General features: G+C 37.6%; 60 protein-coding genes (1 of these 60 only partly in view). 20 read left to right on the top strand and 40 right to left on the bottom strand.

Translation table 11 applies throughout. From position 1 onward, the window contains the following. Positions 1–1,875: the 5' portion of an amylo-alpha-1,6-glucosidase gene (locus CY0110_RS01970; RefSeq protein WP_035798189.1), read on the bottom strand. 108 nt of this gene lie to the left of the window's left edge; the window shows 1,875 of its 1,983 coding nt (coding positions 1–1,875); it begins with the start codon at positions 1,873–1,875; its stop codon lies off the left edge, out of view. A 512-nt stretch (positions 1,876–2,387) separates the two neighbouring features. Here CY0110_RS01970 and CY0110_RS01965 point away from each other — a divergent pair. The 4 genes from CY0110_RS01965 (at position 2,388) to hemF (ending at position 6,833) form a co-directional block, all read left to right on the top strand. Beyond that, entirely contained in the window at positions 2,388–3,941 is a 1,554-nt protein-coding gene (locus CY0110_RS01965) for a M16 family metallopeptidase (protein ID WP_035798188.1), read from the top strand. 60 nt (positions 3,942–4,001) lie between these two features. Then, on the top strand, positions 4,002–5,036 hold the full coding sequence (locus tag CY0110_RS01960; protein WP_035798187.1) for a DNA cytosine methyltransferase: 1,035 nt from the start codon (positions 4,002–4,004) through the stop codon (positions 5,034–5,036). Between the two features lie 3 nt (positions 5,037–5,039). Continuing rightward, the gene (locus CY0110_RS29765) at positions 5,040–5,663 is read left to right on the top strand and encodes a HaeII family restriction endonuclease (protein ID WP_008273387.1); all 624 of its coding nucleotides are present in this window, start codon (positions 5,040–5,042) and stop codon (positions 5,661–5,663) included. 138 nt (positions 5,664–5,801) lie between these two features. Then, on the top strand, positions 5,802–6,833 hold the full coding sequence (gene hemF, locus CY0110_RS01950) for an oxygen-dependent coproporphyrinogen oxidase (protein WP_035798185.1): 1,032 nt from the start codon (positions 5,802–5,804) through the stop codon (positions 6,831–6,833). A gap of 34 nt (positions 6,834–6,867) precedes the next feature. Here the strand turns inward: hemF and CY0110_RS01945 are convergent, their stop codons facing one another. From CY0110_RS01945 to CY0110_RS28270, 10 genes are all read right to left on the bottom strand, one after another. After that, positions 6,868–7,977, bottom strand: a complete 1,110-nt coding sequence (locus tag CY0110_RS01945; protein WP_083794043.1) for a hypothetical protein — start codon at positions 7,975–7,977, stop codon at positions 6,868–6,870. A 96-nt stretch (positions 7,978–8,073) separates the two neighbouring features. Continuing rightward, complete coding sequence (locus CY0110_RS01940; protein WP_035798183.1) at positions 8,074–9,009, bottom strand: NAD-dependent epimerase/dehydratase family protein; 936 nt, start codon at positions 9,007–9,009, stop codon at positions 8,074–8,076. Positions 9,010–9,047: 38 nt separating this feature from the next. Further along, positions 9,048–9,575: a phycobiliprotein lyase gene (locus CY0110_RS01935; RefSeq protein ID WP_008273368.1), complete on the bottom strand. Its 528-nt coding sequence runs from the start codon at positions 9,573–9,575 to the stop codon at positions 9,048–9,050. Between the two features lie 150 nt (positions 9,576–9,725). Then, positions 9,726–10,397 carry a HEAT repeat domain-containing protein gene (locus CY0110_RS01930; RefSeq protein WP_035798182.1) on the bottom strand — a complete coding sequence of 224 codons (672 nt, stop codon included), beginning with the start codon at positions 10,395–10,397 and terminating at the stop codon, positions 9,726–9,728. A gap of 135 nt (positions 10,398–10,532) precedes the next feature. Beyond that, a complete protein-coding gene (locus CY0110_RS01925; protein WP_035798180.1) occupies positions 10,533–11,105 on the bottom strand; it encodes a hypothetical protein in 573 nt (190 codons plus the stop codon). Continuing rightward, positions 11,095–11,685 carry a hypothetical protein gene (locus CY0110_RS01920; RefSeq protein ID WP_035798178.1) on the bottom strand — a complete coding sequence of 197 codons (591 nt, stop codon included), beginning with the start codon at positions 11,683–11,685 and terminating at the stop codon, positions 11,095–11,097. Before CY0110_RS01920 ends, CY0110_RS01925 begins: the two co-directional genes overlap by 11 nt. Before the next feature lie 5 nt (positions 11,686–11,690). Beyond that, positions 11,691–12,881 (bottom strand): hypothetical protein, encoded by a 1,191-nt coding sequence (locus CY0110_RS01915; RefSeq protein ID WP_035798176.1) that lies wholly within the window; start codon positions 12,879–12,881, stop codon positions 11,691–11,693. A 71-nt stretch (positions 12,882–12,952) separates the two neighbouring features. Beyond that, entirely contained in the window at positions 12,953–13,132 is a 180-nt protein-coding gene (locus CY0110_RS30705) for a hypothetical protein (protein WP_008273351.1), read from the bottom strand. 209 nt (positions 13,133–13,341) lie between these two features. After that, positions 13,342–15,426 carry a M3 family metallopeptidase gene (locus tag CY0110_RS01905; protein WP_035798173.1) on the bottom strand — a complete coding sequence of 695 codons (2,085 nt, stop codon included), beginning with the start codon at positions 15,424–15,426 and terminating at the stop codon, positions 13,342–13,344. A 128-nt stretch (positions 15,427–15,554) separates the two neighbouring features. Next, positions 15,555–15,737 (bottom strand): hypothetical protein, encoded by a 183-nt coding sequence (locus CY0110_RS28270; RefSeq protein ID WP_071943742.1) that lies wholly within the window; start codon positions 15,735–15,737, stop codon positions 15,555–15,557. Positions 15,738–15,836: 99 nt separating this feature from the next. Between CY0110_RS28270 and CY0110_RS01900 the strand changes: the two genes are divergently transcribed. Continuing rightward, positions 15,837–16,121 carry a DUF4258 domain-containing protein gene (locus CY0110_RS01900; RefSeq protein ID WP_008273333.1) on the top strand — a complete coding sequence of 95 codons (285 nt, stop codon included), beginning with the start codon at positions 15,837–15,839 and terminating at the stop codon, positions 16,119–16,121. Then, positions 16,114–16,380 (top strand): antitoxin, encoded by a 267-nt coding sequence (locus CY0110_RS01895; RefSeq protein WP_035798171.1) that lies wholly within the window; start codon positions 16,114–16,116, stop codon positions 16,378–16,380. The genes CY0110_RS01900 and CY0110_RS01895 overlap by 8 nt, the downstream gene beginning before the upstream one ends. Here CY0110_RS01895 and CY0110_RS01890 read toward each other — a convergent pair. The 11 genes from CY0110_RS01890 to gcvH all read right to left on the bottom strand — a co-directional run bounded on the left by CY0110_RS01890 (position 16,377) and on the right by gcvH (position 26,476). Next, positions 16,377–17,234 carry a HEAT repeat domain-containing protein gene (locus CY0110_RS01890; protein WP_050779942.1) on the bottom strand — a complete coding sequence of 286 codons (858 nt, stop codon included), beginning with the start codon at positions 17,232–17,234 and terminating at the stop codon, positions 16,377–16,379. The two genes, CY0110_RS01895 and CY0110_RS01890, sit on opposite strands and share 4 nt — an antisense overlap. A gap of 8 nt (positions 17,235–17,242) precedes the next feature. After that, the gene (locus CY0110_RS01885) at positions 17,243–17,503 is read right to left on the bottom strand and encodes a phycobilisome linker polypeptide (protein ID WP_008273326.1); all 261 of its coding nucleotides are present in this window, start codon (positions 17,501–17,503) and stop codon (positions 17,243–17,245) included. 80 nt (positions 17,504–17,583) lie between these two features. Continuing rightward, on the bottom strand, positions 17,584–18,471 hold the full coding sequence (locus CY0110_RS01880) for a phycobilisome linker polypeptide (protein ID WP_035798168.1): 888 nt from the start codon (positions 18,469–18,471) through the stop codon (positions 17,584–17,586). 103 nt (positions 18,472–18,574) lie between these two features. After that, positions 18,575–19,396, bottom strand: a complete 822-nt coding sequence (locus tag CY0110_RS01875; RefSeq protein WP_035798166.1) for a phycobilisome linker polypeptide — start codon at positions 19,394–19,396, stop codon at positions 18,575–18,577. A 124-nt stretch (positions 19,397–19,520) separates the two neighbouring features. Next, entirely contained in the window at positions 19,521–20,009 is a 489-nt protein-coding gene (gene cpcA / locus CY0110_RS01870; protein WP_008273303.1) for a phycocyanin subunit alpha, read from the bottom strand. 95 nt (positions 20,010–20,104) lie between these two features. Further along, positions 20,105–20,623, bottom strand: a complete 519-nt coding sequence (locus CY0110_RS01865) for a phycocyanin subunit beta (protein ID WP_008273296.1) — start codon at positions 20,621–20,623, stop codon at positions 20,105–20,107. Between the two features lie 550 nt (positions 20,624–21,173). After that, positions 21,174–22,139 (bottom strand): succinylglutamate desuccinylase/aspartoacylase family protein, encoded by a 966-nt coding sequence (locus tag CY0110_RS01860; RefSeq protein WP_035798164.1) that lies wholly within the window; start codon positions 22,137–22,139, stop codon positions 21,174–21,176. Positions 22,140–22,238: 99 nt separating this feature from the next. Continuing rightward, positions 22,239–23,144 carry a 30S ribosomal protein S6--L-glutamate ligase gene (gene rimK / locus CY0110_RS01855; protein WP_008273279.1) on the bottom strand — a complete coding sequence of 302 codons (906 nt, stop codon included), beginning with the start codon at positions 23,142–23,144 and terminating at the stop codon, positions 22,239–22,241. 203 nt (positions 23,145–23,347) lie between these two features. Then, a protein-coding gene (locus CY0110_RS01850) for an IS5-like element ISCysp16 family transposase (RefSeq protein ID WP_085961782.1) occupies positions 23,348–24,875 on the bottom strand; the annotation gives its coding sequence in 2 pieces (ribosomal slippage) (positions 23,348–24,748 and positions 24,750–24,875; 1,527 coding nt in all). Between the two features lie 550 nt (positions 24,876–25,425). Continuing rightward, positions 25,426–25,737, bottom strand: a complete 312-nt coding sequence (locus CY0110_RS01845) for a TIGR03792 family protein (protein WP_035798161.1) — start codon at positions 25,735–25,737, stop codon at positions 25,426–25,428. Between the two features lie 337 nt (positions 25,738–26,074). Further along, complete coding sequence (gene gcvH / locus CY0110_RS01840; protein WP_035798159.1) at positions 26,075–26,476, bottom strand: glycine cleavage system protein GcvH; 402 nt, start codon at positions 26,474–26,476, stop codon at positions 26,075–26,077. Positions 26,477–26,722: 246 nt separating this feature from the next. On the opposite strand from gcvH, the gene CY0110_RS01835 reads away from it, so the two are divergent. The 5 genes from CY0110_RS01835 to CY0110_RS01815 all read left to right on the top strand — a co-directional run bounded on the left by CY0110_RS01835 (position 26,723) and on the right by CY0110_RS01815 (position 30,785). Next, the gene (locus CY0110_RS01835; protein ID WP_035798157.1) at positions 26,723–27,646 is read left to right on the top strand and encodes a hypothetical protein; all 924 of its coding nucleotides are present in this window, start codon (positions 26,723–26,725) and stop codon (positions 27,644–27,646) included. A gap of 383 nt (positions 27,647–28,029) precedes the next feature. Beyond that, a complete protein-coding gene (locus CY0110_RS01830; protein ID WP_035798155.1) occupies positions 28,030–29,277 on the top strand; it encodes a reverse transcriptase-like protein in 1,248 nt (415 codons plus the stop codon). Positions 29,278–29,327: 50 nt separating this feature from the next. Next, the gene (locus tag CY0110_RS01825) at positions 29,328–29,813 is read left to right on the top strand and encodes a hypothetical protein (protein ID WP_035798153.1); all 486 of its coding nucleotides are present in this window, start codon (positions 29,328–29,330) and stop codon (positions 29,811–29,813) included. An 18-nt stretch (positions 29,814–29,831) separates the two neighbouring features. Next, the gene (locus CY0110_RS01820) at positions 29,832–30,332 is read left to right on the top strand and encodes a hypothetical protein (protein ID WP_008273250.1); all 501 of its coding nucleotides are present in this window, start codon (positions 29,832–29,834) and stop codon (positions 30,330–30,332) included. 21 nt (positions 30,333–30,353) lie between these two features. Next, positions 30,354–30,785, top strand: a complete 432-nt coding sequence (locus tag CY0110_RS01815) for a nucleoside deaminase (protein WP_035798150.1) — start codon at positions 30,354–30,356, stop codon at positions 30,783–30,785. Between the two features lie 182 nt (positions 30,786–30,967). Here the strand turns inward: CY0110_RS01815 and glyA are convergent, their stop codons facing one another. Beyond that, entirely contained in the window at positions 30,968–32,251 is a 1,284-nt protein-coding gene (gene glyA / locus CY0110_RS01810; RefSeq protein ID WP_035798149.1) for a serine hydroxymethyltransferase, read from the bottom strand. Positions 32,252–32,529: 278 nt separating this feature from the next. On the opposite strand from glyA, the gene CY0110_RS01805 reads away from it, so the two are divergent. Further along, positions 32,530–33,102: a hypothetical protein gene (locus tag CY0110_RS01805; protein ID WP_008273237.1), complete on the top strand. Its 573-nt coding sequence runs from the start codon at positions 32,530–32,532 to the stop codon at positions 33,100–33,102. A 271-nt stretch (positions 33,103–33,373) separates the two neighbouring features. Here CY0110_RS01805 and CY0110_RS01800 read toward each other — a convergent pair whose 3' ends face one another. The 10 genes from CY0110_RS01800 to CY0110_RS01755 form a co-directional block, all read right to left on the bottom strand. Then, positions 33,374–34,318, bottom strand: coding sequence for a F0F1 ATP synthase subunit gamma (locus CY0110_RS01800; protein WP_035798145.1), 945 nt, complete (start codon positions 34,316–34,318; stop codon positions 33,374–33,376). 88 nt (positions 34,319–34,406) lie between these two features. Then, complete coding sequence (gene atpA, locus CY0110_RS01795; protein ID WP_008273219.1) at positions 34,407–35,918, bottom strand: F0F1 ATP synthase subunit alpha; 1,512 nt, start codon at positions 35,916–35,918, stop codon at positions 34,407–34,409. A 44-nt stretch (positions 35,919–35,962) separates the two neighbouring features. Further along, a complete protein-coding gene (atpH, locus tag CY0110_RS01790) occupies positions 35,963–36,520 on the bottom strand; it encodes an ATP synthase F1 subunit delta (protein WP_035798143.1) in 558 nt (185 codons plus the stop codon). Between the two features lie 2 nt (positions 36,521–36,522). After that, entirely contained in the window at positions 36,523–37,059 is a 537-nt protein-coding gene (locus CY0110_RS01785; RefSeq protein ID WP_035798141.1) for a F0F1 ATP synthase subunit B, read from the bottom strand. A 30-nt stretch (positions 37,060–37,089) separates the two neighbouring features. Next, a complete protein-coding gene (locus CY0110_RS01780; protein ID WP_035798139.1) occupies positions 37,090–37,521 on the bottom strand; it encodes a F0F1 ATP synthase subunit B' in 432 nt (143 codons plus the stop codon). An 86-nt stretch (positions 37,522–37,607) separates the two neighbouring features. Further along, complete coding sequence (gene atpE / locus CY0110_RS01775) at positions 37,608–37,853, bottom strand: ATP synthase F0 subunit C (protein WP_007303504.1); 246 nt, start codon at positions 37,851–37,853, stop codon at positions 37,608–37,610. Positions 37,854–38,109: 256 nt separating this feature from the next. Next, positions 38,110–38,865, bottom strand: coding sequence for a F0F1 ATP synthase subunit A (gene atpB, locus CY0110_RS01770; RefSeq protein ID WP_035798136.1), 756 nt, complete (start codon positions 38,863–38,865; stop codon positions 38,110–38,112). A gap of 38 nt (positions 38,866–38,903) precedes the next feature. Next, on the bottom strand, positions 38,904–39,323 hold the full coding sequence (locus CY0110_RS01765; RefSeq protein WP_035798134.1) for a hypothetical protein: 420 nt from the start codon (positions 39,321–39,323) through the stop codon (positions 38,904–38,906). A gap of 382 nt (positions 39,324–39,705) precedes the next feature. Beyond that, a complete protein-coding gene (queF, locus tag CY0110_RS01760) occupies positions 39,706–40,122 on the bottom strand; it encodes a preQ(1) synthase (RefSeq protein ID WP_008273185.1) in 417 nt (138 codons plus the stop codon). Positions 40,123–40,179: 57 nt separating this feature from the next. Then, the gene (locus tag CY0110_RS01755; RefSeq protein WP_035798133.1) at positions 40,180–41,472 is read right to left on the bottom strand and encodes a GAF domain-containing sensor histidine kinase; all 1,293 of its coding nucleotides are present in this window, start codon (positions 41,470–41,472) and stop codon (positions 40,180–40,182) included. Between the two features lie 238 nt (positions 41,473–41,710). Between CY0110_RS01755 and CY0110_RS01750 the strand changes: the two genes are divergently transcribed. Next, positions 41,711–42,034, top strand: coding sequence for a DUF3155 domain-containing protein (locus CY0110_RS01750; protein ID WP_008273172.1), 324 nt, complete (start codon positions 41,711–41,713; stop codon positions 42,032–42,034). A 78-nt stretch (positions 42,035–42,112) separates the two neighbouring features. Here CY0110_RS01750 and CY0110_RS01745 read toward each other — a convergent pair whose 3' ends face one another. Continuing rightward, positions 42,113–42,646 carry a cofactor assembly of complex C subunit B gene (locus CY0110_RS01745; protein WP_008273169.1) on the bottom strand — a complete coding sequence of 178 codons (534 nt, stop codon included), beginning with the start codon at positions 42,644–42,646 and terminating at the stop codon, positions 42,113–42,115. A 316-nt stretch (positions 42,647–42,962) separates the two neighbouring features. Here CY0110_RS01745 and groL point away from each other — a divergent pair, with 316 nt between their 5' ends. Next, a complete protein-coding gene (gene groL / locus CY0110_RS01740) occupies positions 42,963–44,651 on the top strand; it encodes a chaperonin GroEL (RefSeq protein ID WP_008273166.1) in 1,689 nt (562 codons plus the stop codon). A gap of 204 nt (positions 44,652–44,855) precedes the next feature. Here the strand turns inward: groL and CY0110_RS01735 are convergent, their stop codons facing one another. Beyond that, positions 44,856–46,037 (bottom strand): polysaccharide deacetylase family protein, encoded by a 1,182-nt coding sequence (locus CY0110_RS01735; protein ID WP_008273154.1) that lies wholly within the window; start codon positions 46,035–46,037, stop codon positions 44,856–44,858. Positions 46,038–46,190: 153 nt separating this feature from the next. Here CY0110_RS01735 and CY0110_RS01730 point away from each other — a divergent pair, with 153 nt between their 5' ends. Together CY0110_RS01730 and CY0110_RS01725 are read left to right on the top strand one after the other, a co-directional pair. Beyond that, complete coding sequence (locus tag CY0110_RS01730; RefSeq protein WP_008273149.1) at positions 46,191–47,366, top strand: tetratricopeptide repeat protein; 1,176 nt, start codon at positions 46,191–46,193, stop codon at positions 47,364–47,366. Further along, a complete protein-coding gene (locus CY0110_RS01725) occupies positions 47,359–47,682 on the top strand; it encodes a hypothetical protein (protein WP_035798132.1) in 324 nt (107 codons plus the stop codon). Before CY0110_RS01730 ends, CY0110_RS01725 begins: the two co-directional genes overlap by 8 nt. A gap of 2 nt (positions 47,683–47,684) precedes the next feature. Here the strand turns inward: CY0110_RS01725 and moaA are convergent, their stop codons facing one another. Both moaA and CY0110_RS01715 read right to left on the bottom strand, forming a co-directional pair. Beyond that, entirely contained in the window at positions 47,685–48,698 is a 1,014-nt protein-coding gene (gene moaA / locus CY0110_RS01720; protein WP_035798131.1) for a GTP 3',8-cyclase MoaA, read from the bottom strand. 159 nt (positions 48,699–48,857) lie between these two features. Next, positions 48,858–50,573, bottom strand: a complete 1,716-nt coding sequence (locus CY0110_RS01715) for an N-acetylmuramoyl-L-alanine amidase (protein ID WP_008273129.1) — start codon at positions 50,571–50,573, stop codon at positions 48,858–48,860. 166 nt (positions 50,574–50,739) lie between these two features. Between CY0110_RS01715 and CY0110_RS01710 the strand changes: the two genes are divergently transcribed. Then, complete coding sequence (locus tag CY0110_RS01710; RefSeq protein WP_008273127.1) at positions 50,740–51,246, top strand: DUF1993 domain-containing protein; 507 nt, start codon at positions 50,740–50,742, stop codon at positions 51,244–51,246. Between the two features lie 197 nt (positions 51,247–51,443). Here the strand turns inward: CY0110_RS01710 and CY0110_RS01705 are convergent, their stop codons facing one another. Beyond that, positions 51,444–52,067 (bottom strand): chorismate lyase, encoded by a 624-nt coding sequence (locus CY0110_RS01705; protein ID WP_035798130.1) that lies wholly within the window; start codon positions 52,065–52,067, stop codon positions 51,444–51,446. A 78-nt stretch (positions 52,068–52,145) separates the two neighbouring features. Here CY0110_RS01705 and truB point away from each other — a divergent pair, with 78 nt between their 5' ends. Beyond that, positions 52,146–53,039 carry a tRNA pseudouridine(55) synthase TruB gene (truB, locus tag CY0110_RS01700; protein WP_035798129.1) on the top strand — a complete coding sequence of 298 codons (894 nt, stop codon included), beginning with the start codon at positions 52,146–52,148 and terminating at the stop codon, positions 53,037–53,039. Between the two features lie 635 nt (positions 53,040–53,674). Beyond that, positions 53,675–54,415 carry a hypothetical protein gene (locus CY0110_RS01695; protein WP_035798128.1) on the top strand — a complete coding sequence of 247 codons (741 nt, stop codon included), beginning with the start codon at positions 53,675–53,677 and terminating at the stop codon, positions 54,413–54,415. Positions 54,416–54,529: 114 nt separating this feature from the next. Here the strand turns inward: CY0110_RS01695 and CY0110_RS01690 are convergent, their stop codons facing one another. After that, a complete protein-coding gene (locus CY0110_RS01690) occupies positions 54,530–55,327 on the bottom strand; it encodes a pentapeptide repeat-containing protein (RefSeq protein WP_008273112.1) in 798 nt (265 codons plus the stop codon). 293 nt (positions 55,328–55,620) lie between these two features. On the opposite strand from CY0110_RS01690, the gene CY0110_RS01685 reads away from it, so the two are divergent. After that, entirely contained in the window at positions 55,621–56,091 is a 471-nt protein-coding gene (locus tag CY0110_RS01685) for a GAF domain-containing protein (protein ID WP_008273105.1), read from the top strand. A 172-nt stretch (positions 56,092–56,263) separates the two neighbouring features. Here CY0110_RS01685 and CY0110_RS01680 read toward each other — a convergent pair whose 3' ends face one another. Then, a complete protein-coding gene (locus CY0110_RS01680) occupies positions 56,264–57,613 on the bottom strand; it encodes an IS1380-like element ISCysp11 family transposase (RefSeq protein WP_008273672.1) in 1,350 nt (449 codons plus the stop codon). Positions 57,614–57,671 lie beyond the last annotated feature (58 nt).

Here is a 57,671-nt window from a genome sequence, read left to right as displayed (position 1 = left end):
CTCACTAATACTGCCCACACAACCATCATTGAGATGATTAGCCATAGGTTCAAGAAAACTATTGGCTAAGGTGCGATCGCCGTAAACGCGGAAATGGGCTTCAACAAATGGACCTATTAACCAAGCCCAAACGGTTCCTTGATGATAACTCCCGTCTCGAGATACTTGATCGCCACCGTAACGGCCTCGATATTGGTGATGAGTGGTGCATAGCGATCGCAACCCGTGGGAGGTAATTAACATTTTAGCCACAGTATCTACCACTGACTTTTGTTGTTCGGGTTTAAGTAATGACTGAGTGGTTTTATTTTTGGGTAAGGAAACGGCAAAAATTTGATTGGGTCGCATAGACTTATCATGGCCGTTGGGACTATCTAAAACATCGTGACAGTATTTTAGGGAAGGATGCCAATATCTCTGAAAACCAGCATGGGTATCACGGGCCATGGTTTTATATTCTCCGGTGGGTTGTCCCAAAATGTCCCCAATTTCGATCATAATGGTCAAGGCATTGTACCAAAGGACATTAACTTCGATGGGTTTACCATGACGAGGGGTAACTACCCAGTCTCCTACTTTGGCATCCATCCAGGTTAACTGGGTTCCTTCTTGGCCGGCGTAGATTAAATGATCGCTATCAAGATGGATATTATAACGAGTTCCTTCACGGTAAGACTGAATCACATCTTGCAGGAGAGGGTAAAGGTATTTTAATAGGGTGACATCTTTGGTCAGACTATAATAGGCGCGGATGGCTTCAAAATACCAGAGAATCGCATCAACGGTGTTGTATTGGGGGGTTTGATCATCATCAGGGAAGACATTGGGTAACATTCCCCCGTCTAGGTATTTAGAAAAGGTACTGAGAATATTATGAGCAATGTCAGGGCGATTGGTGGCGATAGTTAATCCGGGTAAGGCAATCATGGTGTCTCGTCCCCAGTCTGCAAACCAAGGATAACCAGCAATAATTGTTTTACCATCGGGGTTATGGGTTGAGGTACGATCAACAATAAATTGATCGGCTGCTAACAGTAATTGTTTGATCCAAGGAACAGAAAAATGAGAACAGCGTTTGAGTAACCCTTCTTCGTATTCGTAACGTTGTTGTAAAGCTTGTTTTCCATTTAGAGAGGATTTTTGGTTGGTACTAGCAACGATGGTTAAGGACTCCCCTGGTTCTAAGGTTTGGTTAAAGGTTGCTGCATTATAATGATCATCTCGATCCCATAATCCCCGATACCGTTCCATCGCTAAATCATATCCTAAATGCCAGTGATAGTTTAAGGTCACTTCCGCCTCTCGCGATCGCAGATAAAAGGGGATTGCTTCGGGATAGGCAGAGACACATAACCCTTTTGGAACCTCTTCTACTGACATTTTCCACTGTCCTGACTGGGTGGTACCATGATGATCACGGTAATTGACTAAGGCTTTAATGGACAATTGCAGAGATTTACTGCCTCGTTTGAAGGTATAACGAGTATAGGTGGTGTTTTCCCCTTGCTGCATCCAAATTCTTTTTTCAATTAGTGCATCTCCGCAGGCAAACGTCCAAACGGGGATGGTTCCTTCAAGGCGAAAACTCTCAATGTTTAGATAGCCTTGGGGAGAGATGGTCCCATCAAACCAACGGTTTGTAAAGCAAGAATAAGTCTGATAATCATATTGGATGGTTTCATCGAGTTTTGACAGTAGTAAGGTTCGTTTGAGAGGAGGGTTCAATGCAGCGATCAATAACCCATGATAGCAACGGGTTATGACCCCTGAAATTGTGCCACAACCATAGCCCCCAATGCCGTTCGTAATTAACCATTCCCTTGATTGGGCTGTGCTTAAATTACCGCAAATTTCCCGTCCATAGTTTAAGGTCATGAATACTCAATGGATTAACTCTCCTGATTAGGAAGATTGTATAAACTTTTTTAGGGAATGTTCTATTATTTAATTATGTTTTCTTATTGTGTAAATCTGTCTCTCTAACCCGATTAGAATTCCTAAGTCACAAGTACCACAGCAAAGGCATAAGAGACTTAAACAAAGATTATTTTTGTTACAAGAATTTGAACTCCGATCTAAAAACTATTTTCCTTGAAAGACAAGGTTTTTATGGCAATTATTAGTATCTCCGTAACTTAATTATGATTCGATTAACGCTCATTGTACAGTTTTTCTAGAGAAATAAAACCATAAAATATCATTGAGAAAGTAGAAAAATAATTTATCAATCAATCCTGAAAGACTTAAAGAGAGAAAACAAATATGCTTAACCGCCTCAATTTTCTTTTTCAGACAGAAACAATTATTTATTATTAATGAATAAATTACCTTCTAATTTTGATATGCTATAAAAGAATCTATTAATCTTTTTGGTTTTTGTTTTATCTATGATCATTAACAGGTTGAAATTCTTTCGTTGTCTGGGTTACGCCATTAGTGTTTGCTGTCTGGGGTTCTTCTTATGGGCAAATGTTCCCGCTTTAGCACAAACTCCATCTTCTAATGGTGATGCTTCTATTACCCCTTATTTGAATCGTGCCATTGAAAGGGTGACAGAATTTACCTTAGATAATGGCATGAAATTTATTATCATGGAAAATCATGACGCGCCGGTGGTTTCTTTTGTCACTTATGCTGATGTGGGAGGAGCGAACGAACCCGATGGCAAAACAGGAGTGGCACATTTTTTAGAACATTTAGCCTTTAAAGGAACCACAAAAATTGGAACCACTAATTATGAACAAGAACAAGAAGCTTTAAATCGCTTAGATCAAGTTTTTGGGCAACTCAAATCTGCTAAAAAAGCAGGGAATGAAGATAAAGTTAAACAATTAACAGAAACCTTTGAAAAACTACAAGTAGAAGCAGCAAATTATGTTCAACAAAATGCTTTTGGTCGTATTGTAGAAACGGCTGGAGGGGTTAATATTAATGCACAAACGACCCCTGATGCAACCCTTTACTTTTATAGTTTTCCCTCTAATAAATTAGAATTATGGATGTCTCTAGAATCAGAAAGATTTTTAGATCCTGTATTTCGAGAATTTTATAAAGAGCAAAATATCATCTTAGAAGAACGACGGTTACGCACAGAAAATAACCCTATTGGTACGATGGTAGAAGCTTTTTTGGATACTGCTTTCACTGAACATCCTTATAAGCGTCCTACCATTGGTTATAACGAGGATATTCGCAATTTGACTCGTGAAGATGTTCAAGACTTTTTCAATATTTATTATGGACCAAGTAACTTAACCATTGCTATTGTGGGAGATGTTCAACCCGAACAAGTCAAACAATTAGCTCAAGTTTATTTTGGTCGTTACGAGGAAAAACCTGCAGCACCTAAAGTGACAAAAGTTGAACCATCACAAACCGAAACCCGTGAAGTTACTTTACAATTAGCGTCTCAACCTTGGTATTTAGAAGGGTATCATGTTCCTGCTTTAAGTCATCCTGATAGTGCTATTTATCAGGTGATTTCTACTTTGTTAAGTTCGGGAAGAACCTCTCGTTTATATAAGTCTTTAGTAGAAGAAAAACAAGTGGCTTTAGTAGCCCAAGGGTTTAATGGATTTCCTGCAGAAAAATACCCTAACTTGATGTTATTTTACGCTCAAACTTCTCCCAATACATCCATAGAAGATGTGGCTGCGGCCTTATCGTTAGAAATTGAAAAATTGAAAACTGAACCAGTTTTTGAACAAGAATTACAACGGGTAAAAAATCAATTAAGAGCGGGCTTATTACGTTCTCTCGACTCTAATTTAGGTATGGGTAAAGCGTTAGTTGAATATGAAGTAAAAACAGGAACTTGGCGCAATTTGTTTGACCAACTGCAAGCCATTGACGCAGTAACCTCTGCAGATATTCAACGGATTGCAAAAGACACTTTCACTCCCGAAAATTTGACCATTGGTCGCATTTTACCTAAATCTTAAATTTTTAATCTTAAGGTGGGTTTTACCCACCTCGATAAATCTTAATTACATCAAGTTTATATGCTATTTAAAGATCAATTAAAACAGACAAATTCAAACTTAAAGTTAAAATATATTGATCTTTTTTGTGGCATTGGTGGATTTCGGATTGCTTTAGACTCAGTTTGTTCTCAATATAAACTTAAAGATAAAAAAATAAAACCTATTTGTGTTTTTTCTTCTGATATTGATTCCTATGCTCAAAAAAATTATGAAATAAATTTTAAGGAAAAACCTCAAGGGGATATTACAAAAATTCCTATAGAATCAATCCCTAAACATGATCTTTTATTAGCAGGTTTTCCTTGTCAACCTTTTAGTATTTGTGGGAAACTTGAAGGTTTTGAAGATACAAGAGGAACTCTATTTTTTGAAATTGCGAGAATTCTCGATTACCATCAACCCTATGCTTTTATCCTAGAAAATGTTAAACAATTAGTAGGACATAACAAAGGTAAAACCTTTAAAACTATTTTAAAAATTTTATCTAGTTTAGGTTATTATACAGACTATAAAGTTTTAAATGCTTTAGATTTTGGCTTACCCCAAAAACGAGAGCGAGTTTTTATTGTTGGTTTTCGAGATCCCCTTGACTTTATTTGGAAACAACCCAATATATTGATGAAACCATTGTCAGAAATAATCGAAAAATCTGTCTCAGAATTTTATTATGCTTCTGAACAAATTCAAAAAAATAGGTTAGCTAAATATCAGGGAAATCATCAGCATGAAATTACGATTTGGCATGAAAATAAAGCAGGTCATATTAGTGCTTATCCTTACTCTTGTGCCATGAGAGCCGGAGCATCTTATAATTATCTTTTAGTTAATGGTAAACGTCGTTTAACCGAACGAGAAATGCTCCGTTTACAAGGTTTTCCTGACTGGTTTCAATTGATTGGTTCTTATTCATCCGCTAGAAAATTAGTGGGAAACTCAGTGGCAGTCCCTTGTGTTATTTCTATTATTAATTCTATATTTGATGCAGTTGATAAAAATAAATTCAAGGTGGATCAAAGAAAAGAACAATTTATTCAAACTACTTTATTTGATTGAATTATGAATACAGATATTGAACAAGCAAAAATGAAATTAGATAAAATTATTAATAAATCTCGAACTCGTTTCTATAAACCGATTCAAATTGCTGAAGTTTTATATCATTCTCGTGTTGATAATAATATTGACACCTCTAATAAAGAAGATTATAGAATCAAATCAAAACTATGGAGAGATCAAGTAACCAATAGACTATTACATCAATCTTCTACCTCATCTAGTCGATTTCAAGATGATATTTGGAATGATAATGCAATGCCTCCAGAAATGTTAAAAGTCCTGGATGATTTTAATAAGAAGAATTCGGGGATTGTTGAAAAATATATTTATGATAAGTTTAAGGAAAAATTGGGTGTCATATCTTCTATTATACAGATTTTTCTTGTTGGGCTATCATGTCCAAATAATTTTCAACTAGACAATTTATTATCTTTATTTAGACAAGAAGCTGGCATTAAACGGAGTATTGATAAATGTTATGAAATTATTACTTATAGTCTATTGGAAACAGTTATTAATCAATTAGAAGCAGAGATTGAGGAGTTTCCTGAAGTTACAGAAATCATAGAATTTTATCAAGAACGTCAATATACCGAGATTCAACTTCTTCAAATGTGGCAATAAATCAGAAAGAGAGAAGTGTTTACTAAACTTAATGATACTTTTGACCCAGTAAGCCTTAGATTGATCATAAGCGTAACTCGATCAATGCGATCAACAAGTTACCATTGAATTTTTGATTAAAGTCTTAGTTAACGAGATATGACCCCTACAACAACAGACGTTACCACTCCGCAACAAACTTCTTTACCCCCCGAAGATGCCCAAAAACGGGTCAGTCAGTTCATGAAAACCCTTCAAGACGAAATTTGCCAGGGACTTGAAAAAGCAGACGGTAGTGGCAAATTTCATGAGGATAGTTGGCAGCGAGAAGAGGGAGGGGGTGGCCGTTCTCGTGTTCTCAGAGACGGTAACTTACTAGAACAAGGTGGGGTAAACTTCTCTGAAGTGTGGGGCAAACAATTACCCCCATCTATCTTAAAACAGCGTCCTGAAGCAGAGGGACACGGTTTCTACGCCACAGGAACATCTATGGTTCTCCATCCCCGTAACCCTTACATTCCGACAGTTCACCTAAACTATCGTTATTTTGAAGCGGGTCCAGTTTGGTGGTTTGGAGGTGGTATTGATTTAACCCCCTATTACCCCTTTGCAGAAGATGCGTCCCAGTTTCATCGAACCTTAAAGGAAACTTGCGATAAACATCATTGTGAATATTATCCCGTGTTTAAGTCTTGGTGTGATGAATATTTCTATCTCAAACACCGTCAAGAAACCCGTGGGGTTGGGGGTATTTTCTTCGACTATCAAGATGGAACTGACCCCTTATATAGGGGTCCCCATGCTGACAAAGCAGCAGCCAACTATAGTAATCAATTATCTGATCTCAAACCTCGTAATTGGGAAGAGTTGTTTGCTTTTGTCAATGACTGCGGACGGACTTTTTTACCGGCTTATCTTCCTATTGTCGAAAAGCGTCGTAATACAGAATATGGTGATAGAGAAAGACAGTTTCAATTGTATCGTCGGGGACGGTATGTGGAGTTTAATTTAGTATATGATCGCGGGACAATTTTTGGTCTACAAACCAATGGTCGGACTGAATCTATTTTGATGTCTTTACCTCCTTTGGTTCGTTGGGAATACTGTTACGAACCCGAAGCCAATACCCCCGAAGCTGAGTTATACAACACTTTCTTAAAGCCTCAAGATTGGGCGAACTGGAAGCCTTAAAAAAGTAGGGTGGGCAATGCCCACCTTACTAATATTACAAAGCCTTCAATATGCCATTTTCAACCTGATAAATGGATGACATAACGCTGTTTTCTAACAATACTTCTTTAACCTCTTGTAGATAGAGTTCAATTGTATTTCGTAATATCGGCTTATCTACACTAACTGTATGATGATAGTCCCAAAGATCCCAAATCATAATACCAAAAACAATCAGAGGATCAATAAACTGCGCCCCTATTTTAGTCGCAGTTATTCCTCCTGTTTTTGCAGCCATTTTTGCCCCAGATTTTCCAGCTAGAGATAACATTGCGATTCCTCCTTTACTAAGGGGAATCATCGCTTTAGCAAATAAATAGGGACTTCCAACCACTAAAAGTTTCATGGATAAACTAGAAACATTACCTTCAGCATCCTTAATAGTTACAGCAAGATCATGGAGATATTTTTCCCATTCAGCTTGGGGAATATTATAATGACTTTGCAGATTAGCCAGATTATTGCTTAATGAATCAACATATACGTTTGCTGTATTTCGGGTTATATTTTCTAGTTGAAGTTGAGATAATTTTGGCTGTAAAACTCGTTTAGCAAATTCCCTTTGCATTTCTTCAGTTAATTGTTTAGCAACTGCTTGATTAGGGGAAGGACTTTTACTATTAACCCAATGAGATACGGCTGATTTTAAGTAAAGAAAAGGAGTACGAAGTTCTTGATATTTTTGATTAAAATAACCAAAGTACCAAGGTAAAAAACTATCATCAACACGAGTCATTAATTGATTTATCCATTCATCTAATTCTGCTGATGCAAAATTTTCTGCGTTTGTTTTTGCTTGTTTAAGGGCGATGACAATACCTTCATCAATATCTTTTTTTTCAGGAACAGTAATTATAAATTCTGTATTGTTGCTACTATTTAATTCAGAGATTCCTTGAGATATGGAATAATTCATCAAATATTTTCCAGCCCAACTCAATACAATCAAACAAAAAAGAATTAAGAGAAAAGGTTTGATGGTATTGAGAATCCCAGTAATCGCATTAATTCTCTCTGTTTTTTCCTTATAAGTTGGTTTTTCGTCTAGTCTTATAGATTCTGTTGTTACTAAGTCATTACTATTATTCATTGAGTCTTGATTCATGAAGACACCTTCAAAATATTTTTAAATGTAACTATTATTTTTATTCTAAATTTTAAAAAGTAGGGTGGGCATTGCCCACCTTTAAAATATAACAATTTAGGAAGCTGATAAAATTTGTTCATCTAAACTAAAATCAATGTCAGCTTGATCTCGTTTAGAAACTAAATAATCCTTTTCAAAGGAGTCTTTTAACCCACTAATTAAGTCATATTCGGGTTTCCAATTTAACTCATTCAATGCTTTATGAATATCAGCAAAAAAGTGTTGCATTCTTAAAGGAAAAGCTTTCTTTTTCCCAAAGTCAAATTGTTTAGGATCATAGTGAACAATTTTAATATCATTTGCCGATTTACCCACAGCAACGGCGCAAGCTTTAGCTAACCCATCAAAGGTAACACAACGTTCCCCTGAAATGTTATAAATTTGTCCAATAGCTGTCTCATTTCCTAATACCGTAGCCATCCCTTTAACTAAGTCTTGGACATGACCAAATTGAGTAAAATGTAAACCATTACCAGGAATCGGAATAGGTCGATTTCTAACAATTCTATCAAAAAACCAGGCTTCTAAATCATTATAATTTTGCGGCCCATAAATATAAGTTGGACGAATAGAAGTCCAGGGAATACCTGATTTTTCTAAGTAACTTTCGGTTTCAAATTTTCCTTTATGACGACTATTAGGATCAAGTTCATCTCCTTCGATATGAGGCATTTGATCGGACTTTAAATAAACGCCGGCTGAACTCACATAAACAAAATGTTTAACTTGATTATTAAAGATGTCTACTAGAGGTTGCGTATCGCTTAATTCTCGACTATTATTATCAAAAATAGCATCAAAACTTTCAGAAGCTAACTTTTCTTTTAACTGATTAGTATCCTTGCGATCGCCGTGAATTTGTGTTATTCCTTCAATAGGTGCTGGTTTGTTACCTCGGTTAAATAAGACCACTTCATGACCTTGTTTCACTAATTCTTTAGTGAGATAAACCCCAATAAAACGGGTTCCACCCATGATTAAAATACGCATCTTGTTAGAGTTCTCCTATGTCAAATTAATCGATTTAATTATGCTACTTCTTGGGGGGGTAGTCGGCGAATTTCTGAATAAAAAGCAGTGCGATTATAGCCATTTTTCCCTTTCATTAAACTGGTACGTAGTCGTAAATTAGGACTCGCAAACCAGATTCTTTCTTCTATAGAAAAATCCCCAACTTCAAGAATTAAGGTTAATGCTTCATCTTCTCCTAAACTATAATTTCCTTGGGATGAAGGCTTAGATTGAAAACTTTGTATAATTTGTCCTGTTTGTGGGGTATTATTATCAGGAATAACAATCAAAATTGTACTTCCTGTTTGCTTTTTTTGACCATAGTCAGAAGAACTATTCCAACTTACTGTTTGACCGCCGATCGCTTGGTTAGGATCAATACCATGCTGTTGACAAAGGGAAACTAGCAGAGAATGGTCAGTGTCCAACCATTCTATGGTTAATTCTGATTTATGACTTTCTGCTTTTTCAGTATCAAACTGATAGCTACTTCGCTGAGAAAACCATTGACCGATACATGATTCTATAAAAGTTTGTATGTCCATGAACACTGCTGAGTTATCTGATAAAAATAGGATAGTGGGTTACTTTTATCCCTTTTATTTTTTAAGATTTTGGGGTTTAAATAAGATTATTTGTGGCTATTTTTTAAGCAACCCGACAACCCTGATTGTATCATGACATCTCACTGTTTCTTAGTTGTCTTGTTCAATAAGGTTAAGAGAAAATAAAGCAGCTTCTCTTACCTGGGGTTGAGCATCTTTAGCTAAGAACTTGAGGGCAGAAATACTCTTTTCTGTGTTAAAATTGCCTAAAGCCTGTGCCAGACGTTGACGCACTAACCAGTCTTCGGAGTTAGCAAAGCGCAAAATTTCGTCAATGGCATCGACAGCGCGGATCTCTCCAATGGCTGCGATCGCTGCTTGTTGCATGACCGTTTCTTCGCTTTCTAAGGCTTGTAAAAGCAGTTCTTTGGCGCGAACATCCCCTAAGTTACCTAGGGACACAGCAGCACTAAAACGGACTAACCATTGTGTGTCTTCGTAGAATGCTCTGGATAAGGGTTCATAAGCGCGAGGATCTTGTAAATACCCTAATGCACCAGCAGCATCAGCCCGAATGCCATAGTCTGGGTCTGTCTCTAATAGTTTAACTAAAATGGGGTAGCATTCGTCAGTTTGTTTAACTCCCAAGGCAAACACCGCCATTGATCGCACTTGTAAGATTTCGTCGTTGAGAACTTTCTTAATTAAAGGGACTGCATCTTCTGCGGACACTTGTCTTAAGGAAGCTAAGGCTAACAGGCGATCGCGGGAGTTTTCGCTTTCTAGTTGTAAGGATATTTGTTCGAGGTCGGTGCTAATCATTTTAGTAACATTTCTTTATAACTGGTTGCTTCTATTGTAACGATTTTTTACAGTTTGATCACAGATGGCTCATTTTGTGGGTCAAGTTACTATCAATTTCTATTATTGTTTGCCTATTGAGGTTATTAGAAACAATTAAGAACGAGGTTTTCTCGGTGTTTTTAAACCGTATAAAAATAAGTATAGTATTTCTAAAGGTGATAGAGGAGGACTATGAATCATAATATCATCATTACCAGGATGAAGATGATATCTTATTCCTTTTATTTCGTTATTGTGGTTGGGTAAATTAAGATCAAAACGAATAAAGTTAGGTTGCTGTTCATTAGGAAAGCGAATTTCAAAATCAAATCCTATAATTTCTGCTGTATTCTTAGATTGTTGATCAATAGTTATTGCAAGGTCAAACCAAGCTAAATCATTTCGTTCAAAATAGCCATACTTTTCTTTATTTTTAATTCGTTTAAAATTTTTATCTCCTCCTAAAATTTCCCAAACCTCTCCTTGTTGCTGAGATTTTTTAAGTTTGAATAATGAATGAATTTCTGAGAGGTTAGTTAGTAAGATTCCTTCATTATGTGCTTGAGTTAAACATTTTAATATTTTTGTTCGTAGTTCTTTAGGATTTTTAACCTTGAAGTCAGTTATTTCTAGTGTCTTCTCTTGGGTTTGCTGGACAATTTTTTCCCAAGTTAATTTATCTTTCAATGAGATCCTCCCGATCTAATAATACTAACCATTCTCCATATTCGGGATCAGAAGGTAATTCTTTTTTTTCAGCCACTTCTATTACTTCATTATTAGATAAACCTGACCATATTTGTAATGCTTGTAATCTTTTTTCTAGCTGTTCATTATTTAAAAATTCTTCTTCTATATTCAGTTGATAAACTCGCCCTCCTAACCAACTAGAAAAGTTAGGTGAATAGGATAATAATTGTTTAGCTGAGTTAGAAGTTAGAATTAGTAGACCTCCTTTTTTTTTCTGATCAAAACGACTTCTAAAAGCATCTAATTTTATCCAATTCTCTTTATTCCAATTTTCAAAATTAAACAATATTATATAATCTGCAGATGTTTTAGTAATAGTTTTCAGCATTTTTTGATAATCTTCGTTAGCTGAAATTAATTCTATATCACATTCAGCAAAAATTTCTATCAAGTCTTTTAATTCTTTTGCTATAGTTTCAATATTTGAGTCACTAACCACAATAGCTGACCAAATATTACCATTCGGTTGTGTTCCTATTCTTTGTAATAATTTATCCGTTGAATTTATTGTTAACATCTGATTTAAGCTAAGGGTTGAGAGATTAAAGGCAATAAAACTGGATGTACTGCATAACGTTTTTTAGGATAGGTATATTCGAGAATCATTTGATTAATTAAGAGATGACTATATTCACGAGTTCTTGGTAAAAAAGTTTCTCCTTTAGCAACTTTTGCTAATATTTGTAGTTCTGAGTTAGAAACTCCAAAAATCTTCGTTTGTCCATAAGCTTCTACTGCTGCATTAACATGACTTTTTTGGATGGTATCACTATCATTAAGATAAGCTTCTTCAATAGAATTTTGAGTTAAATTTATTAAATCACGTAAAACCCCTCCCGAGTAAGTTATTAAGATTTTTCTTGCAGCATCTGAAATAAATTTTTCAGGTGAGCGTTTTTTAAGGACATTATCAAAAAATTCATACGCATTTGCATCATTAATTACACTGAAATAAGGTTGATAACAAATATTATTACTAAATTTTTGTTTAAGTATATCTTGATAATTGCTATAATTTAAAGATATTGATCCAACTAAAATGATTCCTATACTTAATTTTGATATTAAGTCAATATCTGAATCAATTATATTTAACATAAATTGGTTGTTATTAAATCGATCCAATCCATCGAATAGTAAAACAAAAAAAATTTTTTCTTCACTGATATAGTTTTTTATTGTTTTAAATGAATCATATACTTTTTGATATATGCTTTGTTGAGTAGATTCCAGACTAAGCACTCCAGAATACTGCTTTATATTATCTTGTAAATTGATTCCAAAGTATTCTAATTCTTGAGTTCTATAAGCATAGCTTTCAATAATATTAATAGCATTCTCTATCTCTTTTGTTTTTTCCTGATTACACAACATTTTTGAGAAAATTAAACCAGCAATAGCTAATAAAGAACCTGATTTAATTTCTGAAATATCTGTGTATAAACTAACATCAACATAGTGAGCAGAAATATCTTTAACTTCATTAAGTTTGTCGTAAGTCATTAATAGTTGTGTTGTTTTTCCTGAACCAATACCACCAATTAATAAATGACGAGAACTTGGACGCAATATCATTTTAGTAGCAATAGTATTAGCTAAAGAATTTCTCGGTTGCTCAATATAATAACCTTTTTTGATAGCTTCTTTAGGGTCAGAAGTCGCCTCAAAAGCAGCCATTTGTTGACGAAAAAAATCAAGTCGGTTGGTAGTCATAATCTTAATTATATGGTTTGATTTTCTAGCTTAATAATCAATTAACTAAACTTTCAATATGGTATAAGTATTCATTCAAAGCCTTTCTTATTATAAAGAGCAACATTATCCCAATGTAAACATTCTAGATAAAAAATAATTAAACAATAACCTTCTCCCATTGTACTGAGAGGATAATCTAACCAGGTAACTTGTAGCTGTTCATCACAACAATTTTTAATTAATTCTAGTTGGTTTTGTAGATGACTCATCCCTTGACATAGAATATGAATATTTGTCCATTTTCCCGACTCAACCTCAAAAAGATTTTTAAGAAAATGGTGATTCTTTTTATATTCTATTAAATCTGCTATTAGACAAGAAAGTTGATTTTCTAAGTCTATTAGGATTAATTTTTTTTCGGCCTCATCAATAAAAAATAAGTGCGTTACTAGAATAATAACGCACTTTAAATTATAGATTATGCAGTTTGTAATAAACCACTATGTCTTAACAAAGGTTCTGTTTGCGGTTCCCGTCCACGGAATGCTTTAAACACTTCCATGGGGTCTAAACTTCCCCCTAATGCTAACACTGTATCCCTGAACCGTTTTCCTGTTTCTGAAACCGCTTTTTCATCATTTAAACCGGCTTCTTCAAACGCTGAAAACGCATCCGCACTTAATACTTCTGCCCATTTATAACTATAGTAACCGGCTGCATAACCGCCAGCAAAAATATGACCAAAAGCACATAAAAATGAGTCTTCTGGTAAGGGTTTCATGACCGTTGTTTTCTCAGCAATACGGTTACGAACATCCCCAGGAGTTTCTTTACTATCAGGTTGATAACGATGGTGTAATTCTAAATCCAAGAAACTAAAATGTAGCTGTCTTAACATAGCAGAACCACTCATATAATTACGAGCAGAAACTAACTTATCATAGTAATGTTCTGGTAACGTTTCTCCTGTTTCATAATGCTTAGCCATGTTAAATAAAGTGGTTTGATCGTAACACCAATTTTCCATAAATTGACTGGGTAATTCCACTGCATCCCACTCTACATTATTAATTCCAGCAGCCCCAGGATAGTCTACTTTTGTCAACATATGTTGTAGTCCATGGCCAAATTCATGAAATAAAGTAGTTACTTCATCAAAGGTCATTAAACTAGGTTTTCCATCCACCGGAGGAGTTTGATTACAAATTAAATAAGCGACAGGTAAACGGGTCATAAATTGCTCTTCTAGCTTGATTTTTGCCCGTCCAATACAATCATTCATCCAGGCCCCTCCACGTTTCTCTGAAGGGCGACTATAGGGGTCTAAATAGAAATGCGCGATCGCTTCTCCTGCTTCATTATTAACCTGAAAATATCTAACATCTTCGTTCCAAACAGGTGCTTTACCATCGGCAGAAGTTATGGTTACCCCAAAGATTCTTTTTGCTAAGGTAAATAACCCATCTAATACTTGCGGTAATGGGAAATAAGGGCGTAATTCTTCGGCAGTAAAATTAAATAAGGTTTCCCGTTGTTTTTCTGCCCAATAACTCACATCCCACTGTTTTAAGTCATCACTTTTAGCGAAATCTTTCAGAGTTTCTAAATCTTTAACAGCAGCATCATAACTAACTTTTCTTAACTCTTCTAATAATGCCTCCACTGCTTCAACACTAGGGGCCATTTTCCGAGCTAAACTAACTTCTGCGTAGGTATTGTAACCGAGAATTTCTGCTTTTTGTTTCCGCAGTTCTAAAATACGTTCAATCAACGGATTATTATCTAATTCTCCACTGGATGCACGAGAAATAAACGCCTTATAAACCTTCTCTCTTAAGTCCCGTTGGGTGCTATATTTCATAAAGGGAATATAACTAGGATAATCTAAAGTAATTACCCAAGGTCCTGCTTCTGCTGTGGCGTTTTCTTCCCCTTCTGTGCGTGCTGTTTGTGCTGCTAAACTGAGTAAACTAGGAGGTAATCCTTCGACTTCTTTTTCTGTAGTTAATTTCAGTTTAAAGGCTTTGGTTGCATCTAAAACATGGTTAGAAAACTTGGTAGAAATTTCTGCTAATTCCAGTTGAATATTATTGAATTTATCACGAGTTTCTCCTGTTAACGCAACCCCCGATAATTCTGCTTCTCGTATAGCTGCTTCTACAATGCGTTTTTGAGCATTTTCTAATGTATTCCATAGCTCACTTTCTTGAAGAGATTTAAAAGCTTCATAAATGGGTTTACTTTGGCTTAATTTGTTAATAAATTGAATAACTTGCGGTTGTACCGTTTCGTAAGCGTTGCGAAGTTCAGGACTATTTTTAACGCCCATTAAATGGCCAATAATTCCCCAACTCCAACTAAATTTTTCTTCTATTTCTGTTAGGGGTTCGACTAAACCTTCCCAGGTAGGTTTTACATTGGCTTCTAAATCATTTAATTTAGTTTCTAATTCTTGCAATAATTCTGTCATTGCAGGAATGACATGATCTGGTGTAATTTTATCAAAGGTCGGTAATCCTTTTCCAATGAGTAAAGGGTTATTGGTTACAGTTGCGTTGGTCATAAGCGAGTGATAATAAATCAAATTTTGATACAATAACGAAATATTGTAGGGTGGGCATTGCCCACCTTACACTAATATCCTAACTAATTTTTGTATTGCTATAAAAGACGGTGTTAGGGTATCAGGTATCAATGGCGTTTTCGAGCTTTCCAGGTTCCACCATAGACGTAATGGGGATTATTCTCATTCACTTGTTGCCAACAGTTTGGACACATAAACCTCCACTGCTGCGAGGAATCAATCTGTACTCGGTATAATAATTTTGAGGAGATATGACAGCGATCGCATTTTTTTTCTCTTATACGTCCCATAGTTGATAAAAATACATCAAGTGACTTTAAAGTATGAATAATTAGTTAAAGATAAAATAACAAAACGATCGCTTAATTTATCAGTCTTGGTAAGAAATAATGACTACTATTCGATGGAGTCAAGAAAAAAATGAGAAATTAAGACAAGAACGAGGTATAACTTTTGAAATGGTGTTAGCATCAATACAAAAAGGTGATATCTTAGATGATTTAGAACATCCTAATCAGAAAAAGTATTATAATCAACGAATGATGATTGTTTGTATTAATAATTATGCCTATCTCGTTCCTTATGTGAATTCCCCCTCTGAACTCTTTTTAAAAACCATTATTCCTTCTAGGAAAGCAACTAAACAGTATATTGGAGAAACCAATAATGACTAATTTGAATCAAGAAGAACAAGAAATCCTCACTTCCTATAATAACGACGAATGGTCTTCAGTAGCAACACCTGAAAGAATTGCCGAATTACAATCTTATGCAAAGGCAACCTTAAATCAGAAAAAAATAGTTACTGTACAGTTATCTTCTTTTGATTTAGAAGTAATTCAAGCGCAAGCGAAAGAAAAAGGTATCTCCGACCAAACTTTAATCTCTGATATTTTACATGAATATGTGACGAGTAATTTAGTTAGAAATTAAAGCAATGAATCCATTAAATTCATCAAATGAACAAGATCATTATCTAATTCTTGTGTAAGCGATCGCTTAGTTAAATGATGTTCTAAAATGCCTTTAAGAGCAATTAATTTTAAACTATTTTCTGCTAATGTTTTAGCGATCGCATCTACTGCTTCTAAATAACCGATCGCCCCTAAATCCATTAATGCTGATCGACGCACCTGTAATGTTTTTTCTTGCAACCCTTTAACCAATCTTTCCCCATACATAGGATTCTCAGTTAATTGATATAAGGCTCTCGCTGCTGCAAATTGCACCTTTGGCACGAAATGCTCTACAAACGGCTCAATCAAAGAAATGGCATTTTTCGCCTGTAACGTGCCTAACGCCTCTAAAATCGCCTCGTAGGGTTCTTTGAGATGGGGTTTCCCTTCTACCTGTTTCGCGACTTCTACCCCACCCTCTAACAACTGAATTAATCCTGGAATAGCTCGCTCGTCTTCTAACATTTCTAAAGATTGGGCTGCGGACTCTCTGACATAATAATCACTACAGTTTAACGCATCTATTAATGCTGGAACCACTGATACCTCCCCTAATTTTCCTAACGCCTTCGCTGCGTTACGTCGGAGAGGATAACCCCCACCCGGAGAGCGATCGCTTTCATCTTCTAATGCTTTCAATAATGCTTCTATTGCTGTGGGTTCATCGACTCGAAACCGTCCGATCCACCAAGCTGCATAATACCGCGCACTGGGATCTTCTGTTTGCTGTAAATTGGATAAAGCTTGTTCAATAGTATAGGCGGGATCATCAGCAGATCCTTGACCTACCGACAATCCCGCCATTCTATCATCGTGAGAATGATTCACCATTACAAGGTTTATGATTCGCTGGATGATTCATCCGATGACTCACCAGATGCTGAAATATTCACGATGGTGCCACCCATACGAGTAATACGCTGCATTTCTTCGTTCATGCGAGCGTAAGGCACTTTAATAAAAACGCTACCACTGCGACGTACAGGATAACTATTTTTATCGTTGGTGTCATTCTGACGAAGGCCAGTTACTTCATAAACGAAGACACGACTGGCAGAGGGGTTACTGGATGATCCCACTAATGCTGATTGACCTAACATGATAAAGAATTTCCTAAACGATTATTGACTCATTTTGGATCAAGTTATACCACGAAAAGTTACTAAAAAACTTCTCGTTTCTAGTCAGCAGGAGTAATACTCGCTACTTTACCACCAGAACGGCTAATGCGTTGTAGGGTTGCTGATAATTCTTTGTAAGGAACGATCAACGCACGGCTACTACGACGAACACTGGGATAATTTCTTGCTCCCCCTGCGCCAATACCGGAAATTTCAACGCGATAGGTTCTGTTGTCCTCATTGCCAAAGGCGAGAGTTCCACCAAAGACTTGTTGGTTGGGGATAGCACCATCTTTTGAGGGACGATAAGCCCAACCGTTGTTAGCACCAGAAGGTCCAACGACAGAAGAAGAGCCATTTTGTCCTAATTCGGTGGCTAAACGAACGGTACGACCTTCTAATTGAGAGCGATCGCTATTGGCATAGCCACGATAAAGACGGAACATCCGTGTAAAACCAACGGTTTTTTGTCCGGTTTGGTTATTGAATCCTCGATAATAAGGAACGATATTTTCCCCAAAGTTTTCTTGATATTCTGCTGAGTCGATGTAAGAATCGATATCAGCATCAAATCCTTCGGTTTGATATAAATCAAGGTGATAAGCGAACTCAGCTTCGTCGTAGGGAGCGCGTCCTAAGAAATGCTTATAATTGAGTTCTATAGTACGAGTTTGGAAATTGTTGTAGAAGAACTTCTCTTTATAAAGTTCTGATTTGGCTACAGCACGCACAAACTCTCTGACACTGATAGAACCATTACAAAGTAATGATTCTGCGCTGCTGAGACGTTGGGACTTCATGATGTAGTCATTACCAAAAATTTGGCGATAGACTGCACGAATGACCCCTTGAGCATCTTCTTTTCTCCAGTCGGGACGGAGTTCTACTGGAGAGGTTTCCTCAAAAGCAGATGTCCCAAGACGAGAAGCTGCTGTTGTCACTGGCATATTTTAGTTCTCCTTTCTCTGATTTACCATTGATTTTGATATAGGGACATTGAGGACAAGGGTTAACTTCATATCAACCCTTATCGTTCTCTATCAGCATACTTTAAGCAGGGGTAATATCGATTACCTTGCCACCTTGACGGTTGATTTGCTGTAGTTTGTTGGATAGCTGTTCGTAAGGAACTAAATATTCTCGACAACTACGTCGTAGTTGGGTTTTTGTCCTGTTGACTGCTTTTTGTACCACTCTCAGGCGATAAACTTGGTCACGGTTTCCACCAGACACACCGCATAATACTTCTGCTGTCTCACCGATGTATACAGGGGAAGCACTGTTGCGGGCGACTTCTCGAATCAATTTCCCTTGATGACTATTGCCTTGAGCGCGATCGCTGTTGGCGTATCCTCGATAGAGTTGAAAGGTACGACTAAAGCCAACGGTTTTTTGATTGCGTTGACTTGAAAACCCTCGACAATAAGGTACGATCCCATCACCAAAGTTTTCTTGATATTCAAGAGAGTCGATATAAGAATTAATTTCTGCTTCGTATCCCTCTTGATGATATAGATCGCTGTGATAGGCGATTTCAGATTGATCGTAGGGTACCCTACCTAATAGATGTTTATAATTGAGTTCGATAAAGCGATTTTGGGGATTGCTATGGAAAAATTTATCGCGGTATAGATCAGAAAGAGCGATCGCTCTGACAAAATCTTTAACGGAAATGGCACCATTTCTTAGTAAAGATTCTGCGCTCAGGAGTCGCTCGCAAGACATCAGATGATCGTTACCGAGTACCTGACGATAAGCAGCACGAATGGCAATTTCTGCCTGCTCATCTGTCCAATTTCCCCGTAACTCCACAGGAGCTATATTTACAAAGGGTTCAAAACCTAACCGTTGCGCTGCTGTTAAACTGGTCATTTTTAACCTCCTAATAATGCTCATGGCAAATTAGATACAACAAGACCTGGAAAAACAGAGGATTGCTAACTGTGATTAGCCAACAACCTCCCGCTTTTCCAGGTCATTAGCACTTTCTAGATGACTAGCTTAGTGCGTTGATTGCATAATCAATGTAGGAGTTGGCTTCTACAGCAGGATCTCCACTTAAACCGTGGTTAGCTTTGATGTGCTTAAGAGCTTCAACATACCAGCTAGGGGATAAGTCGAAGGTACGGTTAATTTCATCGATACCAGCGATGAGGTACTCATCCATAGGACCGGTTCCACCAGCTACTAAACAATAAGTAACCATGCGGAGGTAATAACCGATGTCACGAGCACACTTGTCTTTACCACGTTGGTCAGCAGCGAAGTTAGGCCCTTGCATTTGAGTTGTGTAAGGGAACTTCTGATAAACTGCGTTAGCAGCACCACTGATTAAGGAGTCTGATTTGCTGGTTAAAGCTTTAGCAGCTTCTAAGCTAGCAGAAGCTTGCTTGAAACGTCCAAAAGCAACTTGGATTTCGGTGCTGCTTAAGAAACGTCCTTGGGAATCAGCAGCTGCGACGGCTTCAGTCAAAGGGGTTTTCATGGTTTTTGTATCTCCCGATTGTTTTGCTAAGTTTTCCTAGAATACGGTGTTGAAATCGTGTACGAAATTGCTTATTGACCACTTAAGGGTTTCTATTAAGCAACAGCTGCAGCAGCTTTATCAAAGTATCCAGAGATTTCGGATACGATAGCACTACAATCTCCTTGGGTGATATTGTTGCGATCGTTAACGATTTCGAGAGCTGCTTCTTTCATTTTTTGAACGCCGTTAGCAACGGAAGCACCAGGAACACCTAATGCAACGTAGGTTTCACGAAGACCATTTAAGCAACGATCTTCTAATACACTGCCGTCTCCACTGAAGGTGGCGTAGGTAACGTAGCGTAGGATGATTTCCATGTCCCGTAAGCAAGCAGCCATACGACGACTGGTGTAAGCGTTTCCACCGGGATTGATCAATTGGGGTTGCTCAGCAAATAAAGCACGAGCAGCATTGGTAACAATGGTGGATTGGTTACTGGTGATGCGGTTAACGGAATCCATGCGCTTGTTGCTTTCGGCTACCATTTGGCTCAGAGCATCAAGCTGGGAGGTGGATAAGAACTCACCACGGGCATCAGCTTGAGAAACAACTCTGGTAAATGCGTCAAACATTGAATTAATCTCCTACTTGACTTAATAAGTTGAGTTGGTTAGAACTCAGGACTTCCATCATCTATTGTGCTGTAAATACAGGTCACAATGGCTGCGGTTTCCTAAGTTCTTTACAAAAGTTTTCTTAAGAAACCTGAGAAAACTAGATAGTCGTCTCAGAATTATCAGAGGTTTTCAAGATGACCTTCATCTCTACTTGTGTCCCCTTCAAGTTAATTTTATACAATGCCTTTGTGTCATTATTTATTACATATTATTAAAAAAAATGCTGTTTTTTTGTAAAGTAATGTTAAGCAATTGTCTTAAAACCTTTATATTACTGAACTAGAGAGGGATGATGTTTCTGATCATCGCGGTTTTATTTTTTTTTGTGATCAGTTGGCTTGCAGCGAATACACTGGTTATTTTTCCGATTCACTTCTTCACCAGTTTAGGCTCTTTTGGGCATTTAATTCTTTTAATCATGGTTTTACTACTGTTTAGTTGGTTGTTTGGTGAATAATTTTGGAAATGTATAGAGACTACCAGAAGTGAAGAAATTTTAAGGATATTAACCCTTAATTAAAGCGAGGTGGACTACTGCATCCCCCTGATTGACTAAAGGATTTTGCACTTGGCCAATAACAACACCGTGATCAGGAGAACGGATTTTTGCTAACGTTTCGCCAAATGCGTCAGTAATTATGCCTAAAAGTTGTTTTTTTTCGATTTTATCCCCTAAATTGACTTCTAAATGCAATAATCCCCCACGAGATGCTCTGATCCATTTTGTTTTCTCAATTTCTAGGGAAGGAGGGGGAGAAGGCAAATCCTCTGTCAAAGCATGGGTGTACATTTCCAAGCGATCCATGACTTGTAAAATCCCTCTAACTCCGATCTCAATCCCTTTGGCATCAAAACGACAAGCTTCCCCTGCTTCGTATAACAACACAGGAATGCCTTTTTTACTGGCGGCTTGGCGTAGGGAACCGTCACGAGTAGTAGCATGAATCATCAAAGGTGCGCCAAACGCTTGAGCGCATTGATAGGTCTCCTTATCCTGTAAATTTGCTCGAATTTGAGGTAAATTAATCCTGGGTTGGGCTGCTGTGTGTAAATCAATGCCGTGGGTGCTATGGTTGACAATTTCTGTCATAAATAAATGAGCCAAACGCGAAGCCAATGATCCTTGCGGAGAACCTGGAAAAGAACGGTTTAAGTCACGGCGATCAGGCAAATAACGGGACTGTTCAATAAATCCGAAGACATTAACCACAGGAACAGCAATAATGGCTCCATATAGATACTTAGCCTTAATTTTGCTTAAAATCTGCCGAATAATTTCGACTCCATTAATTTCATCCCCATGAATGGCTGCACTTAACCACAATACAGGGCCTTGATATTGACCATTGATAACAACCACAGGCAAAGAAATAGTGGTTCTGGTGGGTAGTTGAGCCACAGGAATCTCTAAACGTTGTCTTTGGCCAGGGGCGATCGCCATTCCACCAATTTCTAAGGTTTGGTTGGTCATAATTCGTTAAGCATTGGATTTTAAGCAGGGAAAAGGCAACAGGCAATAGCCTTGGTAATTGGTCACTTTTGATCTACCTGTTACCCTATCATCCCTAGACTAAAACTGAATGCGATCGCGGGTACTCCCAGAAGGAGCATTTTTGGCTAAAAATTCAATAATTTTCTTGGCCACATCAATTCCGGATGCTTTTTCAATCCCTTCTATTCCAGGGGAAGAATTAACCTCCATTACCACCGGGCCATGATTAGACCGTAACATATCCACCCCTGCGACTTTTAACCCCATAGATTTTGCAGCCCTAACGGCGGTGGTTCGTTCTTCTGGAGTCAATTTAACCATATCTGCTTTTCCACCTCGATGAAGGTTAGATCTAAAATCTCCTTCTGCTCCTTTGCGTTTCATGGCCGCAACCACTTTACCCCCAACAACGAAACAGCGTAAATCTACCCCTGCAGCCTCTTTGATAAACTCTTGTACCAAAATGTTCGCATCTAACTGACGGAACGCTTCTATCACTGATTTTGCTGCGTTCTTGGTATCTGCAAGAACCACCCCTATTCCTTGGGTTCCTTCTAGGAGTTTAATGACCACCGGCGCACCACCGACAAAGTCTAGTAACCCGTCAATATCTTGGGTTGCATGGGCAAAACCTGTGACGGGTAAACCGATGCCATCCCTTGCTAAAATTTGTAAGCAGCGCAGTTTATCACGGGAACGGGAAATGGCTTGTGATTCATTAGCACTAAACACACCCATCACTTCAAATTGACGAACCACTGCGGTACCGTAAAAGGTTTTAGACGCAGCAATACGGGGAATAACTGCATCAAAACTTTCTAGGGGTTTACCGTTGTAGTAAACTTCAGGTTTATGGGAGGTAATATTCATATAACAGCGAAGATAGTTAATGACACGCATTTCATGTCCTAATTCTTCTCCTGCTTCTTTGAGTCGTCTTGTTGAGTATAAGGACGCATCTTGAGACAAGATGGCAATTTTCATACTAAGTTCCTCTGCGTTCAACCAAATAGTTTGATGGGTTTTCTACTGGTTATATTTTATGGGACTTGGGGACTGTAGTAGAAGTCAGAAGTTAGAAGTCAGAAATTCTGTAAACATTGTTTCGGCACTATCCACACAACCCAGAAGTTAAACTATCGCAGTACAAAAATAATTAGGGTTTGCTGAAAAAGTTTCTCCAAAATTTATGCGGCCAAAAGCCGATAATTTCCCTGCCAATTAATAATTTTTCTTTCTATAAATTTGCTATAAATATAATTTTCATTAATATAATTGTGGTTGAATAGTTCATCAGTTTTAATATTAATGAATAACCACAAATAAAGCGACAAAAACTGCCGAAGCAGTCTGGAAAGATTGACAACTAGAAAGGTAATGGCAATAGAAGTTTCTGAGGTTTCAGGGAGTTTAGTCATGACGAGATTCAAGCTAAACGAAGATTTAGCTTGTCCAAATTTTCCCTCAATAGCATTTCGGAAACTTTCGTCTGAGCGAGCTTGTTTCTTCTCTTCTTCACTGACATTTTTCGGAGGTCTTCCTAACTTCGGACCACTAATTCTTATTCCTCTCTCTTTACACCAATTTCTATTTTCTCTAGTTCTATAAATTTTATCAACATGAACAGATTCGGGATAATAGCCAAACATTTCTCTATACTTTTCTACTTGTTCTTTTAAATGACAAGATTCATTTAAGTTTTCCCAACTTATTCGGTCTAAAAATACATAATTATCCACACAGCTAACCGAGAGCTTAGCTCCAAACTCTATTGGTTTTCCTGCTTTTCCTCTGACTATAGGACGAATATGGGGTTGAGTTAAACTTACAATTCTTTGGGGAACACTCTGGGTTTTATTCTCCCACATTACTCGTTGTTGTTTATAAACTTTTTTGATAGTTTCTAGAAGATTTTGCTGTCTTTTACTCAGATTTTTGAGGGAAGCCCCAGCTTGATTCAAGTCTTCTATATGTCCTAGATTGTTCTTAACGTATTTCAACTGTTTTTCTATAGCTTTTCTCCTTTCTTGATAAGAAACTTTTCCTTTTTTAGCTACCTTTAAATATTCTTTTCTGGCAATGTGTCTAGAAATTCTCGGTTTTTTCCTCAGTTTTCCTCTTAAAGCTTTATAAAGATTGTCTATTATTCTTTCTGTCTCAATTCTAGCTTGATTTAATATTCCTAAATCTGTCGGATATTTTATATCGGCCGGCGCACAAGTTGCATCTAGTATTAGTTTACCTCGATTTTTTAGTTTTTTTCCTTTTTCTTGGGGTAAATCCTTTTTTTTTATTTCTTTATCAAGCTTTTCTTTCTCTTTTTTCACTATTTCTTTATTTATTTTATTCACCAAATCTACATCAATCCTTTTCCTAAAATGAACTAGCATTGAAGCTTCCACTGGTGGCTCTTGTTGATAACAATTTAAACCTATAAAGTATTGTAGATAAGGATTTTCTCTAATCTGTTCTATTGTTTCTCTATCACTTGTTCCTAACTTTTCCTTAATAATTAATATCCCTAATGCCATTCTAAATGGTTTAGCTGGCGCACCTTTTTCTGCTGAAAAAAGTTTAGCATATTTTTTTTTCAAAATCATCCCAAGGTATTAGTTCTGCCATGATTACCCAACGATTACTTAGGGATAATTTTCCCTCGAAGGGCAATTCAAAATTTTCTGGGGCGGGTGAAGGCTGCTCCTCTTTTCGATACATTTGTTCTTGACTAACAACTGCAAGGTATCCCTACCAATTTTAGCGGTTTTTAGCTGCACTAGCTGATCTTTTTTTGTCATCGAATATGAGTGTAACCTTTTGATAACAAGGGTTACACTCATATTCAGCAAACCCTAATTAGTGGAGACATTTTTTATGTCCTTTCTATTTTCACAACTGAATGCTCTTATAACTAAATTAGTAATATCTTTAGTTTTTAATAATGCTTAAACTGAAAATTTAACAGACAGTAAACTAATATTATGATTTTCCTTTAAAGGATCAATTTTTTAAAATAAAAGATCAGTTGACTGATCTTGAAAAGATTGAATAAAGAATCTAAAATCAAGAAAAATCGTCCATCTTTGAATAGTTTAGAAAACGTTGTGTACCTGTTGATTTATCAAAAAAATCTTTCAAAAAGCTTAATAATGATTCAAAAATCGCCATCACTCAAAGAAATCAGAAGGAAAACTGACTTTTATTATAAATCAGTCTTTCTGAAGATTGGATGCGATCACCTTAATTTTATCTACCTAACAAAAAAACTTTAATAATTGGGAAATTTTCTTACTTGATATTCTTTACTTTCCGTCATTTCATAGAAATGATTTTGCATCCGTTTAGCCATTTTTTGTTCAGTTGCTTCCAAAATATCGAAAGGAATTCTTTTCCATTGTTCACGGGTTTGCCAACGTATGACCAAAATAATTTCTTGGGGTTTATCAGGAGATATCCAAACTTCTTTTCCTAGAAAACCTGGAAACTGTGCTAAAACTGAAGTCCAAATTTCATTATCTAATTGAATAAAAATATCTCTAGATTCGGGAGACACCTCAAATTTAAGCCACTCAATTACCATATTGTAAATTTTTACTGAATTTATGCAACAAAGTCTAATGTTTACGAGACAATTGAAATAGGGAAAAAACTAAGCAGAGACGATTTTCCCAGGAGAGAAGTCATGATTAATACATTTTTATATCCTGATAGCATTACCTACCTAATGGTTAAACTCTGTGTTCTCTTTTTAGCTGTAATACTTTACTTAATGATCACAGCGACACCAGTTACCTAGAGAATTTTAGTAATTTATTGCTGTCATTTCAAAGTCCTATGCTTTTGGTTAATAAAGCTTTTATTTAGCGGTTAATCTCTGAAACAACAGCAAAAAGCTAGTTAGGTTAACTCTAGCTGTCTTAGATTCCCTCTTCCCCTTCAAGCATCCCACGATAGTCTTGAGCAGACATGGTGTCTTCTAATTCATCATCTGGGTTTTCCACGCGAACTTTGAGCAACCATCCATCTCCATAAGGATCATCAGCAATAACCTCTGGGGTTTCGATCATGGCTTCATTGCGATCAATAACCGTTCCTGAGACAGGAGGATAAAGGTCTTCTGCTGCTTTAACTGATTCAATAGAACCAAAACTACTCCCTCTTTCCAAGGAGTCTCCCACTTCAGGTAATTCCAGAAAAACCAGATCCCCTAATTGTTCAATCGCATAAGCACTAATACCAATGGTTGCAATTTCTCCATCTAAACGAACATACTCGTGACTATCTAAATATCTTAAATCTTCCGGAAATTCTAGTTCCATGACCTATCCTCAAAGTAAGAATTACATTAACAGTCCCACAGCAATAATACCTGTGGGATTTTTATTTCACCAGGTTTGTTTAGCTATAGTCATCACTAACTAAAAGCCTTGTTTTCTCAGTTTACACTGTCTTGGATAGAGCTATCCGTGTTAACCAAACTGAAATATTGTTACTAAGATTTAATGACTGCGACTTTGATAATCTAAGATAAACTAAATGAAGAACGACTCAATCATCTTCTGGCCATGACTTATCCTAAACCCTCTAAATCATCATTCCGTTATTTGATGGCAGGACTCAAACCCTTAGCTAATCTAAAAGTTTGGGGATCGGTAGCCATCGTGGGACTGGTTGCTTTTGTTCTTTGGCAATATTCCCGTCATCCTGAATGGTTAGGAAATGATACAGCAACTTCTCCAATTGAGGGAGAGTTTGAAGGAGAAGTGGGTAATAATGTTGATTTTGGGGTAACAGTACAAGATTTACAAGAAAACCGCTTTAATTCACAAGGATTTCCCCCCCAACCTTCTCAAGTGCCACCAAGTTCTTTGGAGCAACCTATCCTAGAAAATAGCGGTAATCCTTCTGTTTTGCCGCCTTCTTCCGATCAACAAAATCCCAACTTAGACCAATCTAATCCTTCCATTGAATTTCAACCACTGATGCCTAATGTAAAGGATGTGGGTTCTTTGTTTCCCCCCTTGACTCCTTCTAAAGATTCAGCCAAACCTATTAAACTACCTGATAGCGCACTTGATGCAAGTAAAACCCCTCAAGAAAGTCCCCTAAAAGATGCCATAGAAGATGTCTTTTCTCAAGAATCCTCCTCTATTGATCCATCTCCTCAAGGAAATAAACAGCCTCTGTCGCCAAGAACTCGACCAGCACGCCCCAACTATTCCACCTCTGGAACTCCCTCTAGAAGCGATTCTTTTTCTAATCCATCCTTTAATAACCCCTATACCTATTCTTCTCCTCAGCCCTATACTCAACCCTATGGTAATGGTAGAAGTTCGGCTCCAGTACAAGTCAATCCTTCCTCCGCTCAGTTCCCCAATGCTTATGGTAATGGCAATTCCAATGTCAATACTCCTAATCAAACGAATCAAGCCCAACCTCAACCTAATTACGGAATTCAACCCCCTCAAATTAATGACTATGGATACTAAGTTAACTCTTCCGATGAGATACCCTTAGTTCTTGTCATCGGAATCATTTTGCTATTAAGATTTTGTTAAGCTTTAAATGTGCCATAGCACGGTTGTTTTGTTCTGTGACTCGAAAAACAATAAAACTGCTATTGCCATCTCGACATTGTGATTCTTTGGTTATAGTAAAAGGACGGCACAACTTTTTTATATCCTAGAAAATTGATAGTTTTTTTAACGTTCTCATAACTGCAATCCTCAATAAAAACTTTATTTGATCTATAATCTATTTCAGAGAAAAGGCTCTAAAAAGAGAGTAAAAATACTTGCCCTAAAATTTTACACTGCCTGCCAATTAGTGATCTTTGCTATTTGTCCGATCTCCTCATTATCATAAACTTACGATGTCGACTAATCACCAAAAAGCTATTGTTCCTAAGGATATACCAGTCATGCTATTTGATGGGGAATTTCAAGGTGATTTGCTACAAGGAGTCGCTGCTGCTATTCTTTTAATGCCTAATGGACGACGATACACGGTTAGTCAATTAGTATCCGTTAATCATAAGGATGAAGCAGAATATGCAGCCCTGATCATTGGTTTAAAAAAAGCTCAAAAACTAGGTTTAAATGTCCTAGCAATTAAAGGAGATAGTGATCTCATTTTTAATCAAGTTAATGGGCTAACCCCTGTCACTCAAGAAAGGTTAATTAGACTCTATCGTATCGCTATAAAATTAATCAGAAGTTTTGAAAAAACATCTTTAGAATGGATTTCCTCTGAGCAGAACAGACCAGCTAAATCAGCACTTAAACGGTGTATTAGCGATGCCTTAGGAAGAGAAAAAAAACAGAAAGCTTCACTTACACCCATTACTCCTTCTCAAGACTCTGCTATCGTTCGTTTAATTGACAAGGGAGAAAAAGCAACCGATGAAGAGTATAGCCGACTGTCAGTAGAATCTGATCAATGGAGCAATAAATCTCTCTCAGAATTGAGAGGTTTGATTCCAGTAGAGGTTCGGGATATTATCGCTTTACAATGGCAAGGAGATGAAGAGAATTTAGCCCAGATGTACCGTTGGCATTTACGGGGACTTCCGCCCAAAATGGCGTGTCGTAAAGTTAATCTCGATCACAAAACCGACCAAGAAGCTAAGACAAAACTTCCCTGGGAAGAAGCCTTAAACTTACCTCAGCCAATGTTAACTGACTCCGACAAAACCTCAGATCCCTTGCTTTCTTTATTGTCAGAGTTAGATGAGCATCAGGAAAGTTTCGAGGAGCTTTCTTTAGATTCATCGGAGTCAAATCAAACGGAGTCTCCGTTGTTTGAAACCCTCATTGAGGCTAATCTCCAAGACAATGAATTCATAGAAGAGAAACCGTCTTTATCTTCAACCGATAAGTTGTTAAAAAACGAAGAGATTAATTTATCATTAGATGAAGAAAACCTGGATTCAGGGATAGGTGCTAGTCAAGATACGCTACCATCAGAATCAAGTATTGTCGATATTCTTAAGCTGATTGAGAATCTGGCTCCTGAAGAACAAATGACCTTAGCTCAGGAATTGGTTAAAATACCGGAAATGGTTAATCTTATTCTTAAAGCGATCGCGGATAATGTTTCTAAAGGTAATACTGAATCATAAAAGATTCTTTTATGTGTTTAAGATTGAAACTTATAATCTTGGAAATAGCGATGTATTTAGACGAACAATTAGAAATTCTTATTCATGAAGCACCTCAACAGGGGGTTCCTATTTCGGTAATGGAAAAGGCCGTAGTTCCAACCCTTAAATTGTTTGCTAGCCAGCTACAACACGAGCAATATTATGTTCTACACGGTAAAAATCACTCTTGGTTGTCGACAATATTAAGTAATCGTAAAAATCCCAAGGAAGAAAAACGGGTTATCTATGCTTTTGCTACTAAAAAAGATGCTGAAACTTTTCAAGGTATTATTAATCCTGAAATTAGCATTATTTCTATTCCCGTAACTCATTTATTGTTTCAATTGTTTTCTGTAGAGTCCATTGATAGCATGATTTTTCAAGAAGTACCAGGTAATAAGGAGTCGCAAGCTGAAATCTCCCGTGCTAAACTACAAAATATTATTCAACAACAATTACGCGCTCTAAAGTCGAAACCTAGAAAAAACAATAATATTCCTCCTAATCTTGCATAAGTTCATTGTCTAGTGTCTATGTTATCTTCTCGCCCATCATCAAATTTACTAAATTATTATAGTGCTTATTATTGTCCAGTGTGTCGTCATGGAGAAATCGCAACATTGCCCTTGATGGAAGCCTTTTCTTGTAATTTTTGTCGTCATATTTTTACAGCTAATATCGATAAACAAGCCATTACTATTGTAGATAGTCAACTCCCTTTAACTTGGTATTGGACAGGAAAACGCTGGCAAAATGTTCGTTCTGTTAAAACCTTTCAATGGGGTTATCGTTTCTTAGCTTTAGGTTTTGTGAGTTTACCCACATTAATTGTAGGGGCTGGAGCTTATTTGTTTCCTGTGTTACCTGATACTCCTTTAGCTTGGTTTCCTTGGTTTTGGACTGGGCTAACTTTTATCTGTCATTTGAGTTGTTTACTTTGGTTAGTTTTAGAATATTATCAGTTTCCTTTATCCTTATATTTTGAAGCGTTAAGGAATAATATTTTATCTCGTTTATCTTTATCAAATGATTAAACAGTCAGGGAAATTTTGATTATGGATGAATTTATAAAAGCTGCGATCGCAGAAGCTAAACAAGGGTTAAAAACCGGAGGTATTCCCATCGGTTCAGTGTTAGTTAAAGATAATAAAATTATCGGTAGAGGACACAATAAACGAGTGCAAGAGGGTGATCCCATTACTCATGCAGAAATTGATTGTTTACGCAATGCTGGACGAATTGGTAGTTATCAAGATACGGTACTTTATTCTACTTTAATGCCTTGTTATCTATGTGCTGGTGCAGTGGTTCAATTTAATATTAAAAAAGTGATTGCAGGTGAATCAAAAACCTTTACAGGGGCGAAAGATTTTATGGAGTCTCATGGGGTAGAAGTGATTGATCTCGACTTAGCAGAATGCAAAGATTTAATGAGACAATTTATTGAAAATAATCCTCGATTATGGGACGAAGATATTGGTAAGTAATATAATACTAACTCTGATTATCAAAGGTTACTATCGAAGATAGGCAAAAGGCAATAGATAAGTTATGTTAGTCTACTTTTAAAATTAACGAAATAACGGGTATTTTAAACAAGGATTTAATGAGTCTTTTTGAATTCCTGTTGAGTAGGGGAATGAACCCCTAACTCTGAACTCACGTTAGTTTAGGCTAAAACAGGAACAGGAATATTAAGGTGAGGATAAAGAGGAAAGCGATCGCATAATGCTTTCACTCGGTTTAAACAATCTTTCTTAACCCCTTCATCGTTGCGATTGAGTAAACAATCAGCAATAATGTTCCCAATTTCGGTAAATTCTTCGACTCCCAACCCTCTGGTGGTCATAGCTGGAGATCCCAACCTTAAACCACTGGTGACAAAAGGAGACTCTGGATCGAAAGGAACCGTATTCTTATTGGCGGTAATATTGATTTCACTGACTAAGTTATTTGCTTCTTTTCCTGTCATGTCAATGCAGCGTAAATCAATTAACATTAAATGGTTATCAGTCCCACCAGAAACCAGCTTAAAGCCTCGTTGCGTTAATTGATTAGCTAGAGCTTGAGCATTGGCAATCACTTGCCCAGAATACACTTTAAACTCAGGCTTAAGAGCTTCTCCAAAGGCTACGGCCTTGGCTGCAATCACCTGTTCTAACGGACCCCCTTGCGTACCAGGAAAGACGGCCTTATCGAACTGTTTGCCCAACTCAGGGTTCTTGGTCATAATTAAACCACCTCTAGGCCCTCGTAGGGTTTTATGGGTAGTCGTTGTTACCACATCACAGTAGGGCAAGGGGTTAGGATGATGACCACTAGCCACTAAACCAGCAATATGAGCAATATCAGCCATGAGGTAGGCTCCCACCTCATCTGCGATCGCTCTAAATTTATCAAATTCAATAATTCTCGGATAAGCAGAGTAACCACAGATTAATAATTTGGGTTTCTCTTTCTTGGCTAATTCTAAAATAGCATCATAGTCTAATCTTTCGGTTTCGGGACTCACGCCATAATGAGATACCTCGAACCATTTTCCTGAAACGTTGACGGGGGAACCGTGGGTTAAATGGCCACCGTGGGATAAGTCCATTCCCATGATCTTATCGCCAGGGTTAAGGAGAGACAAGAAAACCGCAAAATTCGCTTGTGCGCCGGAATGGGGTTGGACGTTGGCGTGTTCTGCACCGAATAATTCTTTGACGCGATCGATGGCTAATTGTTCGGCTTTATCAACCCATTCACAACCGCCATAATAACGTTTTTTCGGTAATCCTTCTGCATATTTATTGGTCAACACCGAGCCTTGTGCAGCTAAGACGGCGGGTGAGGTAAAATTTTCACTGGCAATTAATTCTAAATGTTCCCGTTGCCGTTGTAGTTCCCCTTGTATCATGGCAGCAAGGGTGGGATCGGTTTGGGCTAAAAAATCTAAATTAGTATCAGTCACTGTTATTCAATCCTTTCGTTTTGGCTTACGGTGTTCCCAGTCCCCAATTATACTTAATGTTTGCGTTATGGCTCAATAATACAAGATCAGTTTAATATTCAGTGACCAGTTATCAGGAGTCAGAATATTAAATATTCATATCCTTAATTTGTCATTCCGAGGAACGAGGAATCTCATCAACGTCTCAACATAATGCGTAGTTCTATAGAATTTTGCTCATATCAAACTCAAGTTACTATAATCAAATCATGTTATTGACCAGTGTTTGATTCATCGTAATGGTTGATTTTTCGGCATATTTAGACGCAATATGCAGCAATGATAGATATACGCAATGGTGGCAGACTTACACTGTTACTGATGTTGTTGGCAAGGAAATATCTAAACACAGAAGTGATGATAAAATGCGATCGCTTCGTGGTTTGTTAGATTTGGATTTAAAGGTGCAAACGATTCCGAAGAAGGAAGACAGAGAAAATAGGGAAGAAGAAAGAGAAAAGATAGAAAGATTTGGGGTTTTAGAAGGGTTACGGAAATATGCAACGAATCATGTCTTATTACGGGGAAAACCAGGATCGGGCAAGTCGACGGCTTTGGTGCGGTTATTGTTAGAAGAGAGTGAAAAGTTTATCCCCCCTAACCCCCCTTTAGAAGGGGGGACAGACAACAGTAAAATTAAAATTCCTGTATTGGTAGAACTCAGATCCTATAAAACATCAGTTCTAGATTTAATTCAAAGTTACACATCACAAAACCAGTTAAATGTCAATAAACCTGACTTGAAAAATTTATTAAAAGTGCGATTCTTTTTTGTTTTTCAACTTGCTTTAAAAAGTCACTATTTTGGTTAATGCTAGGAGTGATTTCATTAACTAAACGAATCTTATCAACAGCAGATAGTTGTTGAGCAAGTTCTAAGACTAACTCTAATGTAATATTTTGATTCATTGATTTATATGTTATCTCTACTATAATTTAGATCCCTTTCTAAGTATAACATTTTAAAAATTTTCACAACTGATTACTAATTGCTATAGCTACTTAATTACTATAAAATTGTTCTCATGAAAAAAGCGTTTAGATCGCCTCTAAACGCCTCATATTGCTTCAAAAAATAATATCTTATAAAGCATTAGCACCAGCAACAACTTCCATTAACTGTTGGGTAATGGCTGCTTGACGGGCTTTGTTATAAGATAAGGTCAGAGTTCCAATTAATTGACCAGCATTGTCACTGGCGTTACTCATCGCGGTCATTCTTGCAGCTAATTCACTAGCAGCAGCTTCTTGTAACGCTCTTAATAACTGGTTATTGATATATAAAGGTAACAAAGCGTCTAGAATTTGAACCGGATCTTGTTCAAAGATCATATCTTGAGGAAAACTACTCATATCTTGAGTGACAGTTTGCCGTTCAACGCTTAATTTACCTTCTTTGGTAATTAAACGGAAAATTTCGTCATCTTCTGTTTCTAATCCCTGCATCGTCAACGGGGCCAAAGTTTGCACCACGGGACGAGAACTAATTAAAGAAACAAAACGAGTATAAACTAACTCTACCCGATCCACTGTTTCTGATAAAAACAAGGAAAGCAATTCATCAGCAATGGTTCCGGCTTCATCGGCGGTAGGAATTTGGTTTAGTCCTGTATATTTATTCGCGATGGGGGCTTCCCGACGGGTAAAATATTGGGTAGCTTTGCGGCCAATGGTAATTAAACGATAATCAATTCCTTGTTCTTTTAACTCTTTAATCCGTTGTTCAGCCCGACGGATGACATAACTGTTGTAACCGCCACATAAACCGCGATCACCTGAAACAACCACGATACCGACGGTTTTAACGTCTCTTTGTTGCAGAAGGGGTAAACTAACGTCTGAGAACTGCAAACGGTTCAGTAAGTTAAAAAGAACGTTAGCTAACGCATCAGCAAAGGGACGAGTTGAGATAACTTGCTCTTGCGCCCGACGCACTTTTGCTGCGGCCACTAAACGCATGGCTTCTGTAATTTTTTTGGTATTCTTGACCGACTGAATGCGATCGCGAATCGCTTTAAGGTTAGGCATAATGTGAGAGTGATTCTAAATTAATACTTACGTTCTACTCCAAAGTCAGTGACCATCAGAAGATCACTGACCTAACAACTCGACATTACTAAGCACTAAAGGCTTGTTTGTATTCAGAAATCGCTTCTTTGAGTAAGCTTTCTGCTTCATCGGTGAGTTTTTTCTCACTCTTGATGATTTCAGGATATTTAGGCTTACTGGTCGCAATATATTCTCTTAAACCAGTAGCAAACTCAGTGGCTTTATCCACAGGAACATCATCAATGTAACCATTGAGTCCTGCGTAAGCAACAGCTACCTGTTCCCAAACTGCCAAAGGAGAGTTTTCAGGTTGCTTGAGGATTTGACGTAGTCGTTGACCCCGTGCCAGTTGTGCCTGGGTAGCAGCATCTAAGTCAGAGGCAAACTGGGAGAACGCTTCTAGTTCAGCAAACTGAGCCAGTTCTAACTTTAACTTACCTGCCACCTGTTTCATGGCTTTGGTTTGAGCAGCAGAACCCACCCGACTCACGGAAATACCTGCGTTAATGGCGGGACGGAAACCAGCGTTAAACAAGTCACTGGATAAGAAGATTTGCCCGTCAGTAATAGAAATTACATTAGTAGGAATGTAAGCGGATACGTCCCCTGCTTGGGTTTCAATGATGGGCAATGCGGTCATACTACCACCACCGAGGGCATCACTGAGTTTAGCAGCCCGTTCTAGTAAGCGAGAGTGGATGTAGAAAACATCTCCAGGATAAGCTTCCCGTCCTGGGGGACGTTTGAGTAACAAAGATAATTGACGGTAAGCTTGAGCTTGCTTAGAAAGGTCATCGTAGATAACCAGGGTGGCTTTACCCTTGTACATGAAGTATTCTGCTAGGGTTGCTCCAGTGTAAGGGGCAAGATACTGTAAGGTAGCAGGGTCATTGGCGTTGGCTGCAACTACAATAGTGTAGTCCATTGCGCCTTTTTCTTCTAATGTACCGATAACCTGAGCAACGGTAGATGCTTTTTGACCAATGGCAACATAAACACAGATTACGTCTTCTGACTTCTGGTTAATGATGGTGTCAATCGCGATCGCTGTTTTTCCTGTTTTACGGTCACCAATAATTAATTCCCGTTGTCCTCTACCGATGGGAATCATGGCATCAATAGCGGTAATCCCTGTTTGCATGGGTTCACAAACAGATTTACGAGCAATAATACCAGGAGCAGGGGATTCGATTAAACGGCTTTCAGACGTATTGATATCTCCTTTCCCATCAATAGGACGACCGAGGGAGTCTACCACCCGACCAACCATAGCGTCCCCTACAGGAACCTGGGCAATTTTTCCAGTAGCTTGAACGGTACTACCTTCTTGAATATCTAAACCTGTCCCCATTAACACCGCCCCAACATTATCTTCTTCTAAGTTGAGAGCAATACCAATGGTTCCATCTTCAAATTCTAATAATTCTCCGGCCATACATTGTTCTAAGCCGTAAATACGGGCGGTTCCATCTCCGACTTGGAGAACGGTTCCCACATTAGAGACTTGAACACTTTGGTCATAGGACTCGATTTGGTCGCGAATAATGCTGCTGATTTCGTCAGGTCTGATACTAACCATAGTGGGATCTTTTTAGCAATTGAATGAGTTACAAGGGGTTAAGCTTAGGATGCTCCAGTAAGACTGATACCAATGCGACGGAGTTGTCCGCGCAAACTAGCGTCAAAGACTTGGGAGCCAACTTTGATAATGACACCGCCGATTAAGTCGGGGTCATTATCGGTTTTTAGTTCTACCGATTCTGCTCCGGTTAAAGCTTTAATTTTATCGATTACATCGCGACGTTGGCGATCGCTTAACTCGGTTGAAGCGGTAACTTCAGCAAGAACAGTATTGGTTAATTTTCTTAGTAAAGCCAAGTATTGTTGACAAATGGCTTCTAGAAAAACGATTCTTCGTTTATCCACCAATAACATCAGGAAGTTTCGTAAATAGTGATGGATATCATCTCCTAAAATACGATTTAAAACGGCTCGTTTATCCTCATCCTTAATGACAGGAGAGCTAATAAATGCCCGTAACTCCGCAGACTCTTCTAAAATTTCTAAAATGTCACGGCAATTATCCCCAACAGAGCGAGTAATGTCGTGGGATTCTGCGAGAGACATAAGTGCTTGAGCGTAAGGCTCAGCAATTTCTGAACTAAACAGTGATCCTTTCAACCTTAACCTCCTAACCTAGTGATACTGCGATCAATAAGTCGCTGTTGGGTATTGTTATCGACTTGTGCTTTGAGTTGATTTTCTGCTTGAGCAATGGCTTGTTCTGCAATTTGCTTTTTCAATTGCGCCATCACTCGTTCTTGCTCAGAGGAAAGATCAGCTGCTGCCGTTTCTTTGAGACGAGCAATATCTCGTTTGCTTTGTTCCTCAATTTCAGCTTTAAGGGTTTTAGCTCTTTCGGTGGCAGCTTGGCGAATGCGCTCGGCTTCTTTTTGAGCTTGAGCTAAGTTTTCTTTTTCTTTAGCTAACGCTTGGGCTGCTTCACGTTGTTTTCCTTCAGCCTCTTGAATTGCTTCAGCAATTTGATTACGTCGCTCGCTAAGGATATTTCCGACAACTTTACGACCATAAAAGACCAAAACCCCGATCAGAATGGCTAAATTGAGAATGTTACTTTCTAAGAAGTCGAAGTGGAAACCGATGAGAGCTTCCCCTTCGGCGTGACTTTCAGTGGCTAATAATAAAAAAGGATCGATCATACCGGTTATTCAAGTCAACGGACAGTATCGTTATTTGACTAATTCTGGCCCTAAAAGTTTTTCTAGAATTTGACGACTTAAGGCATCAACCTGTTGTTCTAGGGTTTTTAGAGCCTCTTGGCGTTCCTGCTCAATTTCTTGGGCAGCGGCCTCTTTTTTGGCTATGGCTTCTTTTTGGGCTTCGGCGACAGCTTCTGTTGCCAGTTGCTTCGCTTCTGCTTGGGCTTGGGCCACAATGTCTTGAGATTGCTTACGAGCGTCTGCCAGTTGTTGTTGGTACTTGGCAGCGAGTTCTTTAGCTTCGGCTAACTCTTTTTGTCCACCGGTTTCTTTTTGGCGGATGTAGTCAGCCCTTTCGTCTAATGCCTTATTCAAGGGCTTATAAAAAATGGCGTTAAGAATAATCGCCAACAAAACAAATTGCAATGCCATCAAGGGCAAAGTTGCATCAAAATCAAACATGGTTCACCCATCTACGTCTTGGTTTTTTTAACGCTTTTTTTGATGCAGAGACAGCACAACGGCTGTCTCTACTATTGGATTAGGTTTTAAGCAAAGGGGTTAGCAAATAAAAGAACTAACGCGATTACTAGACCATAGATGGTCAAAGATTCCATGAATGCTAGGGTTAACAATAAGGTTCCACGGATTTTTCCTTCTGCTTCAGGTTGACGAGCAATACCAGATACAGCCTGACCTGATGCGTTTCCTTGACCGAGTCCAGGTCCAATGGAACCTAAACCTACAGCTAAAGCAGCAGCGATAACAGAAGCAGCAGCAACGGTGGGATTCATGTTAGTTCTTCCTCGAATTTTATTGACAGTACAAATTGCAAGCTAATGGTTAGCTTAAGAGTTTAGGAGCGCGAAGTTTCCCAATGGGATGACGAAGTATGGTGAACTCCCAATCGGTAAGGATTTGAGATGTCGCAAGAAAATGTTTAATTTAACTTTTCTCGCTACAACTTCTCATGTTATTGTCTTACGTTTTGGTCATTTTTGTTCAACAGATATTCGTCTGTCTCTTTATTTACCCCCAAAGATTTTACCTTTAAGCGTGTTCTTCTTCTTCTTCGGACTCGATGGCCTCATGAATATAAGCCCCTGCTAAGGTGGCAAATACTAAGGCTTGGATGGCACTGGTAAATAATCCTAAGGCCATTAGGGGTAATGGCACAAATAAGGGTACTAAAAATACAAGCACCGCTACTACCAATTCATCGGCCAAAATGTTTCCGAAAAGACGGAAACTTAGGGAGAGGGGCTTGGTAAAATCTTCTAAAATTTTAATGGGTAGGAGAACGGGAATTGGCTGGACATAATTAGCAAAGTATCCTAGTCCTTTTTTACTCAAACCAGCGTAAAAATACGCCAAAGAGGTCAATAGGGCTAAGGCTACGGTGGTATTAATGTCGTTGGTGGGGGCAGCTAATTCTCCTTCGGGAATTTCTATCAGTCTCCACGGTATTAAAGATCCTGACCAGTTGGAGACGAAAATGAATAAAAATAGTGTCCCGATAAAAGGCAACCAAGGACGATAGTGTTTTTCTCCTAACTGAGTTCTCGCTAAGTCCCGCAAAAATTCTAGAACGTATTCCATGAAGTTTTGCATCCCGCTAGGAACCCTCTGTATATTTCGGGTTGCTAATAATGAAGCGATAATCAATAAGGCAATGACTACCCACGAGGCTAAAAATACCTGTCCGTGTAATTTTAAGTTGCCAATCTCCCAATACCAGTGCTTACCCACTTCTAAGGCAGCAAGGGGTAAGGTGTCTAAAATGCGTAAACCATTTAACATTGTCATTGGGTAGAATTTACCGAATCTGGTTACGAAATTAAGGTTTAATCGCTTTTGGAATCTAAGTCCATTACACTTTGGATGGTGTAGGCGATTATGGCGACTTTATAAGTCAAAAATCCCAAAAATACTGGGAAAATATGCAGTTGTTGCCATTGACTGGCTACAATAATCATGGCAGCAAAAATGGCTAACCCTTTGGTGCCAACTTTTTGTTTTGATGTGCCAATTTTCTCTACTTCTCCTGCAAGCAATTTTAAATAAACAATGCCAACACAAGCCCCTAAAAGGTAGTTAAGGGCTAAATTTAGAGAGTAAAATATCCACACAGACACAAAAATAATTCCAGTTAAAACTAAACTCAACAGCAACAGGTTACGTTGTAGTCGATAGTAGTCTTCCATGGAATCAGTTTTAGCTGATGCTGTTTCGGCTGTTTGGGATGTTGTTTCAGTCAATGGCATACAGTCACAAAGAAAGTGCTTTGACATTCCACTGCGTAAACGCTAATGGATTCTTGGGCTGAATCTTGCCTCAACTAGCTATGCTAATTTTGGTCTTACAGTCTCATGTCTAGTCCGACTACACTTTTTACAGCAAGCACTCTGATGGACTACTCCCCAAGCGTAAATTCGGGTATGCCCTACCCTATATAAAAGGTTTTATAGCAAACCAGTGGTAATAATATCACGTTGAGGCGACAAGATGAACACGAAGCAGTGAAGTTACCATCACGAAATTTAGATAATTTAGGAATTTCAGTCCGAAAATACTGATAAATTTCTCTAAAACAACAGTGATCGAAGGTACGATAATAATAAGTTATGGTTTTAATTCGTGTTTTACTTATCTTTTTTTGTGATTTACTTCTACAACAGTATGAACATTCCCTCTAGGATAAAAATCACCTTTTAAGGTTGCTTCTAATGGGTCGCAAGCTGCTACGAAATCATCTAAAATTTGATTAATTGATTCTTCATGAGAAATGTAGCGATCACGGTAACTATTAATGTACAATTTAATCGCTTTTAATTCTACCACTGTTTCATTGGGAACATACGTTAAATGTAAGGTTGCAAAGTCAGGATAACCGGAAAACGGACACTTACAAGTAAACTCAGGTAAAGTAATATTAATGGTATAATAACGACCCGTACGAGGATTAGGAAAGGTAATTAATTTTCCCTCTTCAATCTCCCGTTCTCCATATTTCATTTTTGAAGTATCAGCCTTAGAAACTTGTGTCATGGCAATATCTTTCATAACTTTCTTATCTATAATATAACAGGTTAGTAGTTAATCGCTATCAGGCATTAATTATTAATTACTAACCAGCCAGATGACGAATCTAGTTCCTGTATTATTTTCTAAATTAATAGGACTAGATAATTCAATCAATCCTCCCATTTGTGTCACTAATTCTTTGGCAATAGCTAACCCTAAACCACTTCCTGAAATATCACTATCTTCTCGGATGCCTCGATAATGTCGCTCAAAAATATGCGCTTGATCTTCAATAGGAATACCATAACCCGTGTCTTCGATTAAAATTCCTTGGTATTTTTTATTATTAATAATTTTTGATAGCCCTAATTTAATTTTAACTTCACCCGATATCGGAGTATATTTAATACTATTATCAATTAAGTTACTAAAAACTTCTCTTAATGCCGAGTAATTTCCCAATACAGGATCTAAATCATCAGACATTTTAATGTTTAAATTAATGCCTTTATTTTCTGCAATAGACTCCGCAGACATAACAACAGTGTCTAATATATCCTGAAGATAAACTAAGGTTAATTCTAAAGATTGTGATGGGGGTAAACTAAGATGACTTTGAGCAGGAATAGTTACAGAATCGGTATTCAAAGTAATCGTTTGAGCCTGATCAACTATCGTTTTTTGGTGACTTTCAAACTCTTTAATTAATTCTTGCAAATGCTCTCCTTCTCGTACTATATTATTGATAATTGCAAGATTCTGCTCGTCTTTTCCTAAGCGTTTAAGTAATAATTTGCCAAATACCTTTAACGCTGTTAACGGATTGCGTAATTGATGAAACAAATCATCAAGGCGATCGCGTTCTTTTTGTTGTTCTAATTGTTGTTCCTTGAGTTGTTCTTGATACCACCCTTGACGTTGATCCAATAAACGTGCAATGGCTAAAGTATCTGCGATTTGTTCAACTTGATGAAATTCTTCTGGTTTCCAAGGATAAGCGTCTCGTCGTGTCACTAACACCCCTAACACCACTTCTTGATACACTAAGGGCAATACAATCTGATAATCTTTTGAATCAAAGCCGTCATTTTCTGGGATAATTAACGAACGGCTGAGATCCGTAGGCAAAGACTTGGACAGGTTGTCTAAAGTTACCTCCTCTTTTTCCTCCCTCAACTGAATTTGATTGTGTGATGATTTCTGTGTTGTTTCTTGTAAGGGATAGATCATCACAGGAATTAAGTTAACTGGTTGCCCTTCTTCTTCTGAGGTTAAATACACTCCACTCCAGTCTGCTTGTAACGTTTTTGCTAAGAGCATCACCTGGGATTGACACAGAGCGATAAAATCTTGACTAGGATTAGGTAGGCTGGCATTAGCAGAAAACATAAGACAAAAAGGACTATTCCATTAACTTTTGTAACAGAAAAATAACTTTTGTAACATCAAACCAGAGGGTGAAGTTGATATAAATCGCTAAATCGAAAGAATGGTCTCATACAGAGATGATTATGAAAATCAAACAATTATGTAAGCAATGCTTGATTTTTAAAAATTAAACAGATATAATGACCTCGGATTTTGTAACTATGACTACAGTGTGTAGTCGAAACAGGAGGTAAAAGGGTTGGCAAGAAAGCGCAAACGTAAAAGTCGTCGTCGCCAAGAAGGCCGGAAAATTCTCGAGCTTGTACCCCAGTATAATATCGAAAGCGGCGAAGATAAACCAGTTACTGCCGCTAGGAAATATATCCATGAAATCGGGATACAACCGCCGGCCTTACTAATTGTAAGACGAAACGAACACACCACAGATAGATATTTTTGGGCTGAGAAAGGTTTATTTGGCGCGCAATACGTCGAAGAAAACCATTTTCTCTTTCCCAGTCTGAAAGAATACCAGCCACAGGTGCCAAAAGCACAGACAAAGACTCCTGCTGTCACTGGTTAACGACGACTAAAGCAAGGAAACAACTCAAATCCCCCCACTGCTATCTAGGGGGATTTTTATTTGCTTGATTATTATATCTCAATTGGCTGATTTTAGGGGAAAATTTTGTTTTAATTGGATTACTTCATCACGATGAGCCGTTAACGTTAATAGACTACCTTGCTGTAATCCTTGTTCAGTGAGGCTTTCAAGAGAGAAAGAGACGGTTTCTATTCTGCCAGCTTTTTTCCAATAAAAAATACCTGCTACGGGTGACAAAAGTTCGAGAGCAAAGAATAAGGGGGTAAGAGGAGGATAAACAAAGGAAAGCACTAACACTAAACAAAGTAGTCCTAATGCTGCCAGAAATGTCAAAAAAATTGCTAAAAATAAACTGGGACGAACTAGCCCTTCAAAGGTGATAGTATCTTGACCCGCATTAGAAGGAATTATGTTGTAAGCTCGTCGGGTAAAATAAGCCTTAAGTTGTTCTAATAAAGAGGTTTTAGGGGTTTTCGAGATCAGTTTAACTTGTTCTGTGCGATCTTTAACCGAGGCGCGAATAAAGAAAAATAAACCGACCATTAAAAGGAGAGTGAGAAAGAAGGTGGAAATTAAAATAGTCGTATTCACAATCGTAAGAATATAAACATTAGAGTATTAAGTTACATTAAGTTATCCTATCATTAACGTGAGTTCGCAGTTCGATATTAAATGTAGTTATTGCCTACACCCCACACCCCACTTTCTAGATATCCTCACCTTGACTACCTAAACATCCACACCTCATCCCCTTTCCTTAAGAAAAACTTTTCGATTCTTTAACCAGAAGCCTTAGCACTCACACCATAAGAGTGCTAAATTAACATAAGTGGGAAAAAGGCAACTACTCTTCTAAATCATTGCCGAAAGTCCCGTCATAAGGCGTTATAGGAGTAACCAGACAAATATGGCAAAAATCGTATCATTTAGTGACGAGTCTAGACGCGCATTAGAACAAGGAGTAAACGCCTTGGCTGACGCGGTTAGAATTACCCTCGGTCCCAAAGGCCGAAATGTATTATTAGAAAAGAAATTTGGTGCGCCCCAAATTGTTAACGACGGAATCACCGTTGCTAAAGAAATTGACTTAGAAGATCCCTTAGAAAATACAGGGGCAAGATTAATCCAAGAAATTGCTTCTAAAACTAAAGAAGTCGCTGGAGACGGTACCACAACCGCTACAGTTATTGGTCAAGCGTTAATCAAAGAAGGGCTGAAAAACGTCATTGCAGGGGCTAACCCTGTGGCCTTACGCCGTGGGATTGAAAAAACCATCAACTTTCTCATCAAAGAGATCGAAACTGTAGCCAAACCTGTCGAAGGAGACGCGATTGCCCAAGTCGCCAGTGTATCTGCTGGTAATGACCAAGAAGTGGGTAAAATGATTGCTTTGGCCATGGATAAAGTGACCAAAGATGGTGTTATTACCGTAGAAGAATCAAAGTCTCTGAGTACCGAATTAGATGTCGTTGAAGGGATGCAGATCGATCGCGGTTATGTCTCTCCTTATTTCATCACCGATCAAGAACGGCAACAAGTCGAATTTGACGATGCTTTAATCTTAATCACCGATAAAAAGATTAGTGCGATCGCGGATTTAGTTCCTATCTTAGAAAACGTTGCTCGCGCTGGTAAACCCCTCTTAATCATCGCTGAAGATGTAGAAGGGGAAGCTTTAGCCACTTTAGTCGTTAATAAGGCTAGAGGGGTTTTAAATGTGGCTGCTATCAAAGCTCCGGCTTTCGGAGAAAGACGCAAAGCGGTTTTACAAGATATTGCCATTTTGACTGGTGGTAGCGTTATTTCCGAAGAAGTGGGCTTAAGCTTAGACACGGTGGACTTAGATATGTTAGGTCAAGCCACCAAAATCAATATTGTTAAAGATAACACCACCATCGTCGCCACCACTGACGATAGAACAAAAGCTGCGGTACAAAAACGGATTGAACAGTTACGGAAACAAGCAGCCGAAACTGATTCCGACTATGATAGCGAAAAGTTACAAGAACGCATCGCTAAATTAGCTGGTGGGGTAGCGGTTATTAAAGTTGGGGCTGCTACTGAAACGGAATTAAAGGATCGTAAACTCCGTATTGAAGATGCCCTCAATGCCACCAAAGCAGCAGTAGATGAAGGGATCGTTCCTGGCGGTGGTACAACTTTAATTCACTTAGCATCTAAAGTAGCTGACTACAAAAACCAACTAACCAATGCTGAAGAAAAAGTAGCTGCTGATCTCGTAGCCAAGGCTTTAGAAGCCCCCTTACGTCAATTAGCTAATAATGCTGGTTTAGAAGGTTCGGTTATTGTTGAACGAGTCAGAGAAACGGACTTTAATGTTGGTTTCAATGCCATGACTGGCGAGTTTGAAGACATGATCGCGGCCGGTATTATTGACCCTGCTAAAGTAGTTCGTTCTGCCTTACAAAATGCTGCTTCTATTGCCGGTATGGTCTTAACCACAGAAGCCCTAGTGGTAGAAAAACCCGAACCCGAAGCCCCTGCTATGCCTGACATGGGCGGTATGGGTGGCATGGGCGGCATGGGTGGCATGGGTGGTATGGGTGGTATGGGCGGTATGGGTATGGGCTTCTAAAAGCTTTTATCCTTCGTTCATCTGTCTATTCACCATAACACCTTGCAAGAGACGCTATAACTAGCGTCTCTTTTTGTAGCGTTGCATCATTGTGGAATGATTTGACACTCCAGTAGGTCGAGGTAGATGTTACGGTCGTACCTCAACCATTCGGAACCCAGGGGCTTTCATGCTCCGATTTTCGGTAAATGGTAAATATAGAATTTAAGAATTTAGTGATCCTTGTAATTTATTGAGAAGAGTTAATGCAGGTTCTGTTCTTTCATAGAGTTTGGGAACCCAGTCATCTCCCCAGAATAGAAAACAACTGGTTTCCCCTTCTAAAATCAGTTCCCTAGCATCTTTGAGGGTTTTTTTGTCTTCTTCGGATAATTGCGCTTCTGACTCTGATAACTGCCAATACCGTTGACTAACTTGACGAATGGTTTCGGCTCCTTCTTTTTGTTGCTCTGAACCTGCCCATTGACTAAAATCAAAGCCAGAGGTTGTCCCCACATTCCAAGCCCCAGTACGCACAAAAGCTGACTCTGTGGGAGGATGTTCTTTAATATATTCAGACAGGGAAACGGAACGAATGGGAACCTCCCCATTCTTAATTTTGTTGATTAAGGGACTCCAAAAATGACCGTAAAAAGCTGATTCTTCGGACATTTGACGGAACCATCCGCCATTTTCTCCATCGGACCAGGTGGTAACTAAGCGAGGTTGTTCGGGGTTGGGGGAACTTTTGACTTTATGTTGCACTTCTTGAGTAAACCAGATAGCATCCATCCCACTTTCTTGCGCGTTAGACACATCCCGTTCACGGGGAATAATGGTTATAGTTGAACCTTCATAAGTGGCTTGATAGGGTTGATAAATATCCACTGGTTTGTTGTCGGGTTGGACATGAACCCCATCAACAATAACATATTCATACCCTGCATCTGCGATCGCAGGGATCATTTCCATACAAAAGGCCATTTCAGGGGGCCAAAACCCTTTCGGCGCACGACCGAACACTTCTTCGATAATTTGACGACCACGAGTTAAATGTTCTTTCCAGTCTTCTTGAGGAATGAGAGGAAAAACAGGATGATAATATCCCATGCCAATTAATTCTACATTGTGAGCCGTCCGATAACTCTCTAACATGGCCGGAATATCGATAAATTTTCGATAACGGTCAATTATTTCAGGATCAAGAAACTGCTCTAACAAAATACCTGAAAAACCGACGTGAATGTTACCTGAATCTTTAAATTGCTGAGCATATCTTACTGCTCTTTCATAACAACGTATAATTAATTCTGCGTCTGACTCATGATGATCAATTAAAAGTTTAAGATTCCCTGGGGGCTGGTGCATATGTAGCCCTAAAGCATGAGAAATTAAGGGTTGTGTCATGATCTTGTCTCTTTTGTTTTCGTCGAGATCCACTCTCTTATTTTAAACTACCTTTCTCTCTGGTTCTTTTTATTCTTGAATAATAAAGCGAGTTGATCAGCTAAAATGAGGAAAATTTTAAACCAACCATATAACAAATAAGGAAAACTTTAAATGAAAACACAAGGTTTAACTTCTATTTTCTCTGTAGTAACCATTGCTGCTACTTCTTTGTTGACAACGTTGATATTTTCTGATCAAACCAATGCTCAAATAGCCTTTTTTCCTTTCATTGCCATTCCTAGTTATCCTTATGAGCCAAGCAACCGCCAACAGAATGAACCAAGCGATCGCCAGAAAGAAGCTATCACTTATTATAAACAAGGGGGGGAGTATCTTAAGCAAGAAAAATGGGATTTGGCCATCTCTAGCTATAATCAGGCGATCACTCTTGAACCTACCTTGCTTGAAGCTTACAATAATCGAGGTGTGGTTTATCAAAATCAAGGTAAATTAGATTTAGCGGTAGCTGACTATACAAAGGCTATCGAATTGAGTCCTAATTACGCTTCTGCTTATCAAAATAGGGCTATTGTTTATCACAAACAACAGCAATTACCACTGGCTTTAGCTGATTATAACAAATTGATTGATCTAGCTCCAGACAATGCGATCGCCTACAATAATCGAGCAATGATTTATGAAGGTCAGGGAAAATTAGATTTAGCCATTACTGACTACACAAAAGCAATTCAATATCAGCCTGAATTTCCCCAAGCTTACCATAATCGTGGCATTGCTTATAAGATGCAGCAAAAACCAGAATTAGCGATCGCTGATTTTACAAAAGCCATTGAAGTTAATCCTAATTACGCCAGTGCTTACGGTAATCGAGGATTGACATATAGTGAGCTAGGAAAATGGAATTTAGCTTTGGCTGATTACGGCAAAACAATTCAGTTAGAGCCTAATGATCCCATAGTTTACTATAATCGAGGCAATCTCTATGCTCAACAAAAAAAATGGAATTTAGCTCTAAGCGACTTCGATAAAGCCATTCAATTGAATCCTGACTATGAATCTGCTTATTATAATCGAGGGCTAGTTTATTCAAGACAACAAAAACATGATTTAGCTATAGCAGATTATACAAAAGCCATTGAACTTAATTCTAACTTTGCTTGGGCTTATTTTAATCGAGGTACAGGTTATATGTTCAAAAGAGAGTTTAAAACAGCAAAAGACGATTTTCAAGAAGCAGCCCAACTTTTTCAAACCCAAAGAAATCAACTCGGCTATCAAAAAGCTATGGAAAGATTACAAAGATTACAGTTATTAATGAATGACTAAAAGGCGTATTTTACAAGAGGAAAATGAAGCGATTCAAAAAAGGCAAGTTTCACCAATCAAAGACCTGAAATTCATACTTGGGTTGGTTCTTATCCTAGGAATTGCTTCATTCCCTATTATTTTTTATGGGATATTCGGCTTTGGAGACTGCCCTATTATGTCAACTGTCAATCAATGTTCTTCTTTTAGGCAAACAGTAGCTGAATATCTCTTTTTCTATACTGTCATCTATACGATTATTTTTCCTTTTTATGTGTTGGTTATCATGTTACTTTTACTATTTATTTTAATTAATTTTATTATTAAAAATAAATGATCTTATCCTCCAATTTGTGACATAGTACGGTTATATATTCCGGTATCATTTCCTGAGTCTCTTTGTTTATAATTTATTTCAGGTTTAATGTTTAATAAATGAGCAACTTTTTCTTTGATTTCTGTTGTTTTAATCTTGTTTCGTAAAAGAGTTTTTAGATCAATTTGTCCCGTTTCATTTAATAAGCAAGGGCGTAACCAACCATCAGCCGATAAACGCATTCTATTACAGCGATCGCAGAAACATTCTGACATTTGACTAATAAACCCTAATGTTCCTTTTGCACCAGGAATTTTAAAGACATCTGCTGGTCCGTTTCCTTTAATATTACTTTCTACTAATCCCCATTTTTGTCTTATTTTTTCTCTTATTTCTTCGGAAGGAACCCAAGCGCGCCCCGCAAAGCGGATCTCTTCGAGATCGCTAAATAATTCAGGGTTTCCAATGGGCATAAATTCAATAAAACGAATGTGCCAATTTTTATCAATACTCAGTTCTGCTAATGCTTCAATTTCCGATTCATTGACCCCAGGAATAACAACTACATTTAATTTTAAGGGATTAAAACCGACTTTATAAGCAGCTTGAATACCTAACCAAGTTTGTTGCCATAGATCGGCTTTTTTATGACCAATAATTGTTTTAAATGTATCTGGATTTAAAGAATCCAAACTAATATTAATACGGTTTAATCCTGCTTTATATAAATTTTCTGCTAAGGATGATAGTAGAAAACCATTAGTTGTCATAGATAGGTCTTCTGTTGCTGTTAATGAAGCGATATCTTTTACTAAATCTACAATATCAGGCCGTAATAAAGGTTCTCCTCCTGTTAAGCGAAATTTAGAGAATCCTAAAGGTATAAATACCTCTTCTAGTAGGGTTATAATTTCTTCATGAGTGAGTAATTCTTGACGTAAAATATAGTCTAATTCTGCCCCTTCTGGCATACAATATTGACAACGAAAGTTACAGCGATCAATGAGGCTAATACGAAGATAATCAACTCTATTCATCTTTTAGGGATTAGGTAAGCAACAAGTCTATCTTTAGTATATCAACTTTACTAAAAATTCAGTTACCAGTGAGTAGTGATCAGTAATCAGTGAACAGTTATCAATTACATTTGATTGTTTAAAAAAGAAGGATTAAATCAAAACAAATAATTATTTATTTTATTTTTTTTGATTAAACCATTCTGTGATTCCATTAGCTAAAGTTGCTGCCAAGTTTTTTTGTTGTTGTGCATCTGTTATCCATTCAAACTCGGTAGGATTAATCATAAAACCTAATTCTAATAATACGGAAGGAGTAATATGAGGACGAGTTAAAGCGAGGTTATTCCAGAAGACTCCATAGGAAGGACGGTTAGCTTTTTCTACTAAATAATCATGCAAAAATTTTGATAAATCTTCCGCTTGGGGATGATACCAAAACATTCCAATTCCTGCGGTATTAATAGCATCTCCATTATCAGGTAAAGCATTATAATGAACCGATAATGCTATGTCAGGTTTTACCTTATTAATCATCGTAACTCTGTCTTGCAAAGAAACATCTTTATCTGTTTCTCTTGTCATATAAACTGTTGCTCCACGCTTTAATAATTCTTGTTTTAATAACGTAGAAACTACCAAATTAACGGACTTTTCAGGATACCCATTCGGACCTTTTGCCCCCCATTCATCTCCACCATGACCAGGATCTAAAAGTATTTTAATATTTTTCAAAGGTTGACTATTTTGACTTTCAATTTTTGGCGGATGACGTAAGGTAAAAACTAGATTTGTACCTTCATAGTTTAGATCATATCCCCACTGTTGATCTGGGTTTAATTCCAAGTAATATTCAATTTTATCAGGACTCACTTGTTGCCAATAGAAGCTTTTAACTAAGGGATCGTATTCTAAACGTATCGTGTCAGTTTCTGCTGTCGTATTATATAAAGTTAATGTAACTTTATTTCCCATTTGATTGATGGAAACAGGAACGGGTAACGTCAAAGGAAAAGTTATTTTAGTTTCTTCATTATTTTTATCAAATTTTGCACTTCTAATAGTTGCTTTTGCAGAGGATAAATTAGGAAGAGTTCTTGTTTCATTTTCCTTAATCCAGGCACCATAATCAAGCTTTAACCAGTCTCCCTCTTGACCAATAACTGATACGATAGTTCCTTTAGGTAAAGGGGTTAAACGAGAATGATTGGTACTCGGTCCTGTTCTAGTGACACCAGCATCTACAACGATTTCAACAATTTTTAATTGATCGGGATTAATAATATTAACGCTTCCTTCTCCTCTTTGGGCAATGGTTTTATTATTTAATTTTAATTGAAAATTGGGAGTTCCTAAGTTACCAATTGTATTAAATTTGGTACAGCCTTGATATTGAGTAATTGAGTTAATAATTGGTTCATTAGAATCCGTTAAAATAGCAGAATTTGCAGGAAGTTCGACTAAGTCAGGTTGTGGGAATAAGGGAATGGTTTGATTAGCAATATTAACAGAAACTTGAGCATTTGGAGAAGCGATCGCACTAAAACAAACAGGGGTATTCGGTAACGCAGAAATTGATTGCTTCGGAATTAAAGAATTATCAGCAAATCCACCACTTTGAGGAATATTCGGAGTAATAGAATTCCGAGTAACCGTTACATTAATGGTTTTATTATTATGGCGTATAACAAAGCGATTAACCCCTAATTTTAAAGGAAAAGATGGGGCAAAATGTCCCTGGTTACTACGCTGTATTGTTTGTCCGTTTACAGTAATTTTTCCTTGAGGGGAAGCAGTTCCAATTAAGAAAATTTTATCAGACGTAGTTTTATGATTTTGGGGAGGATAAGCTAAATATAAAGCTTGTTGTGCATTAGCAGTTGAAGTTATTATCATACCACTTGAAACACTAATAAAGCTTAATGTAGTTAATCCTAAGAATTTTGAGATCATTCCTTTAATCACTCCCTTAATCAATTTATTTTACTCATTTTTCCGAGCTTTGTTCCTAGAAATTGTACACTAGAAATCATTGAGATTAGTCAAAGATTTAGAGGCAACAATGACACTTTCAATGTATCAAGCAGCCATTCCTCCCATGATCCGCAGTTTAAATAGTTTAGTCGGTATTTTAGAAAAAGGTGCAGCCTACGCTGAAGCAAAAAAAATTGAGCCTCAAGTGCTGATTAACTTTCGTCTCTACCCCGATATGTATCCTCTCTCTAAGCAAGTGCAAATTGCCTCAGATATAGCCAGACAGGGTTCAGCAAGACTCGCTGGAGTAGAAGCACCCGCAATGGAAGATAAAGAAATAACTTTTCCTGAACTCATGACTCGACTGAAAGAGACGGTTACCTATCTAGAAACCTTAACTCCAGAACAAATAGACGGCACCGAAACTAAAACAATTGAACTACCAGTAGGCTCAGAAACCTTTACCTTTGACGGACAATCATTCTTATTGTATTTCGTCTTACCTAATGTTTATTTTCACGTTACCACAGCTTACGATATTCTCCGCCATTGTGGGGTAGAAGTGGGTAAGCGTGATTATCTTGGCGTATCTTAAACTCATATCTTGCACCTTCGCTCAAACTAGCTAGTTTAGGGAGGCAAGAGGCAAGAGTGTTTTATTTTGACGCTAACTTATTACAAATTGATTGTCTTCTCGGTAATTATTAAGTTTACTTGTTCTGGTGCAAGATGTGAGTTAAAGGAGGAGTCAGGAGTCAGAATTTTGCTGATTCCCTCCTTATCCTATTAGCTTTAATATTGCTTTTCCTGTAGTGATATCGGGCCTAAATATTTACTTAAATAGGGAGAAAATACCTCATAAATCAAAGTTAATGGTTTGCGATCGTGCCAAAATAAATAATGTCTTCCCCAAAACGGCCCCGTTTCTTGAAACGCTTCTTCTAATGCAGGAGAATGACCATAATAAATCCCTTGAATATCACGATATAATTCCGTATGTAACCGTGATAAACTATCCCAAATAGGTAAAGAACGATTTTGTAGATACTCATCCACATGATTCGCATCCCACCAAGAAGTTGCATAAGCTAATCTTTGTCCAGATGCTGTTCTTAACCACACCTGTCGTCTTAAACGGGGTTCGGGAACGATTTCTATCTGGGGTGGTGCGCCGTCGTCTTCATCCCCAATGGGAGACATATCAATGAGATCAACTTCTGTTTTTTCCGTTGTTAACAATTGTAAATGACGAGTAGGGGAACCATCACCGAGTAATAATATTTGCCACGCAGGGGATAGCTTATCATGGGGAAGTCCACGCTTAACAACGTCTTCATCTCCTTGCCAAATAATATCTAAGGCGTTCCATTGATGGGCTAAAGTGGTTTTATGATAAGGTTTCAAGTTAGCAGTCAAGGTTCTTAATAAAACTTTACTATTCTTTAAGTTTTATCATAGCAAAACCTTTGTCAGTTATCACTTATAAGTTAGTCTATGTTTGGATTTATTGCTTTGAATAAACCCTCAGGGTTTACGTCTCATGACTGCGTTGCTAAAGTCAGACGATGCTTAAATATGAAAAAGGTAGGACATGGGGGAACTCTTGATCCAGCAGCAACTGGGGTTTTACCGATCGCAGTGGGTAAAGCGACTCGTTTATTACCCTTTTTGCCTGAAAATAAGGCGTATAAAGCCATAATTCGCTTTGGTGTCCAAACGACAACCGATGATCTTCAAGGAGAAGTAATTAAATGTCAACCTGTTCCTAATTTAAGTATAGAGCAAATTAAACCGTTATTCAGCCAGTTTTTAGGGGAAATTGAACAAATTCCTCCCATGTATAGTGCCATTCAACGGGACGGTAAACGGTTGTATGAGTTAGCTAGAAAAGGGGAAACGGTAGAGGTTCCTGTAAGAACGGTTAGAGTTGACAAAATAGACGTTTTAGACTGGTATGCAGGGGAATTTCCCGAATTGGTGGTTAATATTGAATGTGGATCGGGGACTTATATTCGAGCGATCGCCAGAGATATAGGGGACAAGTTGGGCGTTGGGGGAACTTTAGCAGCATTAACTCGCACTAAAAGTTGTGGCATGATGCTATCAGAAACGATTACATTAGAAGAGTTAGAAAAACAAACTCAACAAGGAACATTTTCCTTACTTAAACCAGAATTATTGTTAAACCATTTACCTAAAATCACCCTTTCTGAAGAAGAAGGGAAACGATGGTGTCAGGGTCAAAAAATAGTTATCGATCCTATTAATCTTGTTACCTCTTCGGATATGATTCAGGTTCATAATGAACTAGGGGAATTCTTGGGAATTAGCCAAATAATCTTTAGTGATAATCATCAACTTCTTAAGCCAAAAGTTGTTATAAAATAATAATCAATGCCGTCAAAATTTCAAATCTAAAGGTAGTTATCAGTGTTTTGAATCTTTATAAATGTTAAAATAGATGACAAAAATTGAACCAGTAATTAGGATAACTTAACTAACATTTTTTGTACTGTTTTTTTTAGCGTATTTTATCACTTCTCATAACTTTGCTATATTATTAATAATCAACTCTTTATACTGTTCTTTGATCATTTTTCCAGTAAATACCACAACATCAAAATTTAATAATTCCCGTAAATTTTCTAATAAACCTCCCAAATCTAATAACCTTCTATTCTTATAAACTTAAGAGAGTCTAATGGTTCGAGAATATTGGTTAAAATAGAATGACTCATTAATATTGCTCTCATTAAAGCTATTTTTTGCTATCTTAACTCAAATAGTCATTAAAGTTCACGCTACAACACTCTCAAGGTGTTTGATTACTAATTTATAGTTAGCTACAAGAATCGATTTTGTTAACTTCCCTTTTTTTCCACTTCATGAGGGAACTTTATCTAAAAAGATGGGACTGACATCCTAGGAAACCTTGTCCTATGATGAAATTAAGGATGAATTCAGTCTTATCTTACAAAAATTTCTGACTTCTAACTTGTAACTTTTAATATTGAGGGTGTATTATGTTGAACTTAAACTATGCTAAATCAGGAATGGCTAGTGCGATCGCTTTATTAATGGGAATTACCGCATTATCGCCATTTTACAACTTAAAACCGGCAACCGCCCAATTATTACCGCGGCCCTCTCAACCCTCCTTCCCCAGTAACAATTATGGTAATACCAGTGTCACCATTCCTGCGGGAACCCGCATTCCGATGCAATTTCAAAACGGTGAAAGAATTTTAGTGAGTCCGGAAGAAACCTTAGCTATCACCCTAGAAACCGCAGCAACCATCCGTGATAGTAACCGTAACGTATTAATTCCGGCTGGTAGTGAAGTCAATGGAGAAATTCGCCCCGTTCGTGGTGGATCTCAATTTTTTGCCCGTGAAATCATTGTTAATGGTCAACGGTATCCTTTCAATGCTACCTCAAGAGTGGTCAGCCGAACTGAAACCATCCGAGAAGGGGCTAATGTTGGAGAAATTTTAGGGGGTACTGTAGCAGGTGCCGGGGCTGCTGCTATTATTGCCGGGGTAACAGGCGATCGCCGTATTGATGCCTTAGAAGTGTTAGCCGGGGCTGCCGTGGGAACCTTAGCTGGATGGGGTTTACCTGAAGCTGGAATTATCGGCGGTGGAGAAGCAACCGTTATTGCGATCGAACCTGAGCAAGATTTTCTCCTCACGTTACAGTCTAGTTTCTCCATTGCTTCTAATCGCAACTATCAAAACAGTCGCTATCCTTTGAGTTTCCGTTAATCAACGTTTAGGTCAATTAAACAACCCATAGGTATAGTCATCTATGGGTTTTTGTAGATAAGAGAATTTTTACTTTTGATTATTTCAGATAAAAAATCCCTTTTTCTTTAGCTTTTATGATAAACAAGAATCAGGATATTCTATATCTTTTATTATTATTTTTGGTAAAGTATGAACAATTTTAGAACTGTTTCTAATGAAATTATTAAGCCAAAATTGTAAATTACTCAATTCTGAAATACTTAAAAAGTAATGAGATGAATTAACATTATTCATTTTAATTGATGAATTTACTAATTGAAATCTTTTTAACTTTTCAGTATTAGGACAAGAGGAAGTAAGAAACTTTTTAGTCAATAATTCTCCTAAGTACCTACTTACTAACTGGCAAATCCGATTGAACTTGGCTAAAGACTCTTCTACAGTAACTTCAACTTGGGTTTGTAATTGGGTTTTAATCAAGTTATCCATGTCACCAAATTGAGTTTGAGAGTCATAGTAAGCTCCCGTTAAAATTGCTTCTTCTAAATTAACACCATACAAAAAAGCTTGACTTAAATTAGCTCCTTGTAGATTAGCGCGAGTTACAATAGTAGCATCAAGATGACTTTTTTGAAGATTAACTCCTCTTAAATTACTATCAACTAACGATCCGCAAATAATCTCTGTTTCACTAAGATTAGATCCTTGTAGATTAGCTCCATTCAAATTGGCTCTACTAAGATTAGCTCCTTTTAGATTGACTCCTATTAAAATAGCTCCAGATAAATCTGCTTCTGTTAAATTTGCACCTTCTAAATTAGCAAAACTCAGATTAACTCCTCTGAGATTAGCACCTTTTAGGTCGATTCCTGGAAACTCTCTTTCTTTGGAAAATGTGTATTTTTCTTCAATACTCTCAAGGGTGATCATATCAATTATCCTCAATTTTAGCTTAAATTGAAAGGACTCGGTAAATTATTGCGGGCTGTTTTTTGTTGTTGATAAGATACAGAATAAACTAATTAAGAGAAGAAATCGGGGAGGAAATCGGGAGGAAATCGGGAGGAAATCGGGAGGAAATCGGGAATTTTTGATTCAAGGTAACAGATAATTTGATTTCTGATTTCGTTAAAACGGCAATTGTTAGATTTCACATCGTTCTGGGAATACTTCAATTAGGGCAGTATTAGCCGTTAGATCCAGATTAATCGTCCAGGAAGCAGATGCAGCAAATTATTGACTCCCATGAACCGACTCCTAAACCAGAAACAACTAATTCTATCTCTTCTGAATGCTTGCATCAACTCGAACAGCAAAAAGCACTAACAGGGGTTATTGCACGAATTCGAGAATCTCTGGATCTCGACAACATTTTCCAAGCTACGGCAATCGAAGTGAGAGAATTACTAAAGTGCGATCGCGTGGCAGTTTTTCGTTTTCAACCCGATAGTGGGTGGGATGATGGTGAATTCATCTCTGAAGATGTGGATGAGTTATGGGATTCAGTTCTAGCGAAACGAGTACAAGATCACTGTTTTGGGGAACAGTATGCGGTGGAATACGAAAATGGTAAAGTCCAAGCCGTTGCTGATATTCATGATGCTCAACTAAAAGACTGCCATATAAGTGTTCTGAGCCAGTTTCAGATCCGTGCTAATTTAGTTGTGCCGTTGCTTAACCTGCATTATTCATGAAGAAAAAACAAAACCAAAAACATAAGAAATTAGCATCAAAAGCGATTTTTTATTAAATAGATTCTTAAAAAGTAGTGAATTGGCGTAATTCAATCACAGAAAATTAATGGAAGAACAGAAAAAAGACTAATTTAACGTTAGATGGATACACCAATCCTATGAGAGATGAATGTTAGGAAAAAATCAATTGTTTACCCGAAGATAATCGTTGTATTATGCAGAGTATTTCCTCACGAAAAGGACAATGAGCAGCTAATTCTACTAAAGTTCTTCTAACAGAAACAGTCACTTTGGCAGCTATTTTTATGATGGTTTCCCTCAAACGAGAAACTTGAGCCTTCCCCAATCGTGTCCCTTCCGCAGAAGCCCGAAGTTCAAGCATTAAAATATAAGCTGCTTGGCATAAAAATAAGCGAAATTGATTAACAATAAATTTATGGCAACTGAGACGATCTGCATTAATTCCTAGTTTCAATTCCTTGATTCGATGTTCAGAAGTAGCTCCTCTTTGAACATAAAAATTATCATAAATTTCTTGTGCATCTGCCTCCAAATTAGTTACTAAAAATCGAGGATTTGCTCCTTTTTCTAACCATTCTGCTTTCATAATAAGTCGACGAGGTTTTTTCCAACTTTTTGCAGCATAATATACATCATCGAACAAACGAGCCTTCTCTTTAGTCCGAAAATACTGTAATCTGGCTAAGTCAAGAAGATAATTTATTTTCCGTTTTAAAACAGCATTACTACTAAAACCAAAAACATATTTTACATTTTTTTGTTCGCACAGATTAATAATTTCAGGTAAAGAAAACCCTCCATCGCCTCGTAAGATTATTTTGACATCAGGCCAAGCTTTTCTTAAACGCCAAAATAACCATCTTAGTAATCCTAAAACTCCTTTTCCTGCGTGAGAATTTCCTGGTCTTAAGTGTAAAATTAAAGGATAACCACTTTTGGCTTCATTAACTAATACAGGAAAGTAAATTTGATGTCCATAATAACCATGAAATAAGCTTAACTGTTGATGTCCATGAGTGTAAGCATCAAATCCATCTATATCTAATACTATTTGTTCTGGGTTTGAGAGATGATTTTGAAGAAATTTATCGACAAAAAAACGACGTATCCTTTTAATTTCTTGTTTAGTTATTCCATTTTCTAGTCGACTCATTGTCGGTTGACTAGCTAATAATTCTGCTCCCATTTCGGGGACTTTATCACAAATAATTTTGAAAATTGGATCATGTCGTAAGTAATTACTATCATTGGTATCTTCATATCCTGCTGCTATTTGATAGATTCTTTGACTTACTAACTGAAACAGTGAATGTTTGACTTTATGTTGTTCTCTATTATCTTCCAAGCAATTTGAGATTCCTTGGCCAACTTTCAGATTGTCTTCTGCTTGCTTAATTAGCAATAATCCCGCATCCAAACTTAGGTCTAGTCCTGAAAACTTTACCTCCAATGTTTTCTTCGTCTTAAAATTAAAGGGGAGTTTTTCTGAAGACTCTTTCATTAATTATTGATTGATTGATATAACCTTTATTTCTTTATTTATTATAGGCTAAAATGAA

This window comes from Crocosphaera chwakensis CCY0110 (assembly GCF_000169335.1).
In the GTDB taxonomy this organism is placed as follows: domain Bacteria; phylum Cyanobacteriota; class Cyanobacteriia; order Cyanobacteriales; family Microcystaceae; genus Crocosphaera; species Crocosphaera chwakensis.
Note: the sequence above shows the minus strand (reverse complement) of the source record. Positions and strands in the feature narration are given on the sequence as shown.

What these genes read in the sequence shown, in the direction of transcription:
- CY0110_RS01785 (WP_035798141.1), bottom strand. Translation starts at nt 37,059, where the DNA reads ATGATCGATCCTTTTTTATTATTAGCCACTGAAAGTCACGCCGAAGGG.
- CY0110_RS01780 (WP_035798139.1), bottom strand. Translation starts at nt 37,521, where the DNA reads ATGTTTGATTTTGATGCAACTTTGCCCTTGATGGCATTGCAATTTGTT.
- atpB (WP_035798136.1), bottom strand. Translation starts at nt 38,865, where the DNA reads ATGACAATGTTAAATGGTTTACGCATTTTAGACACCTTACCCCTTGCT.
- moaA (WP_035798131.1), bottom strand. Translation starts at nt 48,698, where the DNA reads ATGAATAGAGTTGATTATCTTCGTATTAGCCTCATTGATCGCTGTAAC.
- CY0110_RS01680 (WP_008273672.1), bottom strand. Translation starts at nt 57,613, where the DNA reads ATGAAAGAGTCTTCAGAAAAACTCCCCTTTAATTTTAAGACGAAGAAA.
- CY0110_RS01725 (WP_035798132.1), top strand. Translation starts at nt 47,359, where the DNA reads ATGACTAAAAGGCGTATTTTACAAGAGGAAAATGAAGCGATTCAAAAA.
- CY0110_RS28270 (WP_071943742.1), bottom strand. Translation starts at nt 15,737, where the DNA reads ATGGGACGTATAAGAGAAAAAAAATGCGATCGCTGTCATATCTCCTCA.
- CY0110_RS01765 (WP_035798134.1), bottom strand. Translation starts at nt 39,323, where the DNA reads ATGCCATTGACTGAAACAACATCCCAAACAGCCGAAACAGCATCAGCT.
- cpcA (WP_008273303.1), bottom strand. Translation starts at nt 20,009, where the DNA reads ATGAAAACCCCTTTGACTGAAGCCGTCGCAGCTGCTGATTCCCAAGGA.
- CY0110_RS01735 (WP_008273154.1), bottom strand. Translation starts at nt 46,037, where the DNA reads ATGACACAACCCTTAATTTCTCATGCTTTAGGGCTACATATGCACCAG.
- CY0110_RS01945 (WP_083794043.1), bottom strand. Translation starts at nt 7,977, where the DNA reads ATGAATCAAGACTCAATGAATAATAGTAATGACTTAGTAACAACAGAA.
- CY0110_RS01895 (WP_035798171.1), top strand. Translation starts at nt 16,114, where the DNA reads ATGACTAATTTGAATCAAGAAGAACAAGAAATCCTCACTTCCTATAAT.
- hemF (WP_035798185.1), top strand. Translation starts at nt 5,802, where the DNA reads ATGACCCCTACAACAACAGACGTTACCACTCCGCAACAAACTTCTTTA.
- CY0110_RS01825 (WP_035798153.1), top strand. Translation starts at nt 29,328, where the DNA reads ATGTATTTAGACGAACAATTAGAAATTCTTATTCATGAAGCACCTCAA.
- CY0110_RS01940 (WP_035798183.1), bottom strand. Translation starts at nt 9,009, where the DNA reads ATGCGTATTTTAATCATGGGTGGAACCCGTTTTATTGGGGTTTATCTC.
- CY0110_RS01935 (WP_008273368.1), bottom strand. Translation starts at nt 9,575, where the DNA reads ATGGACATACAAACTTTTATAGAATCATGTATCGGTCAATGGTTTTCT.
- CY0110_RS01730 (WP_008273149.1), top strand. Translation starts at nt 46,191, where the DNA reads ATGAAAACACAAGGTTTAACTTCTATTTTCTCTGTAGTAACCATTGCT.
- CY0110_RS01710 (WP_008273127.1), top strand. Translation starts at nt 50,740, where the DNA reads ATGACACTTTCAATGTATCAAGCAGCCATTCCTCCCATGATCCGCAGT.
- CY0110_RS29765 (WP_008273387.1), top strand. Translation starts at nt 5,040, where the DNA reads ATGAATACAGATATTGAACAAGCAAAAATGAAATTAGATAAAATTATT.
- gcvH (WP_035798159.1), bottom strand. Translation starts at nt 26,476, where the DNA reads ATGGAACTAGAATTTCCGGAAGATTTAAGATATTTAGATAGTCACGAG.
- CY0110_RS01800 (WP_035798145.1), bottom strand. Translation starts at nt 34,318, where the DNA reads ATGCCTAACCTTAAAGCGATTCGCGATCGCATTCAGTCGGTCAAGAAT.
- groL (WP_008273166.1), top strand. Translation starts at nt 42,963, where the DNA reads ATGGCAAAAATCGTATCATTTAGTGACGAGTCTAGACGCGCATTAGAA.
- CY0110_RS01755 (WP_035798133.1), bottom strand. Translation starts at nt 41,472, where the DNA reads ATGTTTTCTGCTAATGCCAGCCTACCTAATCCTAGTCAAGATTTTATC.
- CY0110_RS01815 (WP_035798150.1), top strand. Translation starts at nt 30,354, where the DNA reads ATGGATGAATTTATAAAAGCTGCGATCGCAGAAGCTAAACAAGGGTTA.
- CY0110_RS01875 (WP_035798166.1), bottom strand. Translation starts at nt 19,396, where the DNA reads ATGACCAGTTTAACAGCAGCGCAACGGTTAGGTTTTGAACCCTTTGTA.
- truB (WP_035798129.1), top strand. Translation starts at nt 52,146, where the DNA reads ATGTTTGGATTTATTGCTTTGAATAAACCCTCAGGGTTTACGTCTCAT.
- CY0110_RS01805 (WP_008273237.1), top strand. Translation starts at nt 32,530, where the DNA reads ATGGTTGATTTTTCGGCATATTTAGACGCAATATGCAGCAATGATAGA.
- CY0110_RS01820 (WP_008273250.1), top strand. Translation starts at nt 29,832, where the DNA reads ATGTTATCTTCTCGCCCATCATCAAATTTACTAAATTATTATAGTGCT.
- CY0110_RS01965 (WP_035798188.1), top strand. Translation starts at nt 2,388, where the DNA reads ATGATCATTAACAGGTTGAAATTCTTTCGTTGTCTGGGTTACGCCATT.
- rimK (WP_008273279.1), bottom strand. Translation starts at nt 23,144, where the DNA reads ATGAAAATTGCCATCTTGTCTCAAGATGCGTCCTTATACTCAACAAGA.
- CY0110_RS01695 (WP_035798128.1), top strand. Translation starts at nt 53,675, where the DNA reads ATGTTGAACTTAAACTATGCTAAATCAGGAATGGCTAGTGCGATCGCT.
- atpA (WP_008273219.1), bottom strand. Translation starts at nt 35,918, where the DNA reads ATGGTTAGTATCAGACCTGACGAAATCAGCAGCATTATTCGCGACCAA.
- CY0110_RS01930 (WP_035798182.1), bottom strand. Translation starts at nt 10,397, where the DNA reads ATGATTAGCACCGACCTCGAACAAATATCCTTACAACTAGAAAGCGAA.
- CY0110_RS30705 (WP_008273351.1), bottom strand. Translation starts at nt 13,132, where the DNA reads ATGAGTCATCTACAAAACCAACTAGAATTAATTAAAAATTGTTGTGAT.
- CY0110_RS01860 (WP_035798164.1), bottom strand. Translation starts at nt 22,139, where the DNA reads ATGACCAACCAAACCTTAGAAATTGGTGGAATGGCGATCGCCCCTGGC.
- CY0110_RS01960 (WP_035798187.1), top strand. Translation starts at nt 4,002, where the DNA reads ATGCTATTTAAAGATCAATTAAAACAGACAAATTCAAACTTAAAGTTA.
- CY0110_RS01900 (WP_008273333.1), top strand. Translation starts at nt 15,837, where the DNA reads ATGACTACTATTCGATGGAGTCAAGAAAAAAATGAGAAATTAAGACAA.
- CY0110_RS01885 (WP_008273326.1), bottom strand. Translation starts at nt 17,503, where the DNA reads ATGTTAGGTCAATCAGCATTAGTGGGATCATCCAGTAACCCCTCTGCC.
- CY0110_RS01835 (WP_035798157.1), top strand. Translation starts at nt 26,723, where the DNA reads ATGACTTATCCTAAACCCTCTAAATCATCATTCCGTTATTTGATGGCA.
- CY0110_RS01920 (WP_035798178.1), bottom strand. Translation starts at nt 11,685, where the DNA reads ATGTTAACAATAAATTCAACGGATAAATTATTACAAAGAATAGGAACA.
- CY0110_RS01845 (WP_035798161.1), bottom strand. Translation starts at nt 25,737, where the DNA reads ATGGTAATTGAGTGGCTTAAATTTGAGGTGTCTCCCGAATCTAGAGAT.
- CY0110_RS01890 (WP_050779942.1), bottom strand. Translation starts at nt 17,234, where the DNA reads ATGGTGAATCATTCTCACGATGATAGAATGGCGGGATTGTCGGTAGGT.
- CY0110_RS01715 (WP_008273129.1), bottom strand. Translation starts at nt 50,573, where the DNA reads ATGATAATAACTTCAACTGCTAATGCACAACAAGCTTTATATTTAGCT.
- CY0110_RS01905 (WP_035798173.1), bottom strand. Translation starts at nt 15,426, where the DNA reads ATGACCAACGCAACTGTAACCAATAACCCTTTACTCATTGGAAAAGGA.
- queF (WP_008273185.1), bottom strand. Translation starts at nt 40,122, where the DNA reads ATGAAAGATATTGCCATGACACAAGTTTCTAAGGCTGATACTTCAAAA.
- CY0110_RS01685 (WP_008273105.1), top strand. Translation starts at nt 55,621, where the DNA reads ATGCAGCAAATTATTGACTCCCATGAACCGACTCCTAAACCAGAAACA.
- CY0110_RS01915 (WP_035798176.1), bottom strand. Translation starts at nt 12,881, where the DNA reads ATGACTACCAACCGACTTGATTTTTTTCGTCAACAAATGGCTGCTTTT.
- CY0110_RS01690 (WP_008273112.1), bottom strand. Translation starts at nt 55,327, where the DNA reads ATGATCACCCTTGAGAGTATTGAAGAAAAATACACATTTTCCAAAGAA.
- CY0110_RS01830 (WP_035798155.1), top strand. Translation starts at nt 28,030, where the DNA reads ATGTCGACTAATCACCAAAAAGCTATTGTTCCTAAGGATATACCAGTC.
- CY0110_RS01880 (WP_035798168.1), bottom strand. Translation starts at nt 18,471, where the DNA reads ATGCCAGTGACAACAGCAGCTTCTCGTCTTGGGACATCTGCTTTTGAG.
- CY0110_RS01865 (WP_008273296.1), bottom strand. Translation starts at nt 20,623, where the DNA reads ATGTTTGACGCATTTACCAGAGTTGTTTCTCAAGCTGATGCCCGTGGT.
- atpE (WP_007303504.1), bottom strand. Translation starts at nt 37,853, where the DNA reads ATGAATCCCACCGTTGCTGCTGCTTCTGTTATCGCTGCTGCTTTAGCT.